At 59.8% G+C, this 57,671-nt stretch carries 47 protein-coding genes and 3 pseudogenes (1 of these 50 running past the window's edge); 25 read left to right on the forward strand and 25 right to left on the reverse strand.

The features are described from left to right. Positions 1-281: 281 nt before the first annotated feature. The 7 genes from KGA88_RS08970 to KGA88_RS09000 all read left to right on the forward strand — a co-directional run bounded on the left by KGA88_RS08970 (position 282) and on the right by KGA88_RS09000 (position 6,847). The gene (locus KGA88_RS08970; protein ID WP_223590214.1) at positions 282-1,058 is read left to right on the forward strand and encodes an ABC transporter substrate-binding protein; all 777 of its coding nucleotides are present in this window, start codon (positions 282-284) and stop codon (positions 1,056-1,058) included. A 99-nt stretch (positions 1,059-1,157) separates the two neighbouring features. Further along, entirely contained in the window at positions 1,158-1,847 is a 690-nt protein-coding gene (locus tag KGA88_RS08975) for an ABC transporter permease (protein WP_223590216.1), read from the forward strand. A 13-nt stretch (positions 1,848-1,860) separates the two neighbouring features. After that, positions 1,861-2,559, forward strand: coding sequence for an ABC transporter permease (locus KGA88_RS08980; RefSeq protein WP_223590219.1), 699 nt, complete (start codon positions 1,861-1,863; stop codon positions 2,557-2,559). A gap of 9 nt (positions 2,560-2,568) precedes the next feature. After that, positions 2,569-3,681 (forward strand): succinylglutamate desuccinylase/aspartoacylase family protein, encoded by a 1,113-nt coding sequence (locus KGA88_RS08985; RefSeq protein ID WP_110661021.1) that lies wholly within the window; start codon positions 2,569-2,571, stop codon positions 3,679-3,681. Between the two features lie 18 nt (positions 3,682-3,699). Then, complete coding sequence (locus KGA88_RS08990; protein WP_110661020.1) at positions 3,700-4,464, forward strand: ABC transporter ATP-binding protein; 765 nt, start codon at positions 3,700-3,702, stop codon at positions 4,462-4,464. A gap of 118 nt (positions 4,465-4,582) precedes the next feature. Further along, positions 4,583-5,491: a MurR/RpiR family transcriptional regulator gene (locus KGA88_RS08995; RefSeq protein ID WP_223590222.1), complete on the forward strand. Its 909-nt coding sequence runs from the start codon at positions 4,583-4,585 to the stop codon at positions 5,489-5,491. Between the two features lie 222 nt (positions 5,492-5,713). Continuing rightward, on the forward strand, positions 5,714-6,847 hold the full coding sequence (locus KGA88_RS09000; protein ID WP_223590226.1) for an aminotransferase class V-fold PLP-dependent enzyme: 1,134 nt from the start codon (positions 5,714-5,716) through the stop codon (positions 6,845-6,847). Between the two features lie 409 nt (positions 6,848-7,256). Here KGA88_RS09000 and KGA88_RS09005 read toward each other — a convergent pair whose 3' ends face one another. Genes KGA88_RS09005 through KGA88_RS09020 form a run of 4 tightly spaced genes read right to left on the reverse strand, consistent with a single transcriptional unit; the run spans position 7,257 to position 11,498 of the window. Continuing rightward, positions 7,257-8,453: an ABC transporter permease gene (locus tag KGA88_RS09005; protein ID WP_223590228.1), complete on the reverse strand. Its 1,197-nt coding sequence runs from the start codon at positions 8,451-8,453 to the stop codon at positions 7,257-7,259. Then, the gene (locus KGA88_RS09010; protein WP_223590230.1) at positions 8,453-9,664 is read right to left on the reverse strand and encodes an ABC transporter permease; all 1,212 of its coding nucleotides are present in this window, start codon (positions 9,662-9,664) and stop codon (positions 8,453-8,455) included. Before KGA88_RS09010 ends, KGA88_RS09005 begins: the two co-directional genes overlap by 1 nt. After that, positions 9,664-10,350 carry an ABC transporter ATP-binding protein gene (locus tag KGA88_RS09015; RefSeq protein ID WP_223590232.1) on the reverse strand — a complete coding sequence of 229 codons (687 nt, stop codon included), beginning with the start codon at positions 10,348-10,350 and terminating at the stop codon, positions 9,664-9,666. Before KGA88_RS09015 ends, KGA88_RS09010 begins: the two co-directional genes overlap by 1 nt. Beyond that, a complete protein-coding gene (locus KGA88_RS09020; protein ID WP_110658503.1) occupies positions 10,347-11,498 on the reverse strand; it encodes an efflux RND transporter periplasmic adaptor subunit in 1,152 nt (383 codons plus the stop codon). Before KGA88_RS09020 ends, KGA88_RS09015 begins: the two co-directional genes overlap by 4 nt. A gap of 342 nt (positions 11,499-11,840) precedes the next feature. Between KGA88_RS09020 and KGA88_RS09025 the strand changes: the two genes are divergently transcribed. The 4 genes from KGA88_RS09025 to KGA88_RS09040 are packed head-to-tail and all read left to right on the forward strand — an operon-like array spanning position 11,841 to position 13,654. Continuing rightward, positions 11,841-12,116: a metal/formaldehyde-sensitive transcriptional repressor gene (locus KGA88_RS09025; RefSeq protein ID WP_223590234.1), complete on the forward strand. Its 276-nt coding sequence runs from the start codon at positions 11,841-11,843 to the stop codon at positions 12,114-12,116. A gap of 20 nt (positions 12,117-12,136) precedes the next feature. Then, entirely contained in the window at positions 12,137-13,060 is a 924-nt protein-coding gene (gene dmeF / locus KGA88_RS09030) for a CDF family Co(II)/Ni(II) efflux transporter DmeF (protein ID WP_110658501.1), read from the forward strand. Positions 13,061-13,100: 40 nt separating this feature from the next. After that, on the forward strand, positions 13,101-13,472 hold the full coding sequence (locus KGA88_RS09035; protein WP_223590237.1) for a hypothetical protein: 372 nt from the start codon (positions 13,101-13,103) through the stop codon (positions 13,470-13,472). 2 nt (positions 13,473-13,474) lie between these two features. Beyond that, positions 13,475-13,654, forward strand: coding sequence for a DUF1289 domain-containing protein (locus KGA88_RS09040; RefSeq protein ID WP_223590240.1), 180 nt, complete (start codon positions 13,475-13,477; stop codon positions 13,652-13,654). A gap of 157 nt (positions 13,655-13,811) precedes the next feature. Here the strand turns inward: KGA88_RS09040 and KGA88_RS09045 are convergent, their stop codons facing one another. The 9 genes from KGA88_RS09045 to KGA88_RS09085 form a co-directional block, all read right to left on the reverse strand. Further along, positions 13,812-15,293, reverse strand: coding sequence for a DUF1254 domain-containing protein (locus KGA88_RS09045; protein ID WP_223590243.1), 1,482 nt, complete (start codon positions 15,291-15,293; stop codon positions 13,812-13,814). 636 nt (positions 15,294-15,929) lie between these two features. After that, positions 15,930-16,676: a fumarylacetoacetate hydrolase family protein gene (locus tag KGA88_RS09050; RefSeq protein ID WP_223590246.1), complete on the reverse strand. Its 747-nt coding sequence runs from the start codon at positions 16,674-16,676 to the stop codon at positions 15,930-15,932. After that, a complete protein-coding gene (hydA, locus tag KGA88_RS09055; protein WP_223590249.1) occupies positions 16,673-18,109 on the reverse strand; it encodes a dihydropyrimidinase in 1,437 nt (478 codons plus the stop codon). Before hydA ends, KGA88_RS09050 begins: the two co-directional genes overlap by 4 nt. A gap of 57 nt (positions 18,110-18,166) precedes the next feature. After that, a complete protein-coding gene (locus tag KGA88_RS09060) occupies positions 18,167-19,063 on the reverse strand; it encodes an allantoinase PuuE (RefSeq protein WP_223590252.1) in 897 nt (298 codons plus the stop codon). Between the two features lie 54 nt (positions 19,064-19,117). Continuing rightward, complete coding sequence (locus KGA88_RS09065; RefSeq protein ID WP_223590254.1) at positions 19,118-19,987, reverse strand: MurR/RpiR family transcriptional regulator; 870 nt, start codon at positions 19,985-19,987, stop codon at positions 19,118-19,120. Between the two features lie 36 nt (positions 19,988-20,023). Next, positions 20,024-21,259 carry a cysteine desulfurase-like protein gene (locus tag KGA88_RS09070; RefSeq protein ID WP_223590257.1) on the reverse strand — a complete coding sequence of 412 codons (1,236 nt, stop codon included), beginning with the start codon at positions 21,257-21,259 and terminating at the stop codon, positions 20,024-20,026. Between the two features lie 20 nt (positions 21,260-21,279). After that, positions 21,280-22,014 (reverse strand): amino acid ABC transporter ATP-binding protein, encoded by a 735-nt coding sequence (locus tag KGA88_RS09075; RefSeq protein ID WP_317851663.1) that lies wholly within the window; start codon positions 22,012-22,014, stop codon positions 21,280-21,282. Next, entirely contained in the window at positions 22,011-22,688 is a 678-nt protein-coding gene (locus tag KGA88_RS09080; protein ID WP_027923846.1) for an amino acid ABC transporter permease, read from the reverse strand. Before KGA88_RS09080 ends, KGA88_RS09075 begins: the two co-directional genes overlap by 4 nt. A 64-nt stretch (positions 22,689-22,752) precedes the next feature. Next, positions 22,753-23,529, reverse strand: a complete 777-nt coding sequence (locus tag KGA88_RS09085; RefSeq protein ID WP_223590260.1) for a transporter substrate-binding domain-containing protein — start codon at positions 23,527-23,529, stop codon at positions 22,753-22,755. 397 nt (positions 23,530-23,926) lie between these two features. On the opposite strand from KGA88_RS09085, the gene KGA88_RS09090 reads away from it, so the two are divergent. The 6 genes from KGA88_RS09090 to KGA88_RS09115 all read left to right on the forward strand — a co-directional run bounded on the left by KGA88_RS09090 (position 23,927) and on the right by KGA88_RS09115 (position 30,798). Continuing rightward, positions 23,927-24,862: a LysR substrate-binding domain-containing protein gene (locus KGA88_RS09090; RefSeq protein ID WP_223590263.1), complete on the forward strand. Its 936-nt coding sequence runs from the start codon at positions 23,927-23,929 to the stop codon at positions 24,860-24,862. A gap of 160 nt (positions 24,863-25,022) precedes the next feature. Beyond that, complete coding sequence (gene tcuA, locus KGA88_RS09095) at positions 25,023-26,477, forward strand: FAD-dependent tricarballylate dehydrogenase TcuA (protein ID WP_223590265.1); 1,455 nt, start codon at positions 25,023-25,025, stop codon at positions 26,475-26,477. After that, positions 26,464-27,621: a tricarballylate utilization 4Fe-4S protein TcuB gene (gene tcuB / locus KGA88_RS09100; RefSeq protein WP_223590268.1), complete on the forward strand. Its 1,158-nt coding sequence runs from the start codon at positions 26,464-26,466 to the stop codon at positions 27,619-27,621. Before tcuA ends, tcuB begins: the two co-directional genes overlap by 14 nt. Positions 27,622-27,668: 47 nt before the next feature. Beyond that, positions 27,669-28,970 carry an MFS transporter gene (locus KGA88_RS09105; protein ID WP_223590271.1) on the forward strand — a complete coding sequence of 434 codons (1,302 nt, stop codon included), beginning with the start codon at positions 27,669-27,671 and terminating at the stop codon, positions 28,968-28,970. Between the two features lie 372 nt (positions 28,971-29,342). After that, on the forward strand, positions 29,343-30,170 hold the full coding sequence (locus KGA88_RS09110) for a DMT family transporter (protein WP_223590274.1): 828 nt from the start codon (positions 29,343-29,345) through the stop codon (positions 30,168-30,170). Positions 30,171-30,519: 349 nt separating this feature from the next. After that, on the forward strand, positions 30,520-30,798 hold the full coding sequence (locus KGA88_RS09115; RefSeq protein ID WP_223590277.1) for a hypothetical protein: 279 nt from the start codon (positions 30,520-30,522) through the stop codon (positions 30,796-30,798). A 52-nt stretch (positions 30,799-30,850) separates the two neighbouring features. Here the strand turns inward: KGA88_RS09115 and KGA88_RS09120 are convergent. Beyond that, positions 30,851-31,069, reverse strand: a pseudogene (locus tag KGA88_RS09120) (gamma-glutamylcyclotransferase family protein); the annotation flags it as partial. Positions 31,070-31,099: 30 nt separating this feature from the next. Between KGA88_RS09120 and KGA88_RS09125 the strand changes: the two are divergent. Then, positions 31,100-31,498, forward strand: a pseudogene (locus KGA88_RS09125) (DUF1214 domain-containing protein); the annotation flags it as partial. A gap of 112 nt (positions 31,499-31,610) precedes the next feature. Here KGA88_RS09125 and KGA88_RS09130 read toward each other — a convergent pair. The 7 genes and pseudogenes from KGA88_RS09130 to KGA88_RS09160 all read right to left on the reverse strand — a co-directional run bounded on the left by KGA88_RS09130 (position 31,611) and on the right by KGA88_RS09160 (position 38,532). Then, entirely contained in the window at positions 31,611-32,768 is a 1,158-nt protein-coding gene (locus KGA88_RS09130) for an MFS transporter (RefSeq protein ID WP_110658491.1), read from the reverse strand. A gap of 15 nt (positions 32,769-32,783) precedes the next feature. Continuing rightward, positions 32,784-33,155, reverse strand: a complete 372-nt coding sequence (locus KGA88_RS09135; protein ID WP_110658490.1) for an ethanolamine utilization protein EutQ — start codon at positions 33,153-33,155, stop codon at positions 32,784-32,786. Then, the gene (locus tag KGA88_RS09140) at positions 33,152-34,480 is read right to left on the reverse strand and encodes an NAD(P)/FAD-dependent oxidoreductase (RefSeq protein ID WP_263296058.1); all 1,329 of its coding nucleotides are present in this window, start codon (positions 34,478-34,480) and stop codon (positions 33,152-33,154) included. Before KGA88_RS09140 ends, KGA88_RS09135 begins: the two co-directional genes overlap by 4 nt. A 10-nt stretch (positions 34,481-34,490) precedes the next feature. Then, complete coding sequence (locus tag KGA88_RS09145) at positions 34,491-35,726, reverse strand: FAD-dependent oxidoreductase (protein ID WP_223590363.1); 1,236 nt, start codon at positions 35,724-35,726, stop codon at positions 34,491-34,493. Further along, positions 35,715-35,876, reverse strand: a pseudogene (locus tag KGA88_RS09150) (rubredoxin); the annotation flags it as partial. The pseudogene KGA88_RS09150 and the gene KGA88_RS09145, both read right to left, overlap by 12 nt. 12 nt (positions 35,877-35,888) lie before the next feature. Then, a complete protein-coding gene (locus tag KGA88_RS09155) occupies positions 35,889-37,334 on the reverse strand; it encodes an aldehyde dehydrogenase family protein (protein ID WP_223590280.1) in 1,446 nt (481 codons plus the stop codon). A 10-nt stretch (positions 37,335-37,344) separates the two neighbouring features. After that, complete coding sequence (locus tag KGA88_RS09160) at positions 37,345-38,532, reverse strand: aromatic ring-hydroxylating oxygenase subunit alpha (RefSeq protein ID WP_110658287.1); 1,188 nt, start codon at positions 38,530-38,532, stop codon at positions 37,345-37,347. Positions 38,533-38,941: 409 nt separating this feature from the next. On the opposite strand from KGA88_RS09160, the gene KGA88_RS09165 reads away from it, so the two are divergent. After that, positions 38,942-40,645: a BCCT family transporter gene (locus KGA88_RS09165; protein WP_223590284.1), complete on the forward strand. Its 1,704-nt coding sequence runs from the start codon at positions 38,942-38,944 to the stop codon at positions 40,643-40,645. A 75-nt stretch (positions 40,646-40,720) separates the two neighbouring features. Here KGA88_RS09165 and KGA88_RS09170 read toward each other — a convergent pair whose 3' ends face one another. After that, positions 40,721-41,629, reverse strand: a complete 909-nt coding sequence (locus tag KGA88_RS09170; protein ID WP_223590286.1) for a LysR substrate-binding domain-containing protein — start codon at positions 41,627-41,629, stop codon at positions 40,721-40,723. A gap of 558 nt (positions 41,630-42,187) precedes the next feature. Here KGA88_RS09170 and KGA88_RS09175 point away from each other — a divergent pair. Continuing rightward, positions 42,188-42,466: a DUF2790 domain-containing protein gene (locus KGA88_RS09175; RefSeq protein WP_110658276.1), complete on the forward strand. Its 279-nt coding sequence runs from the start codon at positions 42,188-42,190 to the stop codon at positions 42,464-42,466. Between the two features lie 277 nt (positions 42,467-42,743). After that, positions 42,744-43,397 (forward strand): hypothetical protein, encoded by a 654-nt coding sequence (locus KGA88_RS09180; protein WP_103392965.1) that lies wholly within the window; start codon positions 42,744-42,746, stop codon positions 43,395-43,397. Positions 43,398-43,453: 56 nt separating this feature from the next. On the opposite strand, the gene KGA88_RS09185 is transcribed toward KGA88_RS09180, so the two are convergent. Next, positions 43,454-43,753 carry a hypothetical protein gene (locus tag KGA88_RS09185; protein WP_110658274.1) on the reverse strand — a complete coding sequence of 100 codons (300 nt, stop codon included), beginning with the start codon at positions 43,751-43,753 and terminating at the stop codon, positions 43,454-43,456. 186 nt (positions 43,754-43,939) lie between these two features. Then, positions 43,940-44,581, reverse strand: coding sequence for a response regulator transcription factor (locus KGA88_RS09190; RefSeq protein ID WP_110658273.1), 642 nt, complete (start codon positions 44,579-44,581; stop codon positions 43,940-43,942). Positions 44,582-44,872: 291 nt separating this feature from the next. Here KGA88_RS09190 and KGA88_RS09195 point away from each other — a divergent pair, with 291 nt between their 5' ends. The 3 genes from KGA88_RS09195 to KGA88_RS09205 are packed head-to-tail and all read left to right on the forward strand — an operon-like array spanning position 44,873 to position 51,510. After that, positions 44,873-49,735: a HAMP domain-containing protein gene (locus KGA88_RS09195; protein WP_223590289.1), complete on the forward strand. Its 4,863-nt coding sequence runs from the start codon at positions 44,873-44,875 to the stop codon at positions 49,733-49,735. Between the two features lie 48 nt (positions 49,736-49,783). Continuing rightward, positions 49,784-50,917, forward strand: a complete 1,134-nt coding sequence (locus KGA88_RS09200) for a response regulator (protein WP_223590292.1) — start codon at positions 49,784-49,786, stop codon at positions 50,915-50,917. Between the two features lie 5 nt (positions 50,918-50,922). Next, positions 50,923-51,510: an ATP-binding protein gene (locus KGA88_RS09205; RefSeq protein ID WP_223590296.1), complete on the forward strand. Its 588-nt coding sequence runs from the start codon at positions 50,923-50,925 to the stop codon at positions 51,508-51,510. Between the two features lie 688 nt (positions 51,511-52,198). Here KGA88_RS09205 and KGA88_RS09210 read toward each other — a convergent pair. Beyond that, entirely contained in the window at positions 52,199-53,716 is a 1,518-nt protein-coding gene (locus tag KGA88_RS09210) for a sensor domain-containing diguanylate cyclase (protein WP_110661350.1), read from the reverse strand. Between the two features lie 401 nt (positions 53,717-54,117). Between KGA88_RS09210 and KGA88_RS09215 the strand changes: the two genes are divergently transcribed. Further along, a protein-coding gene (locus KGA88_RS09215; RefSeq protein ID WP_223590298.1) for a GH36-type glycosyl hydrolase domain-containing protein crosses the window boundary here: on the forward strand, positions 54,118-57,671 show its start. 5,119 nt of this gene lie beyond the right edge of the window; 3,554 of the gene's 8,673 nt are visible here — the first part of the coding sequence; it begins with the start codon at positions 54,118-54,120; the stop codon falls past the right edge of the window.

The following is a 57,671-nucleotide window of genomic DNA, read 5'->3' on the forward strand; positions in this document are numbered from 1 at the left end:
GTTTTTTTCGTCATCCGCCGCTGCTTCTCCCCTCTCCAAACCTTCGCCACCCGCCCCGAAACAATCCTTGTGATACCCCACAAAACCGCTCACGAGTGCCTGCACCAACAGACACTGGCGCGCTTCACTACGCCCAAAACTGATATGTTTTTTTTCAGTTGTATTGCATATAGATTTTTATTGTGTCATTTATAGTCCCACCGATCACAGGACTGATCCACCGCGCCACCCCGGATGGCGGGCACCCGTTTCCCCCCAATGCCCTCCAGGGAGTCAACAATATGAACAAGACAGAACTTCTAGGTGCGCTGGCGCTATGCGCTTTCAGCTTTCTGGCACATGCCGACGAAGACAGCCTGCGTATCGGTATCGAAGCCGCCTACCCGCCCTTCTCCTTCAAGACACCCGAGGGCAACGTCAGCGGCTTCGATTACGACATCGGCAACGCCTTGTGCGAAGAAATGAAGGTCAAGTGCGAGTGGGTAATCCAGGAGTTCGACGGCATGATCCCGTCGCTCAAAGTGCGCAAGATCGATGCCGTGCTGTCGTCGATGTCAATCACCGAAGACCGGATGAAGTCCGTGGACTTCAGCAAAAAGTACTACCACACACCAGGCAAGTTCGCGATGAAGGCCGGCAGCGTGATCAATGACCCGCTGGTGGACCTCAAGGGCAAGAAACTCGGCGTGCAACGTTCCTCGACCTACGATCGTTTTGCCACCGAGCAACTGGAAAAAGCCGGCGTCGTCGTGGTGCGCTACGGCTCACAGAACGAGGCTTTCCTCGACCTGGCCTCAGGCCGCCTGGACGCCACCCTCGCCGACATCGTCAACACCGATGAGAGCTTCATCAAGACACCGGCTGGCCAGGGCTTCGCACTGACAGGGCCCGACATCACCGACCCGAAATACTTCGGCCGGGGCGCCGGGATCGCCGTGCGCAAAGGCGACAGTGCCAACGTTGCGCGCCTGAGTGCCGCGATCGACGCCATCCGCGCCAACGGCAAGTACCAGCAAGTGATGGCCCGGTACTTCGCGTTCGATATCTACGGCGAGTAAGCCTTACTCCCCTGACCCCAGCCCCGGCGCCGGCCCTTTGCAGGCGTCTTCCGGGGCTTGTCTTGCGCGCCTCGCGGCGCTCGCTTGAGGAACTTCATCATGCTCCACGGCTACGGATCGAGCATTCTCGATGGCGCCTGGCTGACCATAAACCTGGCCTTGACCTCCATGTCGATGGCGATTGCCCTGGGCCTGATCGGCGCGGCCTTTCGCTTGTCGCCGCTCAAATGGCTGGCCATGCTCGGGGAAAGCTACACCACCCTGATTCGCGGCATTCCTGACCTGGTGTTGATCCTGCTGATCTTCTACGGCGGCCAGGATCTGGTGAACCGCATTGCCCTGGCGCTCGGTTACACCCGCTATATCGACATCAACCCCTTCATCGCCGGTGTCTGCACCATGGGCTTCATTTTTGGTGCCTACCTCTCGGAAACCTTTCGCGGCGCCTTCATGGCGATCCCCAAGGGTCAGGCCGAGGCTGGCCTGGCCTATGGCATGGGGGGTGCGCAGGTGTTCTGGCGAATCCTGGTTCCACAGATGATTCGTTTCGCCATTCCCGGGTTCACCAACAACTGGTTGGTGCTGACCAAATCCACCGCGCTGATCTCGGTGATCGGCCTGCAAGACATGATGTTCAAAGCCAAGAACGCAGCGGATGCCACACACGAGCCATTCACGTTTTTCCTCGCGGTGGCGGCGCTGTACCTGATGCTCACCAGCCTGTCCTTGCTGGTGCTGCGCTATCTGGAAAAACACTACTCGGTCGGCATCAAAGCCGCCGAATTGTGAGGGGGAGCCGCCCATGATTCTCGACTACAACCTGATCTGGGAAAACCTGCCGCTGTACTTCAACGGCGCCTTGGTGACCCTCAAAGTCCTGCTGATTTCCCTGGCCCTGGGCCTGGTATTGGCGATTCCACTGGCGCTGATGCGGGTGTCGCGATCGCCGCTGATCAACCTCCCGGCCTGGCTCTATACCTACGTGATTCGCGGCACGCCGATGCTGGTGCAATTGTTCCTGATCTATTACGGCCTGGCGCAGTTCGAAGCGGTGCGCCAAAGCGTGCTCTGGCCTTACCTCTCCAGTGCCACTTTTTGCGCCTGCCTGGCCTTCGCGATCAACACCAGTGCCTATAGCGCGGAGCTGCTGGCCGGCAGTCTGAAATCCACCCACCCTGGCGAGATCGAAGCCGCCAGGGCCATGGGCATGTCACGCCTGACCCTGTACCGCCGCATTCTGCTGCCGTCGGCCTTGCGCCGGGCATTGCCGCAGTACAGCAACGAAGTGCTGATGATGCTGCAAACCACCAGCCTGGCCTCCATCGTCACCCTCGTCGACATCACCGGCGCCGCACGCACAGTCAGCTCACGGTTCTATCTTCCCTTCGAGGCGTTTATCACCGCCGGGCTTATCTACCTCGCCCTGACCTTCATCCTGGTGCGTCTGTTCAAGCTGGCCGAGCGCCGCTGGCTGGCGTATCTGGCACCGCGCAAGCACTAAGGAGCTGCTATGGAGCACATTCAATATTTGTTGCCGTGGAGTGCCTCGGGCACTGAACGAAAGCTGTCGCTGTTTCGTTTTGGCAGCGGACCACGCAAAGCCTACATCCAGGCGTCCCTGCATGCCGACGAGCTGCCGGGGATGCGCGTCGCCGTCGAACTCAAGCGCCGTCTGCTGGAACTGGAAACACAAGGCCGCCTGAGCGGGGTGATCGAGTTGGTGCCCATGGCCAATCCGATCGGTATCGCCCAGATGTTCCAGGCCACCCATCAGGGGCGCTTCGAGTTCTCCAGCGGCAAGAACTTCAATCGCGACTTCCCGGCGTTGGTCGATGCCATCGCACCGCTGCTCGAAGGCCGATTGGCAGACGATGCCGACGCCAACATCGCACTCATCCGCCGCGCCATGGGTGATGCCCTCGCCGCCATGCCGGCAGCGGACTCGGAACTCGACGGTCTGCGCCGCCTGTTGCTGCAGCATGCCTGTGACGCCGATGTGGTGCTGGACCTGCACTGCGATTTCGAATCGATCATGTTGCTGTACGCAATGCCGCAACACTGGCCGCGATTGCAGTCCCTGGCCGCTCGCCTCGGCGCCGGGGTCACGCTGCTGGCCGAAGATGCCGGCGGCAGTGCCTTCGACGAAGCCTGCGCAATCACCTGGCTACGCCTGGCCGAGCGGTTTCCTGAAGCCAATATCCCCCTGGCGTGCACCGCCACCACCATCGAGTTGCGTGGCATGGCGGACACCGAACGCGAGCAATGCGTCGACAGCGCCCACGCCATTCTCGGCTATCTCGCCGATCAAGGCCTGATCAGTGGTGACTGGCCAGCAGTACCGCCGAGCCATTGCCTGGCCGTGCCATTCGCTGGCGCGCAGTACGCCTGTGCGCCCCATCCGGGTGTGGTGAGTTTTCTGCAACCGCTGGGCGCGCAGGTCAAGGTTGGCGATCCGCTATTCGAGGTCATCGACCCGCTGACCGACCGCCATAGCGTGGTGCGCGCCAGCACCGACGGCATTCTCTATGCCCGCGAACGGCTGCGCTTTGCCCAGCCGGGGTTGTGGCTGGCCAAGGTTGCAGGTTCTACCCCCATTCGCCAGGGTCGCTTGCTCAGCGACTGATTCCAGAGAGTTCAAACCATGTACAAACTTGAAGTTCAGGACCTGCATAAAAGCTACGGCGCGCACCAGGTGCTCAAGGGCGTGTCCCTGCAAGCACAGGCCGGAGACGTGATCAGCATCATCGGCTCCAGCGGCTCTGGCAAAAGTACCTTCCTGCGCTGCATCAACCTGCTGGAGCAACCCAACGCCGGCAATATCGTGCTCAATGGCGAACCGCTCAAGCTGGTGGCCAACAAGTCCGGCGGACTGAAGGCGGCCGAGCCCAGGCAGTTGCAACGCATGCGTTCGCAGCTGTCGATGGTGTTTCAACACTTCAACCTGTGGTCACACATGAGCGCCCTGGAAAACGTCATGGAAGCCCCGGTGCATGTGCTGGGCCTTGGCAAGAAAGAGGCACGGGAAAAGGCCGAGCACTACTTGAACAAAGTCGGCGTGGCGCACCGCATGAACGCCTGGCCCGCGCATATGTCCGGTGGCGAGCAACAGCGCGTGGCCATAGCCCGCGCACTGGCGATGGAACCGCAAGTGATGCTGTTCGATGAGCCGACGTCGGCGCTCGACCCCGAACTGGTTGGCGAAGTGCTCAAGGTCATGCAGGACCTGGCACAGGAAGGCCGCACCATGGTGGTGGTGACTCACGAAATGGGCTTTGCCCGCGAGGTTTCCAACCAGCTGGTATTCCTGCACAAGGGCGTCGTCCAGGAGCGCGGCGACCCGCGTGAGGTGCTGATCAACCCGCAGTCCGAACGCCTCCAGCAGTTTCTGGCCGGGAGCTTGAAGTAACCCCCCACCCACTGCTCGGCGCTGCCCTGACAGGGCTGGCTTCGGATACACTCCAGCCAACCTTGTCAGGGCATCAGGCACAGCCCTTCTCCCACCCTCAGGAACTGTTGAGCCGGATATGCCCACCCCATCGAAAGACACCACGGTCTATGCCGCGCCGGTCATGCGCAAACTCACGGAAATCGTTTCCGAACTGCCACCGTCACTGCGCAAGGTGGCGGACTTTATCCTGCGTCATCCGCTCAAGGCCGCGACGCTGACCATCGAGGAGATGGCCCACGCAACATTGACCTCACCCGCCGCCGTCAATCGCCTGGCCAAAGCGCTGGACCTCGGTGGCTACAGCGGCATGAAGGCCGAACTGGTCGCAACGTTGCAGCAGATGGTCTCGCCGGTCGACAAACTGCGCAACGAACTTGCCCACCGCCCGGGCGGCGCGTTTGGCCTGCATGAACAACTCCAGAGCGCCAGCAGCAATCTGGCCACGGCGGTGACCAACAACCACGCCGACACCTTTGAAGCCTTCGTCACTCGCCTGACCACGGCACGCAAAATCTACATCCTGGGCTTTGGCAATAGCGTCTACTTCGCCGGCCTCGCCGCCTCGACCCTGATGCCCTTCTGTGCGGACGCCACGGCCATCAGCATGGAGGGCGGCAACGAAAACGCCGCGTACCGACTGGCCGCAATCACCGACCAGGACGTGCTGCTGGCCATCGCCCTGCCGCGCTACTCCCTCGACACCCTGCAACTGGCACGCTTCGCCAATGAACGCGGCGCAACGGTGCTGGCAATTACCGACTCACCCGCCTCGCCGCTCACCGGCATTGCCGAGCACACGCTGTTCGCGCCTTGCGATCACCCGGTGCTGACCAGCTCCAACATCGCCGTGCTGGCCCTGATCGAAGGCCTGGTCGCCGGCGTGATGGCGCGCAACAAAGAAGCGGTCAAACTGGCCACCGAACTGACTGAAAGCGTGATGTCGTACCTGCACATCCCGGCCAGCGGTAAACCAGCGAAAAAGTGATTGCGTACTGGATTTGCCTGACAGACCCGTGCCGCCATTGGCAGCCATGGGTTGAGTCCACAGTCGAAAGCGGCGCAATCTGTGCAGCCAGAACCAGTTGCCGCCCACAGGTGCTGCCAGCCGCTCGACAGAAGTCGCATTTCAATCCCGGGCAATCTTGTCATTTGCCAAGGCTTAGGGCAGGGTCGATACCACTGACATCTCTGCCAAAGGAGTCACCCCATGTCAAAGCTATATCCCAGTATCGATCCCGAGGGGCTGGTCGAGTACTCAGTGGTCTACACCGACCGCTCGCTCAACCACATGTCGCAGTCATTTCAAGGCGTGATGAAGAACATTTCCAGGACCCTGAAACAGGTCTACAACGCCCAGGCCGTTGCGGTGGTCCCGGGCAGTGGCACATTCGGCATGGAAGCGGTGGCGCGACAGTTTGCCACCGACCAGCAATGCCTGGTGATACGCAACGGCTGGTTCAGTTATCGCTGGAGCCAGATCCTTGAGATGGGCAACATCCCGGCGGCCACCACGGTGCTGAAAGCCCGACCGGTCGAGGCTGGTCGCCAGGCTGCCTACGCCCCGCCGCCTCTGGACGAAGTACTGGCAGCCATCGCGGCGCACAAGCCGCAGATTGTCTTCGCCCCCCACGTTGAAACCTCTTCAGGGATTATCCTGCCCGACGACTACCTGCGGGCCGTCGGCGACGCCGTGCATGCGGTGGGCGGCCTGTTCGTGCTGGACTGCATCGCCTCAGGCACGCTTTGGGTCGATATGCAGAAATGCGCAGTCGACCTACTGATCAGCGCACCGCAGAAAGGCTGGAGCGCCTCCCCGTGCTGCGCCCTGGTGATGTTCAGTGCTATGGCCCTCGAGCGCATCGAGCAGACGCAGAGCAGCAGCTTCGCCTGCGACCTGAAAAAGTGGCTGCAGATCATGCAGGCCTACGAACAGGGCGGACATGCCTACCATGCGACCATGCCCAGCGATTCCCTCGCGCGGTTTAACGAAGTGATGAACGAGACGCAAGCCTACGGTTTCGACAAGGTCCGCGGCGAACAACAGGCACTGGGCGATCGGGTGCGCGCCATGTTGACCGGCAAAGGCATCAAAAGCGTGGCCGCCGCCGGCTTTCAGGCCCCTGGTGTAGTAGTGAGCTACACCGATGATGCCGACATCAAGAACGGCAGGAAATTTGCCGACCACGGCCTGCAGATCGCCGCCGGCGTGCCGTTGCAATGCGACGAGCCGGCCGACTTCCAGACTTTCCGCATCGGTCTGTTCGGACTCGAAAAACTGCACAATATCGAGCGCACGGTCAGCACCCTCGAGCAGGCACTGGACGAGGTGATGGTTAACTAAGCCCTCATCTTGCCCACAGCACATACCGAACCGGTGAATTCCAGGCAGGCATCCTGCCATGGGCACTGGCTGTATGACTTGGATCGACCCTAAGCGGTCAGGTGTTGGACTCAGTTTTTGCCGCCGCCAACCCATTAAAATGGTTCTTCACGCAATCCCGGGAAACACGCAATACCTGTAGGAGCCGGCTTGCTGGCGATGGACTCAAGGGCGCCGCGTTTATCCGGTTTACACGCGGTATCGTTAACGACCATCGCTGCGATGCGGCGACCCGACAAGCCAGCTCCTACAAGGGACCGCGTGACCTCCAAACCTGTGAAAGCCCGAAAAAAATCACCAGCCCAGCGCCGGCGTGTTCGCTATCGTCACGCAGCGTACAGCTAGCCCGTCAGACTCATTGGCCTGGCCACTATTCACTGTGCAGAGCCGCCACCGGATGCAGGCGGGCCGCCCGCAGTGCCGGAGCCAGGCCGGCGAGAATGCCGAGCACCGCCGCCAGCAGCAGCGCCAGCAGCAGATACAGCGGTTGCAGCGCCAAGGGCAGGCTCGGCATCGCCAGGTGCAGTAGTCCGAGCAGGAGGCCCATCAACAGCAGACCCAGCAGACCACCGGCCAGGGACAGCAGCGTCGCTTCGGCGAGAAACAGCCCGAGCACCTGCCGCGGACTGGCACCAATCGCCCGCAACAGGCCAATTTCCGCCGTGCGCTCGCCCACAGTGGTGGTCATGATGGTGAGAATGCCGACGGCGCCGACCAACAGGGAAATACCCCCCAAGGCACCGATGGCCAGGCTCAGGGTGCCGAGAACGCGGTTGAAGCTGCGCAGCATGTCGTCCTGGGTGGTCAGACTGAAATCCTCCACGCCGTGCCGTTCGCCAAGCACCTGGCGAATCTGCCGACTCAACGTTCGCGAAGTGGTGCCGGCACCGAACACCACATGGACTTTGACCACCCCGGTGCGATTGAACAGGCTTTCGGCCCAATCCACCGGGATGTAGGCGATATCGTCAAGGTTGAAGCCGAGCAACTGGCCCTTCTGCGCCATCACGCCGATCACCCGGAAACGCACGCCGCCGACGCGGATCAGTTCGCCCAGCGGATTGCGTGCACCGAACAGTTCGACACGCAGCTGATGGCCGAGCACCACATAGGGCGGCGAATGACCGTCACGGGCCGCGGGCAGGAACTCGCCCAGGCTCAGCTGCATGCGCCAGGCCTGCGCCAACTGATGGCCGCCACCGAGAATGTCGCTGCGCCGGCTCAGTTGACCGAACTGGATATCCCCGCTGCCCGGAATGATCGGCACCGCCGCCTCGACATGCGGCAAGCGCCGCAGGGCGTCGGTATCCCTGATAGTCAGTGGCCGTACGCTGCCGAGCAGACCGCCGAGGCCGCTGGTCTGGGTCTTGCCCGGGCGCACGGTGATGATCCGCGTACCAAACTGCGAGAAGTTCTCCAGCACATAGCCGCGCACGCCTTCGCCTATGGCCGTGAGCAGCGCCACGGCGGCTATCCCGATCGCTATCCCGAGCAGGGTCAGCAGGCTGCGCAAGGGTCGACAGGTCAGCGCCGAGCTGGTCAGCCGCAAACCATCTTGCCAGCGCATCAGTGCGCTCCCGGCGGGCGTAGCGCCGCCACCGGTTCCAGCGCCGAGGCCCGAGCGGCCGGCAGCCAGGCGAACAGCAGCGCCGTGCCGAGTGCCAGCAGCACCGCGCTAACCCGCGCCCACCAGGGTGCATAGAGCGGCAGATCGAACGCCAGGCGCCCCAGCCAGAGCAAGGTTTCGGCCAGCAGTAGCCCCGCCAGCGCCCCCGCCAGGGCGAGCAGCGCCGCCTCGCCGAGGAACAGCAGGCGCAGCTGCGCCGCCGTCACACCGATGGCTTTGAGCAGGCCGATCTCGGCGCTGCGCTGGCTCACCGCAATCCAGGTCACGTTCATGATCAGGATGCCTGCCACCAGCAGGCTGATCGCGGCAATACCGGCCACCGCCAGGGTCAGCACCGCGAGTATCTCGTCGAAGGCGCTGAGCAGGCTGTCCTGGCTGATCAGGGTGATGTCTTCCTTACCCTCGTGGCGCTCCTTGAGCGCGGCGAGTATCAGCCGCTTGCTACGGTCGAGAAAGCTCGGACCACGCACCTCGACAAACACCCGCAACAACCCCTCGCGATTGAACAAGGCCTGGGCACTGGCCACCGGGATGATCAACATCTCGGCGAAATCCATCCCCAGGGATTCGCCCCGCTCACTGAGGATGCCGACCACCCGGAAGCGCCGGTCGCCGGCGCGCAACCATTCACCCAAGGCCGGGCGCGCACCGAATAACTCGCGCCGGAGTTTGCCGCCGATCACGCAGACGGCCTCGGCCTGCCCAGGGTCCAGCGCCGGCAGGGGCTGGCCCTGGACGACCGTCAATTGGCGAATGGCGAAGAAGTCCCGGGTGGTGCCCAGGGTCAGCACCTCACGATTGCGGTTGCCGACTATCACCTCCATCTGCCCGGCCTGCATCGGCGCAACCCGGCGGATGCCCGGCAACTGGGTGATGGCCTGGACGTCTTGCAAGGTCAACTCGTGCGGCGTCAGGCCGGTGAGCGGCGGCATGCGCCCCGTGGTTTCCTTGCGGCCCGGGAAAACGATCAGGATGTCGCGTCCGAGCAGCGAGAACTCGTTCAGGACGAAGGCCCGCGCCCCCGCGCCGAGACCGGTGAGCAGATTGACCGCAACCACCCCGATAGCGATGGCCAGCAGCAGCATCAGGCTGCGCGAGCGATGCCCACGCAAGGCGCCGAGCCAGAAACCCAGGGCATCGGCGGCGCGCATCAGGCCAGCGCCGGCTGCGGCGCAGCACTGTGGATCCGCCCGTCACGCATGTGTAACTGGCGCTGCGCGCGGGCGCCCAGGCTGGCGTCGTGGGTCACCACTATCAGGGTCAGGCCCTCGCCGTTGAGCTCCTCCAGCAAGCTGAAGACCTCGGCGCCGGCCTGGCTATCGAGATTGCCGGTGGGTTCGTCGGCCAACAACAGCGCCGGTTGCATGATCATCGCCCGGGCGATGGCGACGCGCTGGCGCTGACCACCGGACAGCTCGGCCGGGCGGTGGGCAATGCGCTCGCCCAGCCCCAGGCGCGCCACCAATTGGCTGCTGCGCTTGCGCCGTTGCGCCGCGCCGATGCCGGCGAGGACCATCGGCAGCTCGATGTTTTCCAGCACCGTCAGCCGTGCGATCAGGTGGTAGGACTGGAACACGAAACCGATCAGTTGGCTGCGCAATTGGGCGCGCCGCGCCTCGCTCAGCGTCGCCGTAGCCTCACCCTGCAGCCAGTATTCGCCGGCGCTCGGCGCATCGAGCAAACCGAGGATGTTCAGCAGGGTCGACTTGCCCGAGCCCGATGGGCCCATCACTGCCATGTAGTCACCGGCGGCGATGTCCAGATCCAGGCCGTCCAGCCCCATCACCTGCTGCTCGCCCAACTGGAAGGTGCGGCTGCCGCCGCGCAGGCGGATCATTGCTTAGTCTCCGGCGCATCCACCGGGATCACCGCCACGGTGTCCTTGAGCCCTTCCTGCTCGAGGCTGGCGACTATACGCGCGTCCTCGTCCAGCCCTGCGAGCACCTCGGTCCAGCGCCAGTTGCTCAACCCGGTTTGCACCTTCACCTCGCGCAACACCCGGGCGTTCGGGTCATATCGCAGCACGCGCTGTCCCTCCAGCAGGGTCTCAGTGGGGATGCGCAAAGCACGTGGGCGCTGCTCCAGGAGAATCTCGACATCGGCGCTATAGCCGGTGAGCAGGACCAGATCGGCCGGCGGCTGGTCGAAGCGCACCTCGACATCGACGGTGCGCGCCTGCTTCTCCAGTTCACGCACATAGGGCGCGATGCGGCTGACGCGGCCGGCGAATTGCTGGCCACGGAAGGCATCCAGGCTGATCCGCACAGCGGTTCCGGGGCGAACCCGGGCAGCGTCCACCTCATCGATAGGCGCCTCGACATACAGGCAGCTGTCGTCGATCAGGTCGACCGCCGGTGGCGTGGGAATACCCGGCGGCGAAGGGGTGACGAACTCGCCGAGTTCGCCGTTGATTTCTGCGACTATGCCGGCGAATGGCGCACGCAGGGTCGCCTGCTCCAGCAGTGAACGCTGCAACTGCAGGTTGGCGTCGGCCTCGCGGATCAGCACGGCACTGGCACTGCACATCAGCTTCGCCAGGCGAGCCTTGGTCTCGGCCTGGTCGAGGCGATCGGCGGCAACCAGCTTGCGGTCGGCCAACTGGCCCAGGCGATCGAGGTCGCGCCGGTCCAGATGCGCCTGCTGGCAGCGCTGTTCGCCGGCGTTGCGTTTGGCCTCCAGACGCGCCTCGGCCTCCTGCAGCCGGGCCTGTTGCTCGACCTGCCGCAGGCGCATGAGCACCTGACCCGCCTGGACCCGCTGGCCCTCGCCGATCAGCAACTCGGCAACCTGGCCGCCGACATTGAAGGACAGATGCGAGCGTCGACAGGACTTCAGCGTACCCGCGCGAGTATTGGCCACCAGCGTCTCTACCGGCCCCCGCTCAACCTCCAGCAGCCTGACCGGCAACGGCTGTGGTCGGCTCAACCAGCCGCCCAGTACCACCAGACAGGCCAGCATCGACGAGCCAATCAATAATTTGCGCATGGACTGAACCTCCTCCCCACATGGCTTGAGCCTAGGTCAGGAGGGTAAAAGCTCAACGCGAAACGTCATTTACCCGACGATTTTCAGACGAGCGTCAGATAAATGGCGTAATGAGATTTATTTCTCTCGTAACTGCTGTTGCCCTGCCATGCCGGGTTCATAAAATTCCTTGCCGCGGCGACGCTACGACGTCGAAATATTCCCGGAAACTGTGCCACGCTTTGCCCATATCCGAATGTTTCAAGCGGCCAGAAGCGGTGGATGATCTCTCCGCCCACCAAGCTTGCATAGGTATAGGGGGTATGCCTATCATGCGCGCAACATAGGTAGGGGGGGTATCCAATGGGTCATATCGCAGCAAACAAAGATGATCTTCTCAAACGCGTAAAACGCATCGCCGGACAAATCCAGGCCGTTGAACGCGCATTGGAATCGGATCTCGATTGCGCCAAAACACTGCACCTTGTTGCTGCCACTCGCGGAGCCATCAACGGCTTGATGGAGGAAATCATCGAGGATCACGCGCGGGAGCATGTTGCGAGCCCTGGGCTCAGTGAAGATGAGCGTAATAAGGGCGTCGAAGAGCTTCTTGAAGCCATTCGCCGTTACTCCAAGTGAACACATCCAGGCACTCCCCCTTGAACAGCACGAACATCAACTACACGCACGACCACGTGTTCCTTGGCTCAGCCCACGACGAAAATGCCAAGCGTACGCTTTGGGTCGTGGCGCTAACTGTTGTGATGATGGTTGGCGAAATCACCGCCGGGTATATCACGGGTTCGATGGCGTTATTGGCCGATGGCTTTCACATGGCAACTCATGCCGGCGCATTGGGTATCGCGGCAGCCGCTTACGGATACGCTAAACGCCACGCTTCCAGCCAGCGCTACAGTTTCGGTACCGGAAAGGTTGGAGACTTGGGCGGGTTCGCCTCGGCGCTGATTCTCGGCATGGTTTCCCTGGGAATTGGCGTTGAGTCCGTCATGCGCCTCTTGCAGCCAACGGAAGTGCAGTTCGGCACCGCTACGCTCATCGCGATTGCCGGTTTGATCGTCAACATCGTCAGTGCCCTGCTGCTGGGCCATGGGCACAGCCATGGGCACGATCATGACGATCATGGCCATCCCCATGCTCATCACGGGAACGACAACAATCTGAAATCGGCCTACGTCCACGTCGTCGCAGACGCACTGACTTCGGTTCTGGCCATTGCTGCACTGCTCGCCGGCCGGTATCTCGGCTGGGTATGGCTGGACCCGGTCATGGGCATCGTCGGCGCCATCGTTATCGCGCGTTGGGCATGGACCTTGATGGGGGTCACCGCAGGTGTACTGCTCGATCAGACCGATGCGCACGTTGCCGAGGAAATCCGCGAACTGGTCGAGAAACCGGGGGATGCCACCATCACGGACTTGCACGTCTGGCGGGTTGGACCGCAAGCCCATGCGGCCATCGTCAGCGTCCTTGGTGAGGCCACTGCGAACGCCGATAGCATTCGTGAACGTCTCAAGCCGGTTCACGAAGTCAGCCATCTGACGGTCGAGTTTCGACCGGTCTGATTCAGCGCCTCCCCCTTGATTGTCTCCAAAGGAACCTGCAATGCCCCCAGGGAAACGTGAACTGGCGCGAATCGAGCGCCGATTGATAACCACGCTCACCGAAGCGTGCGAAACAGCAAAAGGTGAAATCAAAGGCTTTGCCTGGCTCACCCACACCGCTGACCTGAACGCGTTGGCTGCAACCCTGAAGGTAACCTGGGTATTCGAAACCCTGGCTGACAGAAAGCTCGCCCAGGTTGACGCCAAGGCGCGCATCTTTGAGTTGACGGCCATCGCGCTGAAGGAGGCGAACATCGACCTGACCCCTTCAGACCATAGTGTCCGCTTCGACTCCGAGGAGGAGTGTCAGCGAACTCACAGAGGCGACTGGAAAATCCGCCTGACTCAATCACGCGTGGCCAACGGTGGCTGACAATGGCTAAAGAAATCGAGAATCCCTGCATCTCGGTTTGCCAGCTCAGTGGTGACCTGTGTGTGAGCTGCGGACGAAGCAAGGAAGACATCAGAAAGTGGAAACGCATGAAGCGACCCGAAAAAATGGCCGCTGTGCAAAGGGCGAATGTGCGCTTGAAAGGGCTGAAGAAAACACAGTGATAGTCATTTGTCCTTGATGATCGCTTTGGGTTGCAGCCCTTCACGGGCTGCAATCGGTCCAATAACAGCCCTTGATGATTGGCTGCTCTGCTATTGGCAAAAAGGCAGCACAGGCCGACACCGACCTACAGCGAGTGTCAGCAATGGGCCGCAAGATTTACTTCGAGACCACCAGCGCCGGTGGCTGCCAGCTGCCGTCGCCAGCGGGAAGAATCGAAGGCGGTGCGGTCTTCGGCCAGTAGAGGCGCATGACCAGAAAGACCGTGTCGTCGGGCGCGGGCAACCAGTTGGCTTCCTTAGCCTTGCCGGGGGAATCTTTCTGAATGTACAGCGTCAGTGAACCATCCGTGTTTTTCTTCATCGCCGACAGCATTGGCGAGTTGATCAGATAACGGTTGAGCGGATTCTTGATCAGCAACTGGCTCTTGCCGTCGTACATGGTCACCGACCAGAAGGCATTGACTGGCGGCAGTTTGCCGGCCGGGAAAGTCAGCGTGTACTTGCGCTTGCTGGTATCCAGCGTCTGGCCGGTGCCGTCGGTGCGCGTGTTGGGATACATCGCCTCGACGGCGTCGTTGCCGTAGAGGCCGCCTTTCGCGGCACCGGCACGCTTCAGCCAGTCGGCCTTGTAGAACGTTTGGTCGCCGAAGTACGCGCCTACGTTCCAGCCGTTGATTATCTTCGTCCCGCTCGCGAGGAACTTGTCGACCTTCTCGTCACCGGCCTTCATCCCGAGCAGGACCACGGCCTTGTGCTCGAGCGAGAGGTCCTTGAATTCGAAGGTGCGACCGGGTCCCACCCCAATGCTCGCCAGCTTGGCCCGGATCTCCTGGTCGTCAGCCGATGGCGGCACATACTCCATCGCGGCCGACAGGTACTCGAAGAAGTTGGCCTTGATGCCTTCCGTCGTAGCCGGTACGAAATCAATCTTCGGCGCAGTGGGCGGCGCGGGTTGATGGAGGAAGGCGGAGAGCGGCTGGACCTTGTAGCCCGCTTGCACCTTCTCGACATTCGGCATGTCCTTGGCATTGTAGAGCTGAGTCCGAATGGCGCTCACGGCGAAGGGAGTGGTCGAGGTGAAGACCTTTTTGATACCGGGAGGGGGCGCGCCTTTCCAATCGGGACCGACCACCATGTATTGGCCTGGCTCGTTGCCGGTGGCACGGCTGCCGATGTAGCCGTAGTTGTAAGTGTTGCCGTCGATCATCTGCACCGAGTAGTAACGCCGCTTGTCCACTGCCGGCACCGAGATCACCATCGGTTCCGCGCGCAGGTCCAGCCAGACAAACGAGTACGGGGTGTCGCTGTTCGGAGTGATGATGGCCGTGTCTTGGTAGGAGTAGACGCGAGGCTCGTTCTTGATCTGGTTGAACGGCGCCTTGTATTGCGGGCCGCCCTTGTCCACGGCATATTCGTGCATTACGGCGTAGTTCATGACCAGCGGTAAGCCGTAAATAAAGCCTTCCTCGGCGATTGCCTTGGTCTGCTCCAGACTTGGCGCGGGTACGCCCTTGGTCACATCCGTCTTGTCTGCCTGCGTGATCGGATCGTTCTTGCTCGCACACCCCGCTAAAAGCGTTGAACCCACTACGACGAGTGCCGCAGCTATTGACCAGCCCCGGTTAAACTTCCTGTTCATTTTTGCCTCGTTAGTTTTGAGCAAGCTGGCACCGTGAGCGTTCATGGTCACGGTGAAATAGTGTGAATACTTCTTGTGGCGAAGCGTCTACTCACGCGCTCAAGGAGTGTAGATCACAATAAGCCAGTATCACCTTTGCGCAGCTGATCAACTCCGATTCAATTCCGTAATACTTACGCGCTGCCGTTACGGACCATCTGGCGTCTAGACAGCCAACCGTGATCAGCAGCCAAAAAGCGGATAGTCAGAGACTCACTTTAGAGGTCCGCCAAAGACCGCTATGGGCCGATTTCAGTCTGACGTGGCAGATCGCATTTGGCCGGTAGCGAGAGAAGCAACGAAAGGTAAAGTGGAGCGCATAGCTGAACCGCTGCTGCGCGGCAATCAACCGCTTATAAAACTAAAGAGCTGAGATGTTGGCTATGGCGGCGAACGAGGATCTGACTGATTGGAATGGCCGCTGGCGTATCTCTAACAGCGTGGTGTCTTGCAGAACGCTTCCAACTCGCAAGCCAACGTAGGGACAGGAGCCTGAGGGAGTGCCCAGAGGCAAGCCTCAAAAGCCCACGCCTTTTAAGCAGGAGCGATGCGCCGCCTGGCTCTGTAAACTGAAAATCAGCAAGCCTTTGAAACGCATCAGGTCGACAAGGCAACCCGTCCTATCCCGGCAAACTCAACTTCCACTTGCACCCCGGCCGACGCCCAGTAGATACCGGTCCAGCTACCACAAGCCACCAGGTCACCGGCTCGCAACGGGCTGCCCAGTGCTGCAGCGTGACGCGCCAGCCACGGAAGCGAACTCAGCGGCTCACCGAATGGATGGCTGCCAACGCCGACGAATTCAGGCACCCCGGCCACCCGCAACGCCACCTGTTGTCTTGACCAATCCGGCATGTTCCCCAGCGTTTGCGGTGCACCGAGTACCAGCGCGCGGTTGAGTTGCTGGTCGGCCAGCCGAAGCAGTGGCGCGGCCTGATCGCCCTGCAGCCAGCGCGTGCCACACAGTTCGATGCCCGGCATCCACACATCGACCGCCGCACAAGCCATGGCCAGATCAGTGTGCTGGTCGAGGTCGCGCGACAGGCGCACGATCAGTTCACCCTCGATCCCGAAACCGAAGGCATCGCCCGGCGGAACCTGCCAACCCGACGGGTGTACCGCCAATGCCGGTACCCCGGCGGCGCTGATCAGCCCTCCAGGAGCGCCACCCAGTTTCCAAGCCGTTGGCGGCCCGGAGGCGAACCAGCCGAGGGCATCCGCTACCTGGTGCTGTACGGCATAGGCTTCGGCTTCGCTAGCCAGTTCCAGGGCTGGCAACGGTTGTTGGCGCCCTTCACGCCAGCCACGAATCAGGGTGGCGGCCACCTGCGCGACCGCACTCACAATGCCAACTCAGTCTTACGTCGGCGCAGTTGCGCGGGCGCCGGGCGCTCGCACGGCAGAAACCGGCCGCGACCCGCCTCACCGCGCGGCTCGCCGTCCCAGACCACCTCACCGCGAGACAGGGTCATGGCCGGCCAGGCGCTCAGCGTCATGCCGGCGTAAGGCGTGTAATCGACGTTGTGGTGCAGCATTTCGTTGCACAGGTGCACCGACTCACCTTCGTTCCAGATCACCAGGTCGGCATCAGCACCAATAGCGATGCTGCCCTTGCGCGGATACAACCCATACATCTTGGCGGCATTCGTTGAGGTCAGCGCAACAAAGCTTTGCGGGGTGATGCGCCCACTGCGCACGCCTTCGGACCAGAGCAGTGCCATGCGGGTTTCGACACCGGGAATGCCGTTGGCGATCTGGTCGAACGACACCTCTTCACCGTGGGCCTTCTTGCCATTCGGGCCATCGAAGCGAAAGGGTGCGTGGTCTGACGAGAAAATCTCGAACGAGCCGTTCTCCAGGCCATCCCAGATCACCTGCTGATTTGCGGCATCGCGCGGCGGCGGGCTGCAGATGCACTTGGCACCTTCGAAGCTGTCGTCACACCCCAGCGAGTCGGCGGTCAGGAACAGGTACTGCGGGCAGGTTTCGGCGTACACCTTCAACCCCTGGCTCTGGGCCCAGCGAATCTGCTCCACGGCCTCGCGACCCGACACGTGCACGATCAGGATCGGCACGTCCACCAGCTCGGCAAGGGCGATGGCACGATGGGTCGCTTCGCGCTCCACCAGCATCGGCCGCGACGCGGCGTGGTAGCGCGGCGCAGTCAACCCGGCCGCCAGTAGTCGCTCGGTGAGCCAGGCGATGCAATCGCTGTTCTCGGCGTGGAGCATCACCATGGCGCCCTCACGGCGCGCGACCGACAACGTCTCGAGAATCTCCCGGTCGCCCAGCTTCAGCGCATCGTAGGTCATGTAGATCTTGAACGATGTATAGCCTTCAGCAATCAAGGCCGGCAGTTCTTCACGCAGCACCTGCGGGGTGGGGTCGGTGACGATCAGGTGGAAGGCATAATCGATCACCGGCTTGTTACCCGCCCGACGATGGTAGTCATCGACGGCAGCGCGCAGGCTTTCGCCCTTCTGCTGACAGGCGAACGGGATGACGGTGGTGGTGCCGCCGCAGGCCGCCGAGACCGTGCCGCTGAAGAAGTCATCGGCCATCACCGAGCCGTCGCCAGTCGGCTGGTCGAGGTGCACATGGCTGTCGATGCCACCGGGGGTAACATGCCGGCCTGCCGCGTCGATTTCCTGGTGGCCTTGCGGCAGGTCCAGACCGAGGGAGACGATGCGCCCATCACGAATACCGATATCGCTGGTGAACGTGTCCGCGGCGGTTACCACGCGGGCGTTGCGAATCACCGTATCAAAAGGTTGCATATCAGGCCTCTTCCAGAAGTAACCGGCCCGCGCCGATCAGGTGGCGCGTGTCTTCAATCAAGTTCGTTCAAGCCAGGCACGGGCGATTTCTTCGCGCGTAGCAAACCAGACACCGCCTTGTTGCTTGGCATACTCGATGAATTGCTTGATCGCCCTGACCCGCCCGGGACGGCCCACCATACGTGGGTGCAGTCCAATCGACATCATGCGGGGTCCTTCAGCCGACTCCTCATAAAGGACCTCAAAGCTTTCTTTCATGTACTCGAAAAAGTCCGATGCCTGCGAAAGCCCCGGAGAATTCCAGTAGCGGAAATCGTTCACGTCGGCGGTATAAGGCACCACGAGATGACGCTTACCCTCGACCTCGACAAAGTAGGGAACATCGTCGTTGTAGGCATCGGAATCGTAGAGAAAACCGCCCTCTTCAGCGACCAGTCGACGTGTATTGACACTGGCGCCATACCGGCAATACCAGCCAACGGGACGCTTGCCACAGGTACGTTCGAATGACTCGATTGCCAGGCGCATGTGCTCACGCTCCTGCTCTTCAGTCAGGCGAAACACTTCCTCCCAGCGATACCCGTGACTGCAAATCTCATGGCCACCGGCGACGGCGGCGCGAGCCACATCAGGGTTCTGCTCAAAGGCCACTGCGCAGGCATGAAAGGTAGAGCGAACCGATTGCTGGTCGAGAATATCCAGAATTCGCCAGATCCCCACGCGCGAGCCGTACTCGTACATCGATTCCATCGCCAGATTGCGTGTGCCGTCGGGTATTGAATAGCTGCCCCATTCGGTCATTGATTCCTGGTCCGGGTCGCCCATGGCGAGCGAGCGTTCGGAGCCTTCTTCGTAGTTGATCACCAGGCTGATGGCCAAACGTGCGCCATTCGGCCAGGTGCCTTGCGGGCGTTGTCTACCGTAACCCACTAAATCGCGTGCAGGTGAAACCATCGGGATATTCTCCTGAAGTGACTGGTTAAATAAGTACGTGGCGAAAGTTGCGACTTAGCAGTCGATATCTTTCAGCCGGTCATGGCTGAAGGTGCTGTCCGATTGCCACTCGCTGAACGCAAGCCCCATCGCCAGGGTTTGCGCAATGCAGAACGAAGCCGTGAGCGAACGAAAGCCCAGTAACTCGGCGTCGTTGACCTCAATGACCGTATCGGCCATCTGCCCGATCGGGCTCAGAACGCTGTCAGTGATCGCAACCAGCGTCACCCCCGCTTCCCTCGCCTGACGGCAGGCCTCAACAGTGTCATGGGCGTACGGCGGAAAGCTGACGGCGATCAACAGATCATCATCGGCAATGGCACTGACCTGTTCGTGCAACGTGCCGCCTGCGCCGCTGATGTGCACGGTGCGCTGACCGACGCGGCTCAATGCATAACTGAGGTACGCCGCCACCGGAAAAGCGCGGCGCATGCCGATGACGAAGGTGGTCCGAGCGACTTGCAAGTGGGCGATAGCCGCTTCGATATTGGCCTGTTCACCGCCCTCCGCCAGATGCTCCAGAGAAACGATATTGGCCTGGCTGAACTCACGCAAAATCGCGCCGACGTCACTCGGGTCCTCCAGCAACGTCTCACCGCCGTAGTGCCGAATACGTTCGCTGTGGGTGTCGGCAGCCTGTTGCAGCGGTGCTCGAAACAGCCGCTGCAAATCCTTGAAACCTGCAAAGCCAAGGGCCTGAGCCAGCCGAATATAAGCGGAAGGCGCGATGTTTGAGCGCTTACCCAGTTCGGCCACCGTATTGAGTGCAATCTCATGCGGGTTGTCGATCAGGAATCGGGCAGCATCGCGTAGACGACCGGTCAGTTGTTCGTGCTGGGCCGCGATACAGTCACGCAGCTCTGCAAGGGTTTCAGGTAAGGCCATGATGAAGGCTCGTAAAATTAGAAGTGTGTACGCCGGTCAACGCAACGCATTGATGGCTTGATCCAGCGAAGTGATGAGGCGGTCGACTTCTTCCAGCGTGTTGTAATGCGCCAACGACACCCGCACTACCCCGCCAAACTGGTCAAGCCCAAGGGCTTCGATAAGTCGCCGTGCATAGAAGTCACCAAACCGAATGCCAATCCGGTGCTCATCGACCCTACGCACAACAGCCTCTGACTGAACGCCCTCAACCACGAAACTGATCGTTGGCACTCGATTGCGGGTACTTGCTTTACCAATGATCCGAACGCCCTCGCGCTGACGCAAAAACGCCAGCAGACGCTCGGCGAGCAAATCCTCCTGCACCTCAAAAGCATCGAACGCAGTCTGCATGCACTGGCGCTCGCTGCCTTGCGCTCCAAGCCGGGTGCCGATGTCGAGCAAATAGTCGGTAATGCCGATGCAACCAAATGACAACTCGTAGTTGACGTTGCCCGGCTGCAATTTGTAAGGCACCACGTCCTGGCCGATGAAAAAGTGGTTAAGGCTCGGCAACTCCAGCAACAGATAGCGACGTCCCCAGAGTACGGCAAAGTGCGGGCCGAAGGTTTTATAGAAGCTATAAACGTAGAAGTCGGCGCCGCTCGCCTGAACATCCACCAGACGGTGTGGCGCATAAGCGACGGCGTCCACACACAGTTTCGCACCCACCGCATGCACACGCCGCGCAACTTCGGCGACTGGATTGACCGAGCCGAGAATATTCGAGGTGTGGGTCATGGCCACATAACGGGTTTTGTCATTGAGCAAGACCTGCAGGTCATCCAGCTCCAACTCACAACTGTCGAGATTGACCTGCCACACGCGCAAGGTCGCCCCACGGCTTTCGCACAGCTTGACCCAGGGTCCGATGTTGGCCTCATGATCGCAATTGGTGACGATGATTTCATCGCCTGGAACGATTGACGGGGCGATGGCGCGACACAGTATTTGCAACAAGTGGGTGGTCGAGCCGCCCATGATCACTTCTTCGGGGTGCTCGGCGTTGATCAACTGCATGACCGAGTGGCGCGCCTGCATCACTCGCTCGCCAGCGACAACGGAAGGTTGGTAGGACGCACCCAGCTGCACACTGTTGTTCAGCAGGTAATCACAGACACGCTCAGCCACGGAGTTCAGAACCATCGAACCACCGGCGTTATCCATGTAGGCATAACCATCGGCCAAACCTGGAAATTGCTTGCGAACGTAATCGATATCGAGAGGATTCACTCTACTTTCTCCAGCCTGAGTCAATGATGCAAGATGGCCTGCAGGAACGCTTGTGTGCGAGGTTCCTTAGGTGCGGTAAAAAACGGTTCAGGGATGTTCTGCTCAACAATGCGTCCGCTTTCCATGAAGATCACCCGGTCGGCGACCCGACGGGCAAAGCCCATTTCGTGAGTCACCACGACCATCGTGACGCCGGAGCGCGCAAGGTTCTGCATGACATCGAGTACTTCGCCAACCATCTCCGGGTCCAGCGCCGAAGTCGGTTCGTCGAACAGAATTGCCCGCGGCTCCATGGCCATGGTGCGGGCAATAGCGACACGCTGCTGTTGGCCGCCAGACAATTGACTCGGGTATTTGTGAGCGTGATCGCCCATGCCGACCTTCACCAATAGTTCCTTGGCCCTGGCGTGAGCTTCACGCCGACTCAGCCCGCGAACGCGGATCGGCGCCAGCGACACGTTGTCGAGAACAGTGAGGTGCGGATAGAGGTTGAAGCTCTGAAACACCATACCTACTTCGCTACGGATGGCGCTCAGTCGCGGACCGTTTTCAACCCGCTCTCCCCCCACCCGAATATCGCCCTGCTGGTAGTCTTCAAGCAGATTGATGCAGCGAATCAAGGTCGATTTTCCCGAACCGGACGGGCCAAGAATGACCACCACTTCACCCTCTTCAACCTGCAAATTGATATTGCTTAACGCCTTGAAGCTGCCGTAGTACTTGTCGAGTTTTTCGATGTCAATCAACGTACTCATGCGGTTTTTCCTCCAGAGGCGTTACGACGTTCAACCCAGCTGACCATTTGTACCAGCGGCAGCAATAGCAACAGGTACAGCAAGGCAGCACCCACCAGTGGCGTCGGATTGGCGGCCAGTGCCTGAGCCTGGGTTGCCTGCTTCAACAAGTCGGGCATGGCGACGACTGAAGCGAGCGCCGTGTCTTTCATGACGTTGATGCAGTTGCTGGTCATAGGGGGCATTACGATGCGGATGGCCTGGGGTAAAACGACGTCACGCATGGTATTGAAGAAGCTCATGCCTTGAGAGGCCGATGCTTCGAACTGGCCACGGGGAATGGCCTCGATGCCCGAACGAAAAATCTCCGCACTGTAGGCGCAGGAGACAAGCGAGAGCGCACTGGCAGCGGCCGCAAAAGACGACAGTCGAATGCCGACAAAAGGCAGCGCGTAATAGATGAGTACCAATAAAACCAGCAGTGGAATAGAGCGCATGATATCGATGTAGATACGCGCAAGCGCTCGAACAGGTGCGTAGGAGTACAACCGCAGCAATGCCAGCAACAGCCCGCCCACCAGGCCCAGGGCAATGCTCACCACCCCCAGCAAAATGGTCACGCCCAAACCGCGCATCATCAGCGGAAGCGAATCGACGAGCACGTTCCAGTTGAAGAATGTCTGCAAAAGATCCATGGGATACCTCGGTCAATACAAGTGGCGAACGGGCGTCGCCACTTACATGCATCATCAGCAGGGCTTACTTGAGAACGGCGGTTACTTTCATGGTACTCGAATCTTTATCGGCGTCAGCGCCGAACCACTGTTTGTGGATTTTCCCCAAGGTACCGTCTTCTTTCATCTTGCTGATAATGTCGTTGACCTGATCGCTCATCGCCCATCCTTTGGCGTGCATCAGCGAGTAGCGCTCACCGGTGGGAATACGCGCCACGATGGAATACTGCGGTTTGTCCTTGATGTAGTAGAGCACCGCAGGAATGTCACTGATATAGCCATCGATTCGCCCGGAAGCCAGATCAAGCATGGCCGGCGATAGCCCTTCATAGCGCGAGACATCGGCGAACTTGTACTCGTCCTTGTGTTGGCCGATCCACATGTCGCCGGTAGAGCCAGTGTCGACACCAACCACCTTGTCGTTCATGTCGGCCAGGCTTTTGACCTTGGAAGTGGTCAGTGCGGTGAGCGACTGGTCGCTGTCGAAGTAAGGCTGCGCAAAGGCTACCGACTCCAGACGTTTCGGAGTGATGGTGATGGATGAAATAGCGATGTCGACGCGTTTGGATTGCACGGCACTGAACAGGCCGTTGAAAGGAATGTTGACGAACTCGACGCTTTTTCCGGCGCGTTTGGCCACCTCATTTACAACATCGACTTCGAAGCCGACAAACTCACCTTTGGAATCCTGAAATTCCCAAGGCACGTTGCCAACGTTAGCACCTACGGTCCAGTCCGCGGCCCAGGCTGGCAGAGAAACTGCGGCCGTCATGAACAGTCCCAGCATCATTTTCGCTTTCATGTTTGCTCCCGATTGTTTGTTTTTTTAGGTGCTAACAGCAGGTGAACTCGTACAACGTGGGATCGAGAGTAAATCACTGGATCATTTATTTCAACACAGTTTGTCTGTGAATTTTTTACTCCAAGACCGTCTTCAGTTTTCTTTAAACGTCATGGGGCAGCGTTTACCAGCTATGGCAGCGTGCTGCGAAGTGACGTCCAAGGCGCCCTGGTATGAAATCCAGGATCAGTGGCCACAGTTTCGATGACAGCTTCGGGTCAACTGCTACCAGTCCTCGACAAAGCGCACGCGCTCAACGGTCAACCCAAACCTGCGACAATGCTGCCTCTTCGGGCTTCGTAACTTGCGTGGCAAACGTTCAGGTATTTGAATAACTCATTCACGGGGAGCAGCCACATTGGAATTGAGACAACTGCGCTATTTCGTAAAAATCATCGAGCTTGGCAGCCTGGGGCGTGCGGCACTTGAACTGGATGTTGGTGTGTCAGCCCTCAGTCAGCAAATCTCCAAGCTGGAAAGCGAACTGTGCACCCGCCTCCTGAATCGAACCTCCACCGGCGTGACACCCACTAGCGCCGGATTTGCGTTTTTACACCATGCCCAACTGACGCTACGCCAGGCGGAAAACGCCATCATGGCCGCCCATCGCGGGCGAATGAGCGGTTATGTCAGCGTCGGCTTGCCACCGACTACCGCGACGGTGCTCGCGTTGCCGTTGATCAACGCAATGCGTACGCGTTATCCGGACATACAACTGCATTTGGTGGAAATGCTTTCCGGCCACTTGGCGGCGCAGCTCAACGCACGGCAAATTGACCTGGCCATCCTGTTCCAGCTCGAAGGGGGTAAACGCTGGAGCGTGACGCCGCTGCTGGATGAAAAGCTGTTTGTCATTGCCTCGCCCAGCCTGCCTCAAGCGCCTTCAGGTGACAGCGTGCAGTTAGCCGACCTCGGCGGCCTGCCGCTGGTGATGCCCAGCGTGCAGCATGGATTGCGTTCGACATTGACCAGCGCGTTCGAGCGGGTCGGGCTAACGCCCAATGTCATTATGGAAGTCGACGGTCTCGCTGTTTTGATGAACGCCGTTCGGGCCGGTCATGCGGCAACGATACAACCGGGGGCGGCCGCGGCATTGAAAGACGGGTCCGGACTTTCACTGATCAGGATTACCGATCCCCATGTGGGCCGGCGTAATCTTCTGGCGACGCTGGCTGACGACGAACTCTCTCCGGCGGCGCTGGCAACGCGGTTGGTCATCGTCGATGTGGCGCGACAGTTGGTCGTCGACAAACAGTGGCCTGGAGCTACGTGGATAGAAGGGGTAGACACGTAATCCTCCTTCAACCCCGGACATCTCCTGACGACAAAGCCTTTAGAAAAACTAAACACCCCGCGTCAAAAGCAGCCTTTCGGCCACTCCTTCCCCACCCTATCGTTCTTCCCACTCGCAAGGAGCACTTCGTTCCCGCTTCCTTGCCAATCGAGGAGCGATAATGATCGACGTCTTAATCATAGGGGGTGGCAACGCTGCCTTGTGCGCCGCTCTGATGGCGCGAGAAGCAGGCGCCAGCGTGATGCTGCTGGAAGCCTCTCCGAAAATCTGGCGCGGTGGCAACTCCCAACACACCCGTAACCTGCGGTGCATGCACGACGAACCGCAGGACGTGCTGATCGATGCCTATCCGGAAGAAGAATACTGGCAAGACCTGTTGAAGGTCACCGGTGGCCTCACGGATGAAAAGCTTGCACGCATTGCCATTCGGGCATCGTCTTCTTGCCGCGACTGGATGCGTTCACACGGCGTGCATTTCCAGCCACCGCTGTCCGGCGCGCTGCACGTGGCGCGGACCAACGCTTTTTTCATGGGCGGCGGCAAAGCGCTGGTCAATGCGTATTTCCGCAGCGCCGAGCGACTGGGTGTAAAAGTTCGCTACAACACCCAAGTAACCGACATCGAGTTGGACGAGGGGAAATTCGTCGCCGCCCATGTGGGCGAACATGAGGTCGATGGTCAGCGTTTCGCCGCCGAACGCATTGAAGCCCGGGCCTGCGTGTTGGCGGCCGGCGGCTTCGAATCCAACCGTGAATGGCTGCGCGAAGCCTGGGGTCAGAACGAACGCGGTGAATGGCCATCGGACAATTTCCTGATCCGGGGCACCCGATTCAACACCGGCATTTTGCTCCGGCGCATGCTCGACCTTGGCGCCGATGTGATCGGCGATCCGACGCAAGCACACATGGTCGCGATTGATGCCCGTGCGCCACTCTACGACGGCGGCATCTGCACCCGAATCGACTGCGTATCGCTGGGTGTGGTGGTCAATCGCGATGGCGAACGCTTCTACGACGAAGGTGAGGATTTCTGGCCAAAACGTTATGCGATCTGGGGGCGTCTGGTGGCCGGACAACCCGGTCAGCAGGCGTATTCGATCATCGATCAACAAGCCATCGGCCGCTTCATGCCGCCGGTCTTTCCCGGAACCACCGCCAATACTCTGCAAGACCTTGCTCGCCAGTTGAAGCTGCCTCAAGAAAAATTCGTCAAGACGGTCGAGGACTACAACCGCGCCTGCCGCGTTGGCACGTTCGATCACACGGCGCTGGACGACTGCCACACCCAAGGACTGGTGCCCGCCAAAACCCATTGGGCGCGGCCATTGGTGAAACCACCTTTCTACGCCTACCCGCTTAAACCGGGTGTCACGTTTACCTACCTCGGCCTCGCCACCGACGAAACCGCTGCCGTGCATTTCAACGGCAAAGCGAGCCCCAACCTGTTCGTCGCGGGAGAAATGATGGCCGGCAATGTTCTGGGCAAGGGCTACACCGCCGGCATCGGCATGGCCATCGGTACCGCGTTTGGCCGCATCGCCGGTGTGCAGGCGGCCGCTTCGGTGGGCTTTGGCGTTTCATCTGCAAACACGGAGTCTCGACATGCAACTGTTTGATCCCCAAGCATCGGGCGGGTTGATCCCGGTGTTGAATCTTGACGAAAGTGAAGTCCAGCGGCAGATGACCATCTGCAACGCCTGCCGTTATTGCGAAGGCTTTTGCGCGGTATTTCCGGCGATGACCCGGCGCTTGGAATTCACTCAGGCCGACATCCATTACCTGGCGAACTTGTGCCATAACTGCGGCGCGTGCCTGCACGCCTGCCAGTACGCCGCCCCACACGAATTCGACGTCAACATACCCAAAGCCATGGCCAAAGTGCGCCTGGATACTTACGCCGAATACGCCTGGCCGCAAGCGCTGGGCAAGTTGTATCAGCGCAACGGCCTGACCCTGGCACTGGCTTCCGGTGGGGGACTGGCGTTGTTTTTATGCCTGACCCTGATGCTCATGGGCAACCTGTTCGCGGCCATTCCAGGGGGCAACTTCTACAAGATTTTCCCGCATAACACCCTGGCGCTGATGTTCGGCTCAGTGTTCGGCTTTGCGGTACTTGCCCTGACCCTGGGTGTACGGCGCTTCTGGCGCAACGTTTCACCGGTCGCAGCGCCACTGCCGTTGAAAACGTCCGCTGCATTGGAGGCTACGGCCAACGTCGCCAAGCTTAAGTACCTGGACGGCGGCCATGGCGAAGGCTGCAACAACGCCGACGATCAGTTCACCTTGTGGCGACGCCGATTCCACCACCTCACCTTCTATGGCTTCATGCTGTGCTTCGCCGCCACCGGTGTCGCCACGCTCTTTCACTATCTGCTGAAGTGGTCGGCGCCCTATCCGATCTTCAGCTTGCCGGTGATGTTGGGTATTGCCGGGGGCATCGGCCTGCTGATCGGCCCGGCGGGGCTTCTTTGGCTGAACCTGCGTCGCAACCCAGCGCACGGCGATGAGAACCAGAAACCCATGGATCGCGGCTTCATCGCGCTGCTGTTGCTGGTCAGCGCAAGCGGCCTGGCGCTCCTGGCTTTTCGTGAAACCAGCGCCTTGGGCTTGATGCTGGCGATCCATCTCGGCCTGGTCATGGCGTTTTTCCTGACCATGCCCTACAGCAAATTCGCCCATGGAATCTTCCGCAGCGCAGCGCTGCTCAAACACGCCATCGAGAAGCGTCAACCCAACCCGATCAACGCCGGCAGCGACTGACGGTTAAAGCACTCATTCCAAAAACAATAGTGAGCATAACGGTAGCCATGATGAAAACGACGACGGCAACAACCCGAGCCAAGGGGTCCAAATTGGGCGCCATTTTGCGGGTCACCAGCGGTAACTTTCTCGAGCAGTTCGACTTCTTTCTGTTCGGGTTCTACGCGACCTACATCTCCCAGACGTTCTTTCCAGCCACCAGCGAGTTTGCCTCGCTGATGATGACCTTCGCGGTATTCGGCTCCGGGTTCCTGATGCGCCCACTGGGCGCCATTGTGCTGGGGGCGTACATCGACAAGGTGGGTCGTCGCAAGGGGCTGATCGTGACGCTGTCGATCATGGCCGCCGGTACCGTATTGATCGCCCTGGTGCCGGGCTATGCCGCCATCGGCGTGGCGGCACCGATTCTGGTGTTGTTGGGCAGGCTGCTCCAGGGCTTCTCCGCCGGCGCGGAAATGGGCGGCGTGTCCGTGTATCTGGCGGAAATTTCCACCCCCGGTCACACCGGTTTCTACACCAGTTGGCAATCGGCCAGCCAACAGGTGGCGATCGTCGTCGCGGCCGCGTTGGGCTACACGATCAATGCCACGATGCAAGCCGCTGAAATCGCCGATTGGGGATGGCGTATTCCGTTCTTCATTGGCTGCGTGATCATCCCGTTCATTTTCATTATTCGCCGCTCACTGGAAGAAACCGCCGCCTTCACTGCTCGCAGCCATCGTCCAACCACTCGCGAAGTTTTTCGCTCGATGCGTGACAACTGGCGCACCGTCCTGGCGGGCGGCTTGCTGGCGTCCATGACCACCACCACGTTCTACCTGATTACGGTCTACACACCGACGTTTGGCAGGACAGTACTGAACCTGAGCACCACCGACAGCCTGGTGGTCACACTGCTGGTCGGCATCAGCAACTTTATCTGGCTGCCTATCGGCGGCGCCCTCTCCGACCGCATTGGCCGGCGGCCACTGTTGCTGGCGATATCGTTGCTGTGCATCTTCACCGCCTATCCCGCCATGCACTGGCTCGCAGAGGCGGCGAGTTTCGAACGACTGCTCGCTGTTCTGCTGTACTTCTCATTCTTCTTTGGCATTTACAACGGCGCCATGGTCGCGGCACTGACCGAAGTCATGCCACAGAACGTGCGGGTGGTCGGGTTTTCACTGGCCTTCAGTTTGGCTACCGCGGTGTTTGGCGGTTTTACCCCGGCAATCTCGACGCTGCTTGTCCAGGCCACGGGCGACAAGGCATCACCTGCCTACTGGCTGATGTTCGCAGCGTTGTGCGGGTTCACGGCGACGACCATTCTGTATCGTCGGCAAAAAGCTTTGGCAGTCAGAACCGTTTAGTTCCTCGATCGCCGACGCTTACCACGCGTCGATCCACGGCGGGAACCGAATTAGAGTGGCATGAGGTCGATTACAGTCGTTCGTCAGGGCAGTAATCGGCCAGAAGCGGACGTTCGACTGATCAGAAGGTGGTAAGGCTGGCGTCTTTTCAAGCGACAGGGACGAACGCATGTCAGAGGTCTACCAAGGAAGCTGCCTTTGCAAATCAATCATGTTATGCGCTACTTATTACGCCAAAATCAGTGAGTCATAGTTCTGGACGCTCGCCCGGAAACGATTCGAAAAAGGATATCGATGAGGGATGAGCAATTACTCTTCAACTGATGCGAGGACTTCGCTTTAGTCGAGGCGCCCAATTGCTTAGGACGGTGCATGCCCTATCACATTATCTTGCTCGTACTTTTCGCAGCGCTCTTGCATGCCAGTTGGAATGCCGCATTGCGCGGTGGCGCCGACAGGCTTTGGTCGATGACGATCATGTGCGTGGCGGTAGCCATTGCCAGCATCGCAATAGCCTTGTTTTTGGAAGCTCCGGCCCAAGCCAGCTGGTTCTACGCAGCGCTTTCAGCGGTGCTGCACGTTGGCTACAACTTGTTCCTGGTGCGCAGCTATAAGGTTGGAGACCTTGGGCAAACTTACCCTATATCTCGGGGCTCCTCGCCTATCCTGATTACCCTCGCGGCTTCGGTTTTTGCCGGAGAAACGGTTGGGCCAGTCGCGATGATCGGCATTTTACTGGTGTCAGGCGGAATCATTTCGCTGGCCTTTAGTGGACGCAAGCTGGCTGTTCCCAGCCTGCCTTACGCCCTGGGAACCGGTTGTTTCATAGCGGCTTATAGCGTGACGGATGGCATTGGCGTCCGCCTGTCCGGCGCGCCGATGGCATACACGGTATGGATGTGCGCCTTGTGGGGCATCTTGATGCCTTTGGTGTATGTCGGCGTGCGTGACACGAAAAGTTTATGTTCCTTCCGACCGGGGTTCATGTCGGCCTTCATTGGAGGTCTGGTTTCACTTCTGGCCTATGGCATCGTCATCTACGCCATGTCCGCCGCGCCCATGGGAGCGGTGTCGGCATTGCGCGAAACCAGCGTGTTGTTCGCGGCATTGATCGGATATTTTTTCTTGGGTGAAACACTGACTGTCCGAAAGGTATTGGCATGCGCGGTGATTGCTGTCGGCACGATCATCATTGGCTAACGGCAGGGGCGCAAAGCCGAGGTCAGCTTGGAGTCGGCTTCAGCCCTTCGAGACAGGCAGAAATCGGCCGATTCTGTTGAAAACAGTCGACCTGGGCTGATTACCCATGCATTGAGTGCTGAAAACGCCAATTTTGCAGGCTGCTACGTAAAATCCGAGCCATAAATCTCATGCGCAACGCGCAGATTTAAATCTCAGACGCGTATTTTTCTGCAGTGGAAATTGAAGCCGACTTTTTCAACAGAATCGGCCTGAAGCAGTCACTCAGTTATGTCTGCCTTGTATGTACCCATTCAAACAGGCACCTTTAAGGCCATCAGCCAACCTTTACTTGTTTAGGGGAAACACGATGGACATTGAGCAATTGAAAGCATCACTCAAACCCTGGCTCGCTATCGATACCTGGCATTCAAACCATGCACTGGATGAGCAGCGCTTTCACAAGGCGCTTAAATCAGCTTTCGAAAAGCTTGGAACCCCAATATCTTTCGAGAGTTTTCGAAAGGCCATTATCCTAGGCCTGAGCGAATACCGGGAAAATGATTCCAAGGCGTTTGAAAATGATGTGGAAAGCTATGCCCAACTCGCAGAGGACATTTCGTATTACGTAACGAACACTGCCCAATGATGGATATTCAGTGTGGGTTCTTCGGCGCGAGACTGACTAGTTTGAAGGCACATCAGGCGCGCACGTAGACCCAGGCACGGGTGCCTGACTTGAGCGCCACGCAGACACGCTTGTAGTCCGCTACCTCATATTCGTCCGCAGCGTTCAGCTCTTGCGCGGTGATCTCGAAAACGGTGCCGGCAATCTCGTCCGATGCATCACCGCTCTCTTGCACGATGGGGTGATGGGTTTTCCCACTCGCGGCCAACCCCGCCGGATCGGTGATCTCCACCATCCGGACCGCAAGTGGCTGAACGTCTTCCCGGGCATGGCGGTGAACATGGAAAACGTCGGCGCCAAGTACCCGGCGACGTTCGTCGATGCCAAGGGCGAGTTCCTTTCGGGCAGCAACGGCTACACGCTGAACCTGCCCAAAGGCATTCCAGCGGCGTTGTTCTGGTCGGTGACCGTGTACGACTCGATCACCGCTTCGGGCGTGGACAACGGTCAGCCGTTCCCGTCGTTGAACACCATGGACAAACCCCTGGTGAATGCCGACGGTTCGATTGACGTGCACTTCGGGCCGGATTCACCGGGTGAAGGCAAGAACTGGATTCGCACCCTGCCAGGCAAAGGCTACTTCGTGATCCTGCGCCTGTATGGCCCGACCAAGGCTTTCTTCAACAAGGAGTGGAAGCCTGGAGACCTGCACAAGCAGTAACCATCAATGCAACCCGGAGATAGGAGCGTGGGAGCGCTCATATCTCCGGGTAAGTGCGATAGATTCGTCTATTCGAATTTATCCAATGGTCACCGGCAGCTTCACGCCCCACTCACGGCACCTGCGCAACAGCAGCAGGAACGCGTTGCCTGTCACTGACAAAGCAAACAACCAGTGCCGTCACGGCAATGCCGAACAGATACAGAGCCTGGCGTCCAAAATGCTCCATCAACGCACCTGCCACCAATGGGCCGATGGTCGCGCCGATGCCGAACGTCACCAAAAGCACCCCGGCGACGGATACACGCAACTCCGGCTCCAGATTGTCATTGGCATGCACAACGCCCAATGGATACAGGCAGAACTGAAGAAACCCGATGACTGCGCCCGCCAGCATGACCCAACCCGGTCCCGGTGCCGGCAAAAAGGCCAACGGCAGGTAAGCGACGCAAAGCAAAGCGGCGGTCAGGCGAATCAGGCCAACACGGGAGAACCGGTCTGACAGTTTGCCCAGAGGCAGTTGCGCAAACAGTCCGGCCGCAATGCTCAGGGCCATGAACTGGCCAACCTGCGCGGGGCTGAAACCCGATTGCGCAGCGAAGATCGGCGTCAGTCCATAGAAGCAGCCGTTGAGCAATCCCGACGCGAGAATAGTGCCCAACGATTGCGGGAGCCGCCGGACATAACGCATGAAGCTGACCCGCGTCTGACTGATCGGGCTGGGCTGTGTTCCCCTGTGCATGGCCATCGGCACCAGCCCCATGGCAAACGCGATCGCCACGCCCGACAACACCAGGGCATCGAGCCCATTGCCGAAGCTGAGCAACAGTTGCCCCAGCATCATGCCGACGTAGCTGGCCACCATATACAGCGACATGGCTCCGCCACGGCGACCACTCGGCGCGCAGTCGTTGAGCCAGCTTTCGATGACCATCAGTTGGCACATCATCGCCACGCCGACCACAAACCTCAGCCCCAGCCACAGCGCCAACCAGTCACTGAGCTGGTGGCTGAGCACCGCCGTGACGATCACGCCGGCACTGACCACGAATGCCCGCACATGCGAGATCCGGCCAATCAGCCAGTAACCGATCCGTCCCCCCACCACCATTCCCAGCGCATTGGCCGCCATCAGCGCGCCGCCCCAGACCTCGGCGATACCGGCGGCGTTCAGGCGCAAGGCCAGATACGTCATCAGCAGGCTGGAGCCCAGTTGCATCAGCAGCGCGGCAGCGTAAATCGTTGCAAACACCTTGGTGAGCGCAAACATGTTCAGTTTCCCGGATCAGATGAGGCCGTGACGTTGCTTCCAGTCACCGGGATGCACGACATAACCGAACAGTGCGTGGCCGCCGTAGACGAGTTCCGTGCCTTCGGGAATCCAGAGCAATTGCCCAGGCTCCACCCGGTACAGTTCACCGTTCGCCTGCAGTTCGAAGCAGCCTTCGATGACGAAAATGACCTCGTCATACAGCAAGGTCCAGGCGACCTCGGCCCCCTCCCACCGCGCAAAGCCGATCCCCAAGTGAGGTGAAACGTCGTTGCTCACGGCACGGGCAACGCTCGCGCCCCCGGGGGGGCCGCCGCGATGCACAAAGTCCAGGTCCCGGTGATCGACCAGCAGTACCGGTTTCTCGTCGGTCGGCGCACGGGTCATAACTCGCTCCTGCTGTTCCAGGCCGCCCAGCGGATGCGCGAACGCACCCCGAGCCCCAGGAACGGTTCCGGCGGATTGCGCGAAGGCATGCCCGTCACCGCTTCAATGTCATCCAGCCGTTGCGAGTCAGCCCCCAGTACCTTGTCCGCCAACAACGTGCCGGATATGGTGCCCCACGCGGCCCCTACCCCGTTGTCGCAAGCGGTGGCGAATACGCCGTCGTCGAGTTGCCCGAAGAAGTTGGTGAAGTTGCGCGAGATCGCGTAGACCCCGCCCCATGTGTGCGTAAAGGGTACGTGGGCAAGCTGGGGGTAACGGGAAAGGAAAGCCGCATGATGATCCTCGCGGACTTTCAGGCGAGTCGCATCATTGATGCTGCGCCCGTAGCGCGGCACATGCTTGTAGGTATTACGGATGATGAGACGGCGATCACGGGTCATCCTCACTGTGGTGCCGGCATGGTCGGCAGGCGTCAACCCCCAGTCGGCCTGGGCGCCGACAGTCGCCATCTCTTCGTCGGAGAGTGGACGCGTCCAGCTGGCAAACGTCATCACCGGCAGCAGCCGATTGCGCAGGTAACCGAACTCCTGGGTGAAGATACTGGTGCCAAGCAACACCTTCGGCGTTCGAATCAAACCCTCTTTGCCTTGCAGGATCCAGTTGCCGCCGGCGTCTTTCTCCAGGCGCTGGATGGGCGACTCTTCGAGTACTTCGACGTTGTCGGGCAGTGATGCGCCCAGACCGCGCACCAGTGCCGCCGGCTGCATGAGATAGCAACCCGGGGTAAAGATCGCGCGGCTGTAGTAATCCGTCCCCAGCACGCCGGCCAGTTCCTGGCGCTCCACCACGCGATAGGGCTCGCCGAGGTCCGCCATCAGTTTCTCGAAGTGACCGAGATACGCCAGGCCACGCTCGCCCACTGCGCCTTGATACTTGCCGGCATGGGACCACTGACACTCGATGCCGTGACGACCGATCAGGGTCTGCAATTGGTCAATGGCCGCGCGATTGAGTCCCAGCAGGCGTTGCTTGTGCCGGGGGTCCGGATGCTCCAGGGCAAACTTGTGCGGCAGATCGATGACGAAACCGGAGTTGCGCCCCGATGCCCCGTAGCCAACACGCTGGGCGTCGACCAGCAGAATGCGCGACTGCGGCATGTGCTCGGCCAACCGGCGCGCCGCGGCGAGCCCGGCGAAGCCCGCGCCGATCACCACGTAGTCGGCCTTTTGCTCACCGCTCAGGCGCGTGGCCGGCAGCGGTTCCGGTAATGCGGCGTACCAGCCACAACTGCGGTCATCATGAGGCAGGTTAACGATACTGTTCATTGGTCGACTCTCAGGCCACATGCTGTTGGGTGTCCTGGCAGCGTTGCAGCCAGGTATTGCGTTGTTGTTGGGCCTGCCGTCCGAGCAGGACGAAGCCGCGCAAGGCGCCAGCGTTGTCACGGAAGGCAGCGCTCAGTCCGTCCCCGGTCGCGTCGCAGTGCCATTGCCCCTCACAATCGACGGGGGGCGGCAGCAGGCACAAAGGTGCCGCCGGCGTCTTCACCGTCACCGGCGCAAGTGGGTAGGCCACCGGCGTCGGCTGCCCGGACAAGGTCCTGGCCAGGGCGCGGATACCCTCGTTGATCGGCGCGAGATAGGGCAGCAATTGCCCATCGACCTCGATGCAATCGCCCAAGGCATAGATGCCGCGCTGCGAAGTCTGCAGCTGCGCATCCACCTTGATGCCGCGCCCGCAGGCCAGACCGGCGGCTTGCGCCAGTTCCAGGTTGGGACGCAGGCCGACGGCCGACAGCACCAGATCCGCCTCGAAGTGCTGACCGTCGGCCAGCGCCAGTCGATAGCCGTTCGAACCCTGCTCGATACGCTGCAAAGTCGTGCGCAAATGCCATTGCACGCCAAGACCGGACAGCGCCTGTTGCAGTTGCAGGCCCGCCGGTTCCGGCAACAGGCGCTCCATCGGCCACTTGCCCAGACCGATGACCCGAACCTGATAACCACTGCTCGCCAGGTCATTGGCGAACTCACAGCCGATCAGCCCGTCGCCCAGCACCGCCACGCTGCGCACGCCGTCGAGACGTTCACGGAAGGCGCGGTAGTCCTGCAGGTTGTTGACGCTCAGCAGCGCATCGGCACAACCCTCGATGGGCAGGCGCAGCGGCGAAGCACCGCTGGCCAGGACGAGTTGGCCGTAGGCCATTTCGCCGAGATTGGTGTACAGGCGCTGTGCCTGGGCATCGATCCGCTCGACCCGGCAATGGCTATAGATGCGAATGCCCAGGCGCTGCTCGAGGGCCAATGGGCTTTCTGTCGCCAGCGCCTCGGCGCTGCGCCCCTGGGCCAGGGCGATCGACAGCGCCGGCTTGGAGTAGTTGTGCCCGCAGTCCTGGGTCAGCACCCGGACATCGAGTTGCGGGTTGGCTTTACGCAACGCCTGCGCCAGGCCGTAACCGGCATAGCCGCTACCGATGATGACCACCGGCTGGGCCGGCGCAACCACAGCCGCGGGCAGCTTGGCGATTGCCGGCGCGGCCGCCACGGCTTTCACCGGCTCGCTGATTTCGATCATCTCGAAATCGGCTTTGCCCACCTTGCACTCGGGGCACAGCCAGTCTTCGGGGACGTCTTCCCAGCGGGTCCCGGCGGCAATGCCGTCGTCCGGCCAACCCTGGGCTTCGTCATAAATCAGGCCACAGATAATGCAGAGCCACTTCTTCATGGTGCTGTCCCCTCACTCGCCCGCGATACGCAAGGCCAGGTTCTTGGTGCGCACGTAGCTGTAGAGCGCTTCCTGGCCTTTCTCCCGCCCGAAACCGGAGAGCCCCACGCCACCGAATGGCGTTTCGATGCCGCCGGCGTACCACTCGTTGATAAACACCTGGCCGGCGCGCAGTCGCCGCGCACAACGCAGGGCACGATTGAGGTCCTGGGTGAAAACGCCCGCGACCAGACCGAATTCGGTGCCATTGGCGATGGCGATGGCTTCTTCTTCGGTATCGAACGCAATGACCGCGAGCACCGGACCAAAGACCTCGGCCTGGGCAATTTGCATCTGCGGGGTGACGTCACGAAATACCGTTGGCGCCATGAAATGCCCGCGCATGCCGCTGAGCGCCTCACCGCCGGTTGCAACCACTGCGCCCTCCTCCTCGGCTTGCCGGCACATGGCTTCAATGCCCTGGAGCTGGCCTGCAGAGATCACCGGCGTCAGGTCCGGATTGTCCTGGCCGAGGCCGACAGCCAGGCTTTCAGCCATCGCCACCACGTCAGCGACCACCTCTTCGTAAAGGGAACGGTGCACCAGCAGGCGCGACATGGCCGAGCACACCTGGCCGGCATTGAAGAAGATGCCGTTGCGCACGCTGGCCAGCAGTTGCTCGCGATCGGCATCAGGGAACACCACGGCCGCCGACTTGCCACCCAACTCCATGACGCTGGGAATCGCGTGCTCGGCGGCAGCCCGCAGGATGCTCTGACCGGTGCCGACGGAACCGGTGAAGACGATCTGGTCGACCGCGCGATGCCCGGCCATATAGGCGCCCACTTCCCGGCCGCGACCACAGATCAGGTTGACGGCGCCCTGCGGCAATCCGGCACGCTCGATGGCCTGCAGCAGGACACACAGCCCCAGCGGAGAAATCTCCGGCGACTTGATCACCACGGCGTTGCCGGCAGCCAGGGCCGGTGCCAGCGAGCGGGCACAGATGGACACCGGGAAATTCCACGGCACGATCTGCAACGACACCCCCATGGGGTCGTAGACCGTGAAGTCCATGTAGCCATTGCCCAGGGGAATGGAGGTTCCTTCGATCTTGTCGGCCATGCCGGCGTAGTACTCGAAGTAACGCGCCGCTTCGATGAACTCGTCGCGGGCATCACGCAGGCTCTTGCCGTTCTCCTGGCACAGGACCCATGCGCCCTCCTCGGTCACCGCGCGGATCTGCGCGGCAATCTCCAGCAGCCAGGTGACCCGCTGCGCAGGCCGTGCGCGGGTCAGTTCGCCGCTGTCGGCGCAGCGCCGTGCCGCCTGCAGCGCCCGCTCCGCGTCGGCCACACTGGCCTGGGCGATGGTGGCGACAGGCTCGGTTGTGCCTGGGTTATTGACGGTGAGGTGCTGCTCACTGTCGGTCCAGTTGCCGTCGATGAAGTTCAGCCAATGCGCTTGAATCGGATACATGGCCATGACCTCAAACGCTCTGCGCGCAGGCGAGAAGCTGACGCGCAGCCCACTGGTGGAAGAAGTGCGTCGGCAGATCCATTTCCGGGGAGAACGCGCCACCGCCATAACCTGGGGAGTGACGGCCTTTCTGCATGCCTTCGACCGAAGCGATGTCTTCGGCGAACACCACGCGCCAGGACTGCATGACCGCGTCACGCGCCGCTTCGAAACGGCTGTCGAGTGCCTCATCGCCCACATAGAAAAGACGCAGGTGCTCGACGGTCTTACCGGGTGCGATCGGCTCCAGCATCATGGCGAAGGCGTGGTCGGCCTGGATGCCCAGCAGGACGTTGGGGAAGAACGCTACGTATTCGGCGGTGCGCAAGCGATCCTGCGGCCAGGACGGGAAAATCGGCAGTTGGGTGCCAGCGACGTCGGACAGGTTATAGGCATGACTGCCCTGGCCGGCGAACTGATCGAAGATGATGTTGTAGTGGTCTTCCAGGCGCGAATAGCTGTTCAGGCTCGGGTGCACCCACGGCAGGTGGTAGGCCTCGCAGTAGTTTTCCACCGCCAGTTTCCAGTTGCAGTTGACCTCGATGCTCACGGCACCGCTGTTGGGTTCACGGCGCAGCAAGTCCATGCCATCGGTCCCGAGGAACTGGGTCCAGCGCTCGGTCAAGGGGGCGAGCTGCTCGTGCAGATCCGGTGCGTCGGCCGACAGGTTGATGAACACCATGTCCATCCAGATGGCGCTGCGCAATGCCTTCAACCCGTGCTTCTCGCAAGCGAAACGCTCGTCTTTGTGCTGGTTGATGCCGCCCACATGTGGGGTGCCCTTGAGGCCACCATTGAGGTCGTATGTCCAGGAATGGTAGGGACAACGAATCACGCCCTGCACTTCACCGGCTTGCTGCACCAGCTTGACGCCACGGTGACTGCAGACGTTGTGGAAGACCTGGACGACGCCTTCGCGGTTGCGCATCAGCAACAACGGCAGCCCCATGAAATCCACCGGCTTGACGTAGCTGTTGCTCGGCAGATCACTGGCGAAACCGACACAGGCCCAGTTGCGACCGAGCACGTGGTCGCGCTCCAGGTCGAAATAGCGTTGTTCGGTATAGAACTCATTGGTCAGGCCATGGGCTTCATGGATCGGTGCCAGGACAGTTTCCAGGGCATGAGTGGGGATGAGGCGAGTCGCGGTCGTGGACATTATTGTTTTCTCTTGCTGGCACGAAAGGAAATACGCGGCAGGTCTGGCTGCTGCATGGCGGCGAGTTTCGGCAAGAAGAGGAACAGTCGACAAACGATTTTTTAGGCATGCATTAATGACTATTAATCATCAATGTAAAAAGCGCTATTTGCTGATACGGTTCAGTTACTGCGGGAAGATACAGGCCATCATTACGGCCTTATATTGATGATCAAATGTAATGAAGCGATGAGGATAAATGAGTTGTCGGCCGCCCGTGTCTCCACCATTTTGTTGCCACATCTCGAGCCTTGATCGCCTCGAGATTTCCCTGAGGTGCGAATGACCGGCCGCTGGCATCCGCCAAGACCGCCCCGCCCTTCACCCGGCAACATCCACAACCCTTGAACAATAATAAAAGGGGAAAAAAATGCGTGCAGAATCGGGCCTTCTCAAAGGTCTCAACCCGAGTGTAACGTTGGCTTCGATCACGACCGTGGTCCTGTTTGTGCTGTTCTGTGCGTTCATGGATGAGCAAGCGGCAAAAGCCTTTGAAACAGCGTCGACCTTCATCCTGACTAACTTCAAGTGGTACTACCTGGCACTGCTGAGCGGTGTGCTTTGCCTGCTGCTGTACATTTCCCTGAGCCGCTTCGGCACGCTCAAGCTTGGCGCTCACAACGATCAACCCGAGTTCAGTTTTGGCTCCTGGATTGCCATGTTGTTCAGTGCCGGCATGGGCATTGGCCTGATTTTCTGGTCGGTCGCCGAGCCCATGCTGCATTACGCCGACAACCCGTTCTCCAAGGGGCTGACGGATGAAGCCGCGAGCATGGCCATGCGCATCACCCTGTTCCATTGGGGCCTGCATCCCTGGGCGATTTTCACCTTGATCGGCTTGAGCCTGGCTTACTTTGCCTATCGCAAAGGCTTGCCCCTGGCGCTGCGGTCCCTGCTCTACCCGCTCATTGGCGACCGGATCTACGGCTGGATCGGCCATGTCGTGGACATCATGGGCGTGGCGATCACCGCATTCGGTGTCTCCCAATCGCTTGGCCTTGGCGTTGCGCAGATCAACACCGGCCTTCACCAGGTGTTTGGCCTGCCCGTCAGTGTCGGGCTGCAGCTGGCGATCATCCTGGTCGTCACCATCATCGCCTCCATTTCGCTCCTGGCCGGCCTCTCCAAAGGAATGAAGCGGATATCGACGCTCAACATGTACATGTCGATCCTGTTGATGCTGGTAGTTCTGGTGGTGGGTCCGACTCGCTACATCCTCAACCTGATGTTTGAGTCGACCGGGGACTACGTGCAAAACCTGGTCGGTTTGAGCCTGTGGATGGACACGCAGAAAGACACTCAATGGCAAAACTGGTGGACGGCGTTCTACTGGCCGTGGTGGATGACCTGGGGGCCGTTCGTTGGCCTGTTCATCGCACGGATTTCCAAGGGGCGGACCATTCGCGAGCTGATCGTCGGTGCCCTGGTAGTCCCCACGATGGTCACCATCCTGTGGATGTCGGTCTTCGGTGGTGCCGCGTTGAAGAGCGAGCAAACCGAGCGCCAGCAGTACCAGCAGGCAGCCGCCAGCACCGAACAGGTCGTGGAAAAGGCCACTTTTGAAGGCGGCACCATTCTTCTTGCGACCAAGAAAGAACCCACGGCGGCGATGTTCACCCTGCTCGGCAAACTCGACGGGCCGTTGATCGGTGGCGCGCTTTCGATATTCGTCTGCCTGCTGCTCGCCGTTCACTTCGTTACCACCGCCGACGCGGGAACCCAGGTGCTCTGCACATTGAATGCGATGGGCAGTACCAATCCGCCGAACTGGATCAGGTTACTCTGGTGCATTCTCGAAGGTGGCGTTGCTGCGGGGCTGCTCCTGGCTGGCGGGCTCAAGGCCATTCAGATGGCGAGTATCGCCGCGGGCCTGCCTATCGCGATTCTGATGATGATCATGAGCTACACGCTGATTCGCAGCCTGCGCGAAGAGCCATTCGGCGCCCTGCCGCACCAGCCGCCGGCTGGCCGCCTGCCGGTTCAGGAGCAAGCCCACGAGAGTATCTCGCCACTGGGCGGTTCCATTCTGGGCGGGGCTGAAGATTCATTGCTGACCGCTCGAAAAGCTGGCTGACTGCAGCCACTCGCTCTGCCAAATACAAAGCCGTCAGTGACAAGCTGACGGCTTTGTTCATTTCAGGATGGCTCTTTATCCCTGGATGGAAGGCAGTCCCATCAGCCAGTCACGAAACAATTTCACGCTTTGTCGTGGGCCGCGTGTACTGAGCGGCTCGAGCAGGCAGAACTTGGCGTTTGTTTGCAGCACGATATCGTTTGGCCGTACCAGCCCTCCCGTACTCAGCGGGTCATCGACCAGATTGTTCCAGGCCAGCGCAACGCCCTGCCCGCTGATGGCCGACTGGATCAGCATGCTGTAGCTGTTGATGTTGATCCGGTGTCTGGGGGCAACCGGTGTCTGCTCAAGACGCTTGAACCACTCCGACCAGCCGATCCAATCCCGCTGCGAATCCTCAAGCCACAGCCAGGTACAGGACGACAACCCCTCGATGGTTGAAAGCTGGGGATGTGCGGCCAGGTACGACGGACTGCACACCATGAAAATCTCTTCCGAGAACAAGGGTGTCACGTCCAGGCCTTTAGGGGGGGCACCGCAGTAATACAGCGCCAGGTCGCAATCGAGCCTGGCGTAGTCCTTCACATGATCGATCGCAATGATCCGCAGATCGATCTCCTCATGCTGGCGTTGAAACTCGGCAACCTTGGGTAGAAGCCAGAGCGATGCCATTGCCGTGCTGGTGGCAACGGTCACCTGCTGATCCCCGCGCCATTGCCGAATCTCCCCCGTGGAGCGAGCCAGGCTCTGCAGACAGTCGCGAACCGTCTCGTGGTACTGGGCCCCGGTCGGCGTCAGGTTGATGGTACGGGTGGTCCTTTCGAACAAGGTTTTGCCGAGATAATCCTCGAGCAATCGCACCTGGCGACTGATCGCGCCCTGGGTGACGTTCAGTTCTTTGGCGGCAAAGGTAAAACTCAAGTGGCGGGCTGCAGCCTCAAAGGCAATCAAACTGTTGAGCGGCGGAAGAGGCTGAATTTTCAAGGGGCTTGCATCCACTGATTCTTGTTTTTTTCGGTCGCTCCATTCTAGTGATTCGCAGGCGCTCAGGCGCAGGTTTTATGCGTGGACGGCGACAAGTCTTCCCGTCACTACCCCTTTCGAGTAACCCGGCATGGTGATAGGCGTCACCCTGCAACCGCAGTCCCATGCGATTGATCGCATCCGCACGCGCTCCTGGAGCACTGCATTGGTGATGTGGTTTGCGAGCGCCATCGGGTGCTGCCGATTGCATTGCCTGAGTGCTGAAGTGATCGATCCGGGTCCCTCTTCACTGTCAGAAATCGGCCAGTACCTGACACTTCTTCCTGGGTAAAAATCCGTCATGACATGTCATGACCTCTTCCAAAAAGGGACTTTGACCAACAAATACGGGGCTTAAAGGACGAATGGTCAAGAGGCGTCAAGCGCGGGGAATTGCCGGGAGTTTACAGCCACTACAGGCTTTTCAGGAGGGCACGTTCGTCGTTGACAAGTGAACTTCGATTTAACGACGTGTCACATTAAGTCCATGTCAAGCAAACGCAGTGGAGGTACAGTCTTATGAGCATGACCACGATTGTCAGTGCAGTAATTTCCAGTCTCGCACCCAGCGTCTTCGACCAGAACAGCCTGCAGGAACCCGGCGCGCATATCTCAGCCGTCGAATACCACTACGGAATGGACATCGATGTGAAACGGGTGCTGCAGCGCACCGATACATCCGATAAGACCGGCGTGGTGCCGGTGACCCTGGTCTACGAAGACAGCGAGGGCGAAGTCCACAAGATCCGTTTCCTCGAATGGGGAGGCAGCCCCGCCGACCCAACCAGCATTGCCTGATCAACCCGTCGATCAGATTCCGGGCCTCGCCGCCCACCCCAGAAGCGGAAGTTAAACCTCATATGCACTGAGTGCGGATGATGTTTTTTGTTACCTGAAAAATGGACATGATCGAATGACTAAAAGTTCATTCGCGAAACTCACCATTATCTTGATGGCGTAACGGCCGCAAGATTAATTGATAACAATTGCTGGATCTAAATGGCAGTCAGCAACGGCAAATTCCAATAAAGCCGTATCGAAGCCACTGATTCACTATTGAAGCCAAGAGGTAACCATGGATCTAAGTATGTTCTCTGCGTCCACCGTGGAATATGTGCGTTTGGGCGTTGTATATTTCCATCTTATCGCCTGCTGTGTGGCAATCGGGCTTGTGTTGACCAGTGATATTGCAATGGTCAAGCAACTCCTGAAGGGGGATGTGTCGGGTCACCACGATGACGCGCACATGGAAAGCCTTCAAAAAACCGTAGTGCTCGCACTTGTAGCCCTTTGGATTACCGGCATTGGTATTGTCGGGATCGATTATGCCGGCAAAGGGATGGAATATTTCCTCAATCCAAAACTGCAAGCCAAGATCGGCATCGTTGTGCTGTTGACCTTCAACGGCTATCTGTTGCATAGCGCTGTATTGCCAGCGCTGAAAAAAGCCGGTTCGTTACTCAAACTTTCCTTCAGCCTGCGCATGCTCGCGCTGTTCTCCGGCGCCCTCTCTGGCGTGTCGTGGTTCTATGCCGCCATGCTCGGTGTCGGTCGTCCGCTGGCCTGGAAGTACTCGCTGGTCGAGTTGCTGGCCGCCTATCCGGTGCTCATCGTCGGCGGATTTGGCGCGATGGTACTGCTCACCGCCTGGGCAAAGGACCGAGACACCGAAGCGCGTATGGGCCACGGCACCAGGACTACAGGAAACGCCGCCCTGGCTGGATGGTAAAGTCAGCTTGAACAAGGACGTTCAGCTATCCCCCCAGTCGTCATGGAGACAGGCGCCTATCGCTTGCCCTTCATACAGACGACGGAAAGATAAACGCCCCAAAGCAACCCACATACGGCAAGTATCAGCTCCGGACTGAGAATGTTCTGATCGGCCGGCGCCACCAGGATTTCGCTGTAAAGGCACATCGCGCCCGCAATCAACGCCATGAAGTAGCCGGTCCGGTTCCGGGTCCGGCGCAGCAGCAGAACCTTTTTCAGGCCCTCGTCTTTCCATTCCTGAAGGGGCATGCGCTGGATCTCTTCCAGCAGCACCACGCCCCACAGCAATGCGCATAACCAATAACCTATCATCATGACTCCCTTCAGTTAGAACCCTGATTCAACATCAGAGTTGGCGAACTGCATGATTTAAACCGAGGGGTAAATATGCTTGATTGCAACGGCCAGCGCTATCGACGTTAGCAGGACATCGTTGTGGCGTTATCGGCCAGGCGCTTGTAGTGGTTCCACTACACGCTTAACGCAAAGTGTGAAGGATGTCTAAGTCAACAGGCCGTTTTCAAGTGCATAACGGGCCAGTTTCGCGTTGCTGTCCATGCCTGTTTTTTCCAGGATACGTGCCCGGTACGTCGTGACGGTACTCGGGCTCAAGTGCAATATCTGCGCGATGCGCACAATCTTCTCGCCCGAAGCGAGGAGCTTCAGTACTTCAAGCTCCCGGTCCGATAGTGCTTCGTGGGGGGCCGCGTCACCTCCGCCGATAGCGTTGACCAGTTTTTCTGCAAGCTCGGGACTGACGTGCTTGCCGCCCGAGGCCACCTTGCGCACCGCCGCCACCAGGGTGGCTGCGGAAATATCCTTGGTGAGGTAGCCCGCTGCGCCTTGCTTGATTGCGCGTAACGCATAGGCCTCGACCGAATGCATGCTCAACATCAGAATCGCGAGCTTGGGTTTGTGCGCACGCATGAGCTTGAGGAGTTCGAGGCCGGACTTGTCGGGAAGCTGAATATCGACCAGCGCCACGTCGAAATCCTGCTCCCGGACCAGGAGCATTGCGTCCTGTGCCGTCTCGGCTTCACCCGTAACGTCGATCTCGCCGGCAGTCTCCAGCATGCGTCGCACGCCACTGCGCACGATGCTGTGATCATCCACCAGCAAGACTCTGATTTTGTGGTCAATCATCGGTATTTTCCATTCGCACCCGCAAGGCCCTGGCGCACTTATGCACTCCCACGTTAGCAGGCGCAGAGCGCACTTGCACCTTTGCCTCAGGCGTTAGCGCTCACCTCCCATACTGCGGCTGCAACCCGTCGCAACGGCCTGTTCCCGGCCAATTTCCCCGGGATCCGGGGCATTGCGCCAACCTTGCTAATATTTCGTAAGCCAACGTTCCGTACCCGGCATGGTCAATACTGCAATGCCGGCGCCTGCATGACGCCTTGCGCGGGGCATCAATCCTGACTGGACATCGACATGGCCACAGTGACGACACCGACCGAAGCTTTCGACATGACGACATTGCTGACAGCGCTGAAGGCGTTGCGCAATGGTGACTTCACCACGCGCATGCCGGAAGACTGGACCGGCATGCCGGGCAAGATCGCCGACACACTCAACGAGATCATCGACATGGCGGCCGACACCGCCACCGAATTCGAGCGCGTGGCGCGACTGATCGGCAAGCAGGGCAAGGTCGATGAGCGTATCCAATTGCCCATGGTGAAAGGCTCATGGCAAAAGATCGTCAACTCGAGCAATGCGCTCACCAGCGACCTCATCAGCCCGATGAACGAGATGATTCGTGTCATCGGTTCGGTTGCCGAAGGTAACCTGAGCCAGCAGGTACCACCGGTACTCGACGGCCTGAGACTGCGCGGCCAGTTCCTCAAATCCGCCAAAATCGTCAATACCATGGTGACTCGCCTGGGCTCCTTCGCTTCCGAGGTCACCCGCGTGGCGCGCGAAGTCGGTACTGAAGGGATTCTCGGTGGGCAGGCCAATGTCAAAGGGGTGTCTGGCACCTGGAAAGACCTGACCGACTCCGTCAACTACATGGCCGCCAACCTGACCACCCAGATGCGCAACATCGCTTACGTGACGACCGCGGTGGCCAAGGGCGATCTGGGCAAGACGATTACCGTCGAAGTCCGGGGTGAGATTCTCGAGCTGAAAAACACCATCAACACGATGGTCGGCCAGCTCTCGAGCTTCGCTGCCGAGGTGACCCGCGTGGCGCTGGAAGTCGGTACCGAAGGCAAGTTGGGTGGTCAGGCGGAAGTGCGCGGCGTGTCCGGCACCTGGCGCGACCTCACCGAATCGGTGAACGGCATGGCGGCCAACCTGACCACCCAGGTACGCAACCTCGCACAGGTGACGACGGCGGTGGCGCGCGGTGACCTCGGCAAGAAAATCACCGTTGAAGCCAAGGGCGAGATTCTCGAACTGAAAAACACCATCAACACGATGGTCGACCAGCTCTCCAGCTTCGCCTCGGAGGTGACACGCGTCGCCCTGGAAGTCGGTACCGAAGGCAAACTGGGCGGACAGGCCGAAGTGACCGGCGTGTCCGGCACCTGGAAGGACTTGACCAATTCGGTCAACGGCATGGCGGCCAACCTGACCACCCAGGTGCGCAACATTGCCGACGTGACGACAGCGGTGGCCAACGGCGACCTGTCGCGCAAGATCACCGCCGAAGCGAAAGGTGAAATTCTCCAACTCAAGGAAACCATCAACACCATGGTCGACCAGCTCTCGACCTTTGCCGACGAAGTGACGCGCATGGCTCGCGAAGTGGGGACTGACGGCAAGCTCGGTGGCCAGGCCAGGGTGACGGGCGTCGGTGGCACCTGGAAAGACTTGACCGACTCGGTCAACAGCATGGCGGCCAACCTGACCAATCAGGTGCGCAACATCGCCGACGTGACCACGGCGGTGGCCAAAGGCGACCTGGGGCGCAAGATTACCGTGGAAGCCAAGGGCGAAATCATGGAGCTGAAGAACACCATCAACACCATGGTGGACCAGCTCAACAGCTTTGCCGCCGAAGTGACGCGGGTGGCGCGCGAAGTCGGCACCGAAGGAAAGCTCGGGGGACAGGCACAGGTGCAAGGCGTGTCCGGCACCTGGAAGGATTTGACCGAAAACGTGAACTTCATGGCGGCCAACCTGACCAGCCAGGTGCGCGGCATCGCCAAAGTGGTGACCGCGGTAGCCAACGGCGACATGAAGAAGAAACTGACCCTGGAAGCCAAGGGCGAGATCGCCGAACTGGCCGACACCATCAACGGCATGACCGATACGCTGGCGCTGTTCTCCGACCAGGTGACCTCGGTGGCGCGTGAAGTGGGCGTCGAGGGCAAGCTGGGGGGCCAGGCGAACGTGCCGGGTGCTGCCGGCACCTGGCGCGACCTGACCGACAACGTCAACGGCCTGGCGGCCAACCTGACCAATCAGGTGCGCGCCATAGCCGACGTGGCGACTGCCGTGACCAAGGGCGACCTGACTCGTTACGTGGAGGTGGAAGCCAAGGGTGAAGTGGCGGAACTGAAGGACAACGTCAACGAGATGATCCGCAACCTGCGCGAAACCACGCGGCAAAACGCCGAGCAGGACTGGCTCAAGAGCAATCTCGCGAAATTCAATCGCCTGCTGCAAGGCCAGCGCGATCTGGCGGCGGTCTCCAAGATGGTGCTGTCGGAACTGGCGCCGCTGATCAACGCCCAGCACGGTGTGTTCTACATGATGAACGAGAGCCCGTCCGATCCTGCGAAACTCAAGCTACTGTCCGCTTATGCGTACAAGGGCAACATCAATGTCAACGATGAGTGGCGGCTCGGCGAGGGCCTGGTCGGACAATGCGCCTACGAGAAGCGGCGCATCCTGCTGACCGATGTCCCCGCCGATTACGTGGCGATTTCATCGGGACTGGGTGCCGCTGCCCCGCTGAATATCATCGTGTTGCCGATCCTGTTCGAGAACAAGGTCAAGGCCGTCGTCGAAATGGCTTCGTTCACCAGCTACAGCATCATTCATCAAACCTTCCTTGATCAGCTGGCTGAATCGATTGGCATCGTGCTCAACACGATCGAAGCCAACATGCGCACCGAAGAACTGCTCAAGCAGTCGCAATCGCTGGCGCATGAGCTGCAAAGGCAACAAGAAGAATTGCGCCAGACCAACGAGGAACTGGAGGACAAGGCTGGACTGCTGGCCGAGCAGAAAGCCGAAGTCGAGCGCAAGAACCGCGAAGTCGAAATCACCAAGCTGTCCCTCGAGGAGAAGGCGGAGCAGCTGACGCTGACCTCGAAGTACAAGTCCGAATTCCTCTCCAGCATGTCCCATGAGCTCAGGACGCCATTGAACAGCTTGCTGATCCTCGCCCGGCAGCTCAGCGACAACGCGGAACACAATCTCACGCCCAGGCAGGTCGAATATGCCAAGACCATCCGTAGCGCGGGCAAAGACCTGCTGGAGCTGATCGACGAGATTCTCTATCTGTCCAAGATCGAGTCGGGCACGGTCACACTGGATTTCAATGAAGCGCTGTTCGCCGATCTGCACGCCCAGATCGAACGCACGTTCCGGCCAGTCGCCGAAAACCGCGGCCTCACCTTCACGATCGAACTGGCACCTACCCTGCCCCGCGTCATCTGGACCGACGAAAAGCGCCTGCTGCAGGTGGTCAAGAACCTGCTGTCCAACGCCTTCAAATTCACTGAGCAAGGCAGCGTCAAGTTCAGCATCGCGCCCGCTGTGTCCGGATGGAGCGTGGATAACAGCGAGCTCAATCGTGCCGATGAGGTGGTCGCCTTCGTGGTCACCGACACCGGCATTGGCATATCTGCCGGCAAGCAGAAGCTCATCTTCGAAGCGTTCCAGCAGGCAGATACCGGCACCTCACGAAAATACGGCGGCACCGGCCTCGGCCTGTCGATCAGCCGCGAGCTTGCGCACCGGCTGGGCGGTGAGTTGCGCCTGCTCGCCGGTGAGATCGGCAAGGGCAGTACTTTTGCGCTGTACGTGCCCTTGCGTACCGAGGATGCCCAGCACCAGGCGCTGGACGAATCGACGACAGAGGCAGTACCTGGCCAGGTCAGGCGTGACCTCATCTCAAGTCCGTCGGCACAGATACTGGACGACCGCGAGTCTGTCCAACCCGGGGACCAGGTGCTGCTGATGCTCGAGGGCGACACCCGATTCGCCAGCATTCTGCTCGAAGCCGCGCACCGGAAGGGCTTCAAGGCTATCGTCACGAGCCGTGGCGCGGAGGCACTGGAGCTTGTCGAGCGCTTCAAACCCGCCGCGATCACGCTCGACCCGGGCCTGACGGACATCGATGGCTGGGCGCTGCTCGAACAGTTGAAACGCCATTTCGCCACGCGGCACATCCCGGTCCAGATCATCTCGACCGCTGACGACCACGCGCGCGGGCTGCGCTATGGCGCTTTCGACTGTCTGCTCAAGCCGGTCACAGCCGACGAGATTGAAAATGCGCTGGTCGACATCGTGAAGTTCGCCCGACGCAAGACCAGGAACCTGCTGCTCATCGATGGCGACGACGGGAGCCGCGCCCGCATCCTCGATCTGCTCGGCAACTCCGACGTGAAGATCGAAACGACCGCCAGCGGCGCGTTAGCCTTGAAGAAACTGGCAAAGAAACGCTACGACTGCCTGGCCATCAATCTCCAACTGCCCGACGCATCCGGCATCAGCTTTCTCGAGGCGTTGCAGCAAGACCCCGCCATGGGTGAGTTGCCAATTGTCGTCTATGGTGCGCAGGCACTGACCAAGGCGCAGCAGGAGCGTTTCCGGACACTGCTCGGCAAAGGCGTCATCAAGGCCGTTCAGTCCCCCGAGCGCATACTCGACGAAACCGCACTGTTTCTCCACCGTGTCATAGGCAAGCTGCCGCAGACCCAGCGCAGGATGCTGGAAAAACTCTATGAAGGTTCGGACAGTCTCGAGGGTAAAAAGGCCCTGGTGGTCGACGATGACGTGCGCAATATCTTTGCCCTGACCAGCGTGCTGGAGCGCTACAAAATGCTGGTGACCACGGCCGAGAACGGTCGAACCGCCATCGAACTGCTGCAGCAGCAGACCGATACCGACATCGTGCTGATGGACATCATGATGCCCGAGATGGATGGTTTTGAAACCATGCGCCAGATCCGTACGTTCAAGCGATTTGAAACCCTGCCCATGATTGCGCTGACGGCCAAGGCGATGATGGGTGACCGTGAAAAGTGCATCGAGGCAGGCGCCTCGGACTACGTCAGCAAGCCGGTGGATACCGACCAGCTGCTGTCACTGATGCGTAAATGGCTCTATCGATGACGCTGTACCGCGCCCATGGCGGCCAGCGCAAACTGAAGTGGCATAAACATGCAGCAGGAACCCCCGGTATTCAACGAGAGAACCCAGGCGTGGCAACCGCTCCCGCCTGATGGCGTGCCAGCATCGGTGTTGCTGGTCGATGACAATCCCGCCAAGCTCACGGCGCTCGCCGCAGTGATTGCCGACATGGGCCTCGACATTGCCACGGCGACTTCCGGCCGCGAGGCGCTGCGCCTGCTATTGCAGCGCGACTTCGCAGCCATTCTGCTCGACGTGAAAATGCCGGTGATGGACGGCTTTGAAACCGCTGCACTCATTCACGGCCGCCCGAAGTCGGCCCACACACCGATTATCTTCGTCACGGCGGAGGCCGACACGGATTCCGAGCGTTTCCGCGGCTATACGTCCGGCGCAGTGGACTACATCTTCTCGCCGATTGTGGCCGAGGTGCTTCACGCCAAGATCCAGGTGTTTGTCGACCTGTTCTACTTGCAGCGCAAACTGACGATGCAGGCCGAAGAATTGCTGCAGTCGAAGCGGCAGCTGCGCGAACTGGCGTCCTATCAGGAGCACATCAAGGAAGAAGAGCGAAAGCGCATCGCACGCGACATCCATGACGAGTTGGGACAGAGCCTGCTGGCGTTGCGAATCGATGTCTCCATGCTGCAGGCGCGCACCGTTACCAGGCACCCCAGGCTCAACGAAAAGGTCAGCGATGCCCTGAATCATCTCGACACAGCCATCCGCAGTGTCCGCAGTATCATCAATGATCTGCGCCCGCCGGTACTCGACCTGGGATTGCAGGCTGCGATCGAGTGGCAACTGGAAGAGTTCCGGCAGCGCAGCGGGATCGATTGCACGATGTCGGCGAAAGAAGAAAACTTTCGCTGCGACCTGCATGAAAAATCCGCCACGACACTGTTCCGCATCGTGCAGGAATCGCTATCGAATATCGCCCGGCACGCGCAAGCGACACAGGTGCATATCGAACTCTCCAGGGAAGGTCGGCGGCTTTACCTGCAGATCAAGGACAACGGCGTAGGCATGACGGATGGCAAAAAGTTGAACTCGTTCGGGCTGGTGGGTATGAAGGAACGCATCAGCATGCTGGGCGGGGAATTCACGATCGACAGCGCACCGGACAAAGGAACGACATTAACCATATCGCTGCCACTCGACTGATCTGGATGGCACTGAAAGTGCTATTTCCCGTACCTCCCCCCGAACGTCGAGGCCAATCACTGCAAAACATCCAGGACTTGATGAAACACGAGGGAAGGACGTTCCACAAGATGTACTGGGCGCCCCTCATGCAGATACAGGGCGTCGTTGCCGACGTGAAGTTCGACCTCATTCACTACAACGGACATTTCATTCCAATGATGCTCAGCGCCATCAGCTGTGAGCATTCTGCTGGCATATTTCATGAAATGACGCTGTTCAATGCCACGGACAACCTAAGGTACGCGCGCGAACTGCTCAACGCCCGAATGCTTGCCGAAAGGCATTTGGCGAAACACCTCAAGGACCAGCGCGTACTGGATATGACCCAAGACAAGTTGCGTATCACCTACGCGGCGGTTGAGGACAGGGCCCTGTTCGCCGAGCAACTTATCGGGATTGTCAGTCATGACAATGCCGAACTCAGAAGTGTCGGGTTGGGTCTGTTCATCGTTCGGGAGATTGTAAGGGCGCACTACGGCGAAGTGACTGTAACTTCCACTCTCACCACCGGTACAACATTCACTGCAATCTTTCCTCGCCCCATTAATTAACCGAGATTGATCTCAGCGCAGCCACGCCCCACCCAGAGTTCTTCGAAGATGTATTTCAGGTACCGGCTGGGAGGGGTAAGTCCAATTCTTTGCCTCAGAGTAGAGGACCAGCATTGGTCTCGCTGCGGGCGAGCCGCTATACCTCTCGCCTGTAGTCCTTAAAATAGCCTGGTGAGTTCATTCAAGATCCGATCCTGGGTTTGAGTACTTGGCCTATGGCGATAAGCTACTGCGAAAAAAGCAACGCCTTCGTAGTCGCAGCGAATCGAAAAAGTCATACCTTCACGCAACCCATAGACTGATCTGTCTCCTACTTCAACAAAATATCTCGCTTTTGTAAGAGCCGCTCTGGCGTGCTCCAGACAGCCAGTTTGGTTAAGTGAGTGTTGTAGCCAACTAGTAGTGACTCGCACAGACGAAGTCTCGCTGTCATCGATAGGTGGTCGAGTAATTTCTTTGGTAGGTGCAGTAACGTTCTCGTCGCTGACGCAAGCGGTCAGCCCAATTGAGATAATACCCAGTAAAAAACCAAAACAAACTCTCGAACGCTTAAGTGCGTTTCGCATGGTGGGCCGCACCTGTGACGACTTGCAATGAATGAAGAGGCAATTACTAACGTAATAGCAGGTTTCTGATCTTTTGCTATCTATGTTCGGTAATTACGACGAGAAGCGCCAGGATAGACCGTCTAGTCATGGGGAACGATCTCCCCCCTCACAAACCGGTTACGTCCCAACGCCTTGGCATTGTACAGAGCCTGATCTGCTACCTCGATCAACCCTTGCAAAGGGTTCAGTTGGGAACCCGTGGCTGTAGCAATCCCGATGCTCACACTTAGCCGTCCGAACGGGCTGGAGTTGTGCGCAATGTTCTCTTGCTTCAAACGGTCGAGAATAAGTTGCGCCACCACCGCGGCACCGTCACTGTCGGTGTCAGGCATGATGATACCCATCTCCTCTCCACCATAACGCGCCACCAGATCTGACGGTCGCCTTACGCACGCCTCGAAAATCCTGCCAACCGTCTGCAGGCATGCGTCTCCAGCCACATGCCCGAACGAGTCGTTAAAGCGCTTGAAGTAGTCGATATCAATCATCAGCAATGCCAACGTCGTTCCCTCACGCTGTGCTCGCCGAGCTTCCATGGCAAGGCTCTCATCGAAACAGCGTCGATTTGCCAAACTGGTAAGGGCATCCTTCATCGCAAGCAGTTCAAGTTGCCGATTCGATGAGAGCAACTGCTGCTGAGCCCCACGCAACTGTTCTTCTGCCTTGGTACGCCGACGGATATCCAGGATCAAAAACCAACCGATGAGTCCGGTAAGTCCCAGCAGCCCCGTCACCACCACCGCGGACAGCAATGCCTCCGTTCGCCACGCGGCGAGAGCTTCGCGCTTGCCGAGTGCCACCGTAGTGACCAGTGGCAGCCGGTCACTCTTGCGGAAGGCGTATAGCCGCTCCACGCCGTCCAGGCTGGAGGTAAACGATGCGGTGCCGACTGATCGATCGACGAGATACTTTGTGTAGATGGGCGACGTGGAAAAGTTGCGCCCCATATCCTGCTCGCGGAAAGGATAGCGAACCAGCAACGTACCGTCGGTATAGGACAATCCGATAGCCCCCTCCTGCCCTACGTCGATCTTTCCAAACAACCGCAGGAAGTTTTCGATCCCCAAGGTGACCGCCACTACGCCGGCAAATTCGCCGCGAGGACCATTGAAACGACGGCTGACGGTGATCACCCATTCGTGATTGGAACGGCTCTGGATTGGCGGACCGATAAAGGGCTCACGGGATGGATCGTCGCGGTGATGAATGAAATAGGCACGATCAGTGTTGTTCACCCCGGCTGGAATCGGCCGGTTGGAGGACATCAACCAACGTCCCTGATTATCGTAGATCGTGATACCACTGAGCTGTGGCATCAGCGGCACCTGGCGGTTGACCAATGCACTGAGCCGCTGAATCTGCGCAGGACCGCTACCTTCGGTTTCCAGGCGTTCGACAAGCCCGAGCAAAAGCAGCGAACTTTGCCGGACAATGCCTTCGGAATAAGTGGCAAGCGCCTGGGTAAGGTTCAAGCCATGGACATCCACGTCCTCCAGTGCTCGATCTCGAGAGGCCAATACCTTCCAGACAGTCAGTGACGCCAGGGAACAACCGATAACCAACAGCAAAAGCACAACAAGATGGGTATCACGCTTCACGTTACTACCTTATGGAAAGTCCATTTTTCCGTTCCGGCGACTATTGGGCCAAGCCAATAGCTGCAGCCATTCGTCCTCTACTTGAACAAGGATACAAGTAGTGGTGGATCGCTGCAGCAAGTGATTTTGAGGTGGGAAAAGGTACATTCAGACCGTTTCTCCCGGTCACGAAGGGCTACAACCGGCCCAAAAGCGGCCTCTTGGATCGTTCGCCTATCACACAGCCCCTTGCCGCCAACATGGCCTATGTTCGCTAGCGAACAGACTTCGCCCCGATGAATAACCCACAATCATCGGTGGAATGCTGCGCCCGGCGGCGCAACGCCCGCACACCTAGCCTGGCGTAGAACCGCCTTCATTCCACATGCGACCTGCCCTGCGCGGGTCGTACGAAGGAATTCATGCAAAATTTCCTGACTCGCACGCTGTCCAGCCTTTGGCGCTCACCGGCCATCTGGCTCAGGTGGAGTGCCGCGCGGCACAAGTTCGAGTACGAGCCCATCCTGCGTTCCGACCTGTTCAATGCGCAGCAGATGGCAGACCACGGTATCGTACTGGCACGCCAACATGTGCTGGGGCGTCTTTCCAGAAAGGACGCCTTGCTGGGCCGCCTGACTGACAACCAACTGCTTCTGGAACGTAGTTGCGCTGCGCTCAAGACCGTACAACTGTCCAGTCGACGCGCCACCCCTGCGGCGGAGTGGCTGCTGGATAACTTCTACCTCATCGAAGAAAACATCCGTACTGCCAGGACTCACCTGCCCGACGGCTACAGTCGCGAGTTGCCACGCCTGGCCGAAGGTCCTTCGGCAGGCCTGCCGCGGGTCTACGACATCGCCCTGGAAACCATTGCTCACGGCGATGGCCGGGTCGACGCGCCGAGCCTGGATTGTTTCATCGCCTCTTATCAGACCATCACGCCGCTGGCCCTGGGCGAGCTATGGGCAATCCCGATCATGCTGCGCCTGGCGCTGATCGAGAACCTGCGGCGCGTGGCGTCCCGGGTCATGGCCAACCGGGATGACCGTAACCTTGCCGATGACTGGGCCGATCGATTGATCGAAATGGCCGAGCGCGACGCCAAGAGCGTGGTATTGACCGTTGCCGACATGGCGCGATCGGCACCGCCGATGACGCCTTCATTCGTTGCCGAACTGGCGCGCCGCCTGCACGGGCAAAGCGCCGCGCTGATATTGCCCATGGCGTGGATAGAACAAACGCTCGGTGAGTCCGGCCTTACCGTCGAACGCCTGGTGCAGATGGATGCCCAGCAGCAATCCGGTGACCAGGTGTCCATCAGCAACAGCATCGCCAGCCTGCGATTGCTGGCGGCGACCGACTGGCGTGAGTTCGTCGAGCTGCTCAGTCATGTCGAACAGGTATTGTGCGCGGACCCGGCGGGCATCTACGCGAACATGGACTTTGCCACCCGGGATCGCTACCGCCATGTGGTCGAACGTCTCGCACGGCATTGTGTGCAGTCTGAAACCAGGGTGGCACAAGTCGCCATCGAACTGGCCAGCACCACACAGCCCACGGCCGGTGTAACCGGACACGTGGGCTATTACCTGGTGGCTGACGGGTTGCTCAGCCTGGAACAGGTGCTGCACGCCAGCGTGCCGCTGCTCGAACGATGGAAGCGCTTGCTGCAGAGCGCCCCGTTGAAGTTCTACCTGTGCCCTGCACTGCTGCTGACGCTGCTGCTGGCCTGGCCATTTCTCAGCAGCGCTTGGCGCAGTGGCACGCCAACCTGGTGTCTGGTCCTGCTCGCCGTGCCCGCGTTATTGATGACCAGCCGTCTGGCGATCGGGCTGGTCAACTGGCTGGTGACCCTCACTGTGGCCCCATCGCTACTGCCCCGCCTGGACTACAGCAAGGGCATACCGGCCGAGGCGCGTACGCTGGTGGCGGTGCCTACGATGTTCGCCAACGCGGGCGACATCGAGGCTCTGGCGGAAGGCCTGGAAGTGCGATTCCTGGCCAATCGCGATGCCCACCTGCATTTTGCGCTGCTCAGTGACTTCATGGACGCCCCTGCCGAGGTGATGCCCGAGGATGCCGAATTGCTCGCACTGGCGCGCCAACTGATCGAGGCGCTCAACCACAAATATGCCGATGGCCAGGTCGACCGCTTCTTCCTGCTGCACAGGCCCAGGCACTGGAACTCTACCGAGCGGGTATGGATGGGGCATGAGCGCAAGCGTGGCAAACTCGCCGAGCTCAACGCATTGCTGCGTGGCAAAGGGCATGAACGCTTTGCATTGATCGTCGGTGATGTCACGCCACTGAGTGCGGTGCGCTTCGTCATCACCCTGGACACCGATACCTTGCTGCCACGGGATGTCGCGCATCAGTGCATCGGGACCATGATGCACCCGCTGAACCATCCGGTGTTCGATGAACAGAGCGGCAAGATCGTCAGCGGTTACGCCATCCTCCAGCCCCGCGTGGGGATCAGCCTGCCGAGCACGGCACGCTCGACCTACGCTCGCCTGTTTGGCAGCGATGCGGGTATCGACCCCTATACCCGCGCTGTCTCCGATGTTTATCAAGACCTGTTCCACAACGGTTCCTTCATCGGCAAGGGCATCTATGCCGTCGACGCCTTCGAACAGGCACTCGAAGGCTGCCTGCCCGACAACCGCATCCTCAGCCATGACTTGATCGAAGGGTGCTACGCCCGCTGCGGGCTGCTCAGCGATGTACAACTGTATGAGGAATACCCGTCTCGCTACAGCGCCGATGCCAAACGCCGACACCGCTGGATTCGCGGAGACTGGCAAGTGCTGTACTGGGCCTTGCCGTGGGCACCGAAACCCCAGGGCGGATTCGCAGCCAATCGCCTGAGCAACCTGGCCCGCTGGAAGATTTTTGACAATCTGCGCCGCAGCCTCGAGCCAGGTGCCTTCCTGGCCATGCTGGCATGGGGCTGGCTGGGTACGAACGAGGCCGCCTCCTGGACGTTGGCGGTGGTCATTCTGGTCTGCCTGCAGCCCGTGCTGCAGTCGGTACTGGCGCTGGTACAGAAAGCTGCCGATATTCCATTGGGACAACATCTGACTGCTGCATTGCGCACCTCGGGCCAGCATTTCATGCGGGCGCTGTTGTCGATTGTCTGGTTGCCCTCCGATGCGTTGTTGAGCTTCGATGCGATTGGCCGCTCACTGTGGCGCATGCTGGTCAGCAAGCGCCGCCTCCTGCAATGGCAACCTTCTCGTGAGGTGGAGCGCTCCACTGGCAACGCGCTGTCCGGCATGTATAAAAGCATGTGGATTGCCCCTGCGCTGGCGCTGCTGCTATTCGCCGCCCTGCTCCCCACTCTCCATGTACTCGCTCTGGCGGCACCCTTGCTGCTGGTGTGGCTGGCGAGCCCGGCGATTGCCTGGTGGATCAGCCTGCCGACAACACCGGCGGGGTTTGCCCCGTCAGCGCAAGACCTGCGATTCCTGCGCATGCTGTCACGCCAGACCTGGGCGTTCTTCGATCGCTATGTGGGCCCCGAGGACAACTGGTTGCCGCCGGACAACGTCCAGGAAATACCCAAGCCGACCATTGCCCATCGGACCTCACCGACCAACATGGGCATGGCCTTGCTCTCTCACCTGGCGGCCCACGATTTCGGCTATCTGAGCAGCGGACGCTTGCTCGAACGCATCACGGCAACGCTTGAAAGCATGGCCGGCCTTGAGCGTCATCATGGGCACTTCTACAACTGGTACGACACCCAGACACTGCAGCCACTGGCACCTCGGTATGTGTCCACCGTGGACAGCGGCAACCTGGCGGGCCTGTTGCTCACCCTGCGGCCGGGGCTGCTGGGGTTGGTCGACACGCCCCTGTTCGATCAACGTACCCTTGACGGCCTGGGCGACACCCTCGATGTGCTGCAGCAGGCGTTGCAGGACGCGGACCTCGATGACGCTGCCGTGCTTGAACTGCGCGCACGGGTGCAGGC

Origin of the sequence: Pseudomonas sp. A-R-19, assembly GCF_019956575.1 — a bacterium.
In the GTDB taxonomy this organism is placed as follows: Bacteria; Pseudomonadota; Gammaproteobacteria; order Pseudomonadales; family Pseudomonadaceae; genus Aquipseudomonas.

Excerpts from the sequence above, each read along its gene's own strand:
- KGA88_RS09040 (WP_223590240.1), top strand. The coding sequence starts at position 13,475 with ATGGCTAAAGAAATCGAGAATCCCTGCATCTCGGTTTGCCAGCTCAGT.
- KGA88_RS09200 (WP_223590292.1), top strand. The coding sequence starts at position 49,784 with ATGCAGCAGGAACCCCCGGTATTCAACGAGAGAACCCAGGCGTGGCAA.
- KGA88_RS09115 (WP_223590277.1), top strand. The coding sequence starts at position 30,520 with ATGGACATTGAGCAATTGAAAGCATCACTCAAACCCTGGCTCGCTATC.
- KGA88_RS08985 (WP_110661021.1), top strand. The coding sequence starts at position 2,569 with ATGGAGCACATTCAATATTTGTTGCCGTGGAGTGCCTCGGGCACTGAA.
- KGA88_RS09195 (WP_223590289.1), top strand. The coding sequence starts at position 44,873 with ATGGCCACAGTGACGACACCGACCGAAGCTTTCGACATGACGACATTG.
- KGA88_RS08980 (WP_223590219.1), top strand. The coding sequence starts at position 1,861 with ATGATTCTCGACTACAACCTGATCTGGGAAAACCTGCCGCTGTACTTC.
- KGA88_RS09160 (WP_110658287.1), bottom strand. The coding sequence starts at position 38,532 with ATGTCCACGACCGCGACTCGCCTCATCCCCACTCATGCCCTGGAAACT.
- KGA88_RS09135 (WP_110658490.1), bottom strand. The coding sequence starts at position 33,155 with ATGACCCGTGCGCCGACCGACGAGAAACCGGTACTGCTGGTCGATCAC.
- KGA88_RS09145 (WP_223590363.1), bottom strand. The coding sequence starts at position 35,726 with ATGATCGAAATCAGCGAGCCGGTGAAAGCCGTGGCGGCCGCGCCGGCA.
- KGA88_RS09065 (WP_223590254.1), bottom strand. The coding sequence starts at position 19,987 with ATGGCCTTACCTGAAACCCTTGCAGAGCTGCGTGACTGTATCGCGGCC.
- KGA88_RS08995 (WP_223590222.1), top strand. The coding sequence starts at position 4,583 with ATGCCCACCCCATCGAAAGACACCACGGTCTATGCCGCGCCGGTCATG.
- KGA88_RS09140 (WP_263296058.1), bottom strand. The coding sequence starts at position 34,480 with ATGAACAGTATCGTTAACCTGCCTCATGATGACCGCAGTTGTGGCTGG.
- KGA88_RS09180 (WP_103392965.1), top strand. The coding sequence starts at position 42,744 with ATGGATCTAAGTATGTTCTCTGCGTCCACCGTGGAATATGTGCGTTTG.
- KGA88_RS09080 (WP_027923846.1), bottom strand. The coding sequence starts at position 22,688 with ATGGATCTTTTGCAGACATTCTTCAACTGGAACGTGCTCGTCGATTCG.
- tcuB (WP_223590268.1), top strand. The coding sequence starts at position 26,464 with ATGCAACTGTTTGATCCCCAAGCATCGGGCGGGTTGATCCCGGTGTTG.
- tcuA (WP_223590265.1), top strand. The coding sequence starts at position 25,023 with ATGATCGACGTCTTAATCATAGGGGGTGGCAACGCTGCCTTGTGCGCC.
- KGA88_RS08990 (WP_110661020.1), top strand. The coding sequence starts at position 3,700 with ATGTACAAACTTGAAGTTCAGGACCTGCATAAAAGCTACGGCGCGCAC.
- KGA88_RS09185 (WP_110658274.1), bottom strand. The coding sequence starts at position 43,753 with ATGATGATAGGTTATTGGTTATGCGCATTGCTGTGGGGCGTGGTGCTG.
- KGA88_RS09015 (WP_223590232.1), bottom strand. The coding sequence starts at position 10,350 with ATGATCCGCCTGCGCGGCGGCAGCCGCACCTTCCAGTTGGGCGAGCAG.
- KGA88_RS09155 (WP_223590280.1), bottom strand. The coding sequence starts at position 37,334 with ATGTATCCGATTCAAGCGCATTGGCTGAACTTCATCGACGGCAACTGG.
- KGA88_RS09130 (WP_110658491.1), bottom strand. The coding sequence starts at position 32,768 with ATGTTTGCGCTCACCAAGGTGTTTGCAACGATTTACGCTGCCGCGCTG.
- KGA88_RS09000 (WP_223590226.1), top strand. The coding sequence starts at position 5,714 with ATGTCAAAGCTATATCCCAGTATCGATCCCGAGGGGCTGGTCGAGTAC.
- KGA88_RS09020 (WP_110658503.1), bottom strand. The coding sequence starts at position 11,498 with ATGCGCAAATTATTGATTGGCTCGTCGATGCTGGCCTGTCTGGTGGTA.
- KGA88_RS09005 (WP_223590228.1), bottom strand. The coding sequence starts at position 8,453 with ATGCGCTGGCAAGATGGTTTGCGGCTGACCAGCTCGGCGCTGACCTGT.
- hydA (WP_223590249.1), bottom strand. The coding sequence starts at position 18,109 with ATGCAACCTTTTGATACGGTGATTCGCAACGCCCGCGTGGTAACCGCC.
- KGA88_RS09190 (WP_110658273.1), bottom strand. The coding sequence starts at position 44,581 with ATGATTGACCACAAAATCAGAGTCTTGCTGGTGGATGATCACAGCATC.
- KGA88_RS09205 (WP_223590296.1), top strand. The coding sequence starts at position 50,923 with ATGGCACTGAAAGTGCTATTTCCCGTACCTCCCCCCGAACGTCGAGGC.
- KGA88_RS09060 (WP_223590252.1), bottom strand. The coding sequence starts at position 19,063 with ATGGTTTCACCTGCACGCGATTTAGTGGGTTACGGTAGACAACGCCCG.
- KGA88_RS09175 (WP_110658276.1), top strand. The coding sequence starts at position 42,188 with ATGAGCATGACCACGATTGTCAGTGCAGTAATTTCCAGTCTCGCACCC.
- KGA88_RS08970 (WP_223590214.1), top strand. The coding sequence starts at position 282 with ATGAACAAGACAGAACTTCTAGGTGCGCTGGCGCTATGCGCTTTCAGC.
- KGA88_RS09165 (WP_223590284.1), top strand. The coding sequence starts at position 38,942 with ATGCGTGCAGAATCGGGCCTTCTCAAAGGTCTCAACCCGAGTGTAACG.
- KGA88_RS09110 (WP_223590274.1), top strand. The coding sequence starts at position 29,343 with ATGCCCTATCACATTATCTTGCTCGTACTTTTCGCAGCGCTCTTGCAT.
- KGA88_RS09010 (WP_223590230.1), bottom strand. The coding sequence starts at position 9,664 with ATGCGCGCCGCCGATGCCCTGGGTTTCTGGCTCGGCGCCTTGCGTGGG.
- KGA88_RS09025 (WP_223590234.1), top strand. The coding sequence starts at position 11,841 with ATGGGTCATATCGCAGCAAACAAAGATGATCTTCTCAAACGCGTAAAA.
- KGA88_RS09085 (WP_223590260.1), bottom strand. The coding sequence starts at position 23,529 with ATGAAAGCGAAAATGATGCTGGGACTGTTCATGACGGCCGCAGTTTCT.
- KGA88_RS09045 (WP_223590243.1), bottom strand. The coding sequence starts at position 15,293 with ATGAACAGGAAGTTTAACCGGGGCTGGTCAATAGCTGCGGCACTCGTC.
- KGA88_RS09105 (WP_223590271.1), top strand. The coding sequence starts at position 27,669 with ATGATGAAAACGACGACGGCAACAACCCGAGCCAAGGGGTCCAAATTG.
- KGA88_RS09075 (WP_317851663.1), bottom strand. The coding sequence starts at position 22,014 with ATGAGTACGTTGATTGACATCGAAAAACTCGACAAGTACTACGGCAGC.
- KGA88_RS09035 (WP_223590237.1), top strand. The coding sequence starts at position 13,101 with ATGCCCCCAGGGAAACGTGAACTGGCGCGAATCGAGCGCCGATTGATA.
- KGA88_RS08975 (WP_223590216.1), top strand. The coding sequence starts at position 1,158 with ATGCTCCACGGCTACGGATCGAGCATTCTCGATGGCGCCTGGCTGACC.